The 57,671-nt window shown below is 66.7% G+C and carries 44 protein-coding genes, 1 tRNA gene and 1 pseudogene (1 of these 46 running past the window's edge); 11 read left to right on the top strand and 35 right to left on the bottom strand.

Going from position 1 to position 57,671, the window contains the following annotated elements; genetic code table 11:
* The 27 genes from FEK34_RS30305 to FEK34_RS29170 all read right to left on the bottom strand — a co-directional run.
* Nucleotides 1–648 carry the 5' portion of a hypothetical protein gene (locus tag FEK34_RS30305; protein ID WP_171048473.1) on the bottom strand. It extends 255 nt beyond the left edge of the window, so only the first 648 of its 903 coding nucleotides appear in the window; it begins with the start codon at nucleotides 646–648; its stop codon lies beyond the left edge, outside the window.
* The gene (locus FEK34_RS29295; RefSeq protein WP_138453195.1) at nucleotides 645–1,691 is read right to left on the bottom strand and encodes a hypothetical protein; all 1,047 of its coding nucleotides are present in this window, start codon (nucleotides 1,689–1,691) and stop codon (nucleotides 645–647) included. The genes FEK34_RS30305 and FEK34_RS29295 overlap by 4 nt, the downstream gene beginning before the upstream one ends.
* The gene (locus tag FEK34_RS29290) at nucleotides 1,688–2,599 is read right to left on the bottom strand and encodes a DUF4913 domain-containing protein (RefSeq protein ID WP_171048472.1); all 912 of its coding nucleotides are present in this window, start codon (nucleotides 2,597–2,599) and stop codon (nucleotides 1,688–1,690) included. Before FEK34_RS29290 ends, FEK34_RS29295 begins: the two co-directional genes overlap by 4 nt.
* A complete protein-coding gene (locus FEK34_RS29285) occupies nucleotides 2,596–4,470 on the bottom strand; it encodes a type IV secretory system conjugative DNA transfer family protein (protein WP_171048471.1) in 1,875 nt (624 codons plus the stop codon). Before FEK34_RS29285 ends, FEK34_RS29290 begins: the two co-directional genes overlap by 4 nt.
* 49 nt (nucleotides 4,471–4,519) lie before the next feature.
* A complete protein-coding gene (locus FEK34_RS29280; protein WP_138453190.1) occupies nucleotides 4,520–5,578 on the bottom strand; it encodes a hypothetical protein in 1,059 nt (352 codons plus the stop codon).
* A gap of 179 nt (nucleotides 5,579–5,757) precedes the next feature.
* The gene (locus FEK34_RS29275) at nucleotides 5,758–6,675 is read right to left on the bottom strand and encodes a hypothetical protein (RefSeq protein WP_138453188.1); all 918 of its coding nucleotides are present in this window, start codon (nucleotides 6,673–6,675) and stop codon (nucleotides 5,758–5,760) included.
* Between the two features lie 7 nt (nucleotides 6,676–6,682).
* Nucleotides 6,683–7,627 carry a hypothetical protein gene (locus FEK34_RS29270; protein WP_138453186.1) on the bottom strand — a complete coding sequence of 315 codons (945 nt, stop codon included), beginning with the start codon at nucleotides 7,625–7,627 and terminating at the stop codon, nucleotides 6,683–6,685.
* A 47-nt stretch (nucleotides 7,628–7,674) separates the two neighbouring features.
* On the bottom strand, nucleotides 7,675–8,589 hold the full coding sequence (locus tag FEK34_RS29265; protein ID WP_138453185.1) for a hypothetical protein: 915 nt from the start codon (nucleotides 8,587–8,589) through the stop codon (nucleotides 7,675–7,677).
* A gap of 36 nt (nucleotides 8,590–8,625) precedes the next feature.
* Nucleotides 8,626–9,531 (bottom strand): hypothetical protein, encoded by a 906-nt coding sequence (locus FEK34_RS29260; protein WP_138453183.1) that lies wholly within the window; start codon nucleotides 9,529–9,531, stop codon nucleotides 8,626–8,628.
* A gap of 55 nt (nucleotides 9,532–9,586) precedes the next feature.
* Nucleotides 9,587–10,549, bottom strand: a complete 963-nt coding sequence (locus FEK34_RS29255) for a hypothetical protein (RefSeq protein ID WP_138453181.1) — start codon at nucleotides 10,547–10,549, stop codon at nucleotides 9,587–9,589.
* Nucleotides 10,546–11,085 (bottom strand): hypothetical protein, encoded by a 540-nt coding sequence (locus FEK34_RS29250; RefSeq protein WP_138453180.1) that lies wholly within the window; start codon nucleotides 11,083–11,085, stop codon nucleotides 10,546–10,548. The genes FEK34_RS29255 and FEK34_RS29250 overlap by 4 nt, the downstream gene beginning before the upstream one ends.
* The gene (locus tag FEK34_RS29245) at nucleotides 11,082–11,741 is read right to left on the bottom strand and encodes a hypothetical protein (RefSeq protein WP_138453178.1); all 660 of its coding nucleotides are present in this window, start codon (nucleotides 11,739–11,741) and stop codon (nucleotides 11,082–11,084) included. Before FEK34_RS29245 ends, FEK34_RS29250 begins: the two co-directional genes overlap by 4 nt.
* Nucleotides 11,742–11,779: 38 nt before the next feature.
* A complete protein-coding gene (locus FEK34_RS29240; protein ID WP_249359720.1) occupies nucleotides 11,780–12,916 on the bottom strand; it encodes a C40 family peptidase in 1,137 nt (378 codons plus the stop codon).
* Between the two features lie 129 nt (nucleotides 12,917–13,045).
* Nucleotides 13,046–13,738 (bottom strand): hypothetical protein, encoded by a 693-nt coding sequence (locus FEK34_RS29235; protein ID WP_138453176.1) that lies wholly within the window; start codon nucleotides 13,736–13,738, stop codon nucleotides 13,046–13,048.
* Nucleotides 13,735–15,495, bottom strand: coding sequence for a hypothetical protein (locus tag FEK34_RS29230; protein ID WP_138453174.1), 1,761 nt, complete (start codon nucleotides 15,493–15,495; stop codon nucleotides 13,735–13,737). The genes FEK34_RS29235 and FEK34_RS29230 overlap by 4 nt, the downstream gene beginning before the upstream one ends.
* A complete protein-coding gene (locus FEK34_RS29225) occupies nucleotides 15,492–16,964 on the bottom strand; it encodes an SCO6880 family protein (RefSeq protein WP_138453173.1) in 1,473 nt (490 codons plus the stop codon). The genes FEK34_RS29230 and FEK34_RS29225 overlap by 4 nt, the downstream gene beginning before the upstream one ends.
* Nucleotides 16,961–18,439, bottom strand: a complete 1,479-nt coding sequence (locus FEK34_RS29220) for a hypothetical protein (protein ID WP_138453171.1) — start codon at nucleotides 18,437–18,439, stop codon at nucleotides 16,961–16,963. The genes FEK34_RS29225 and FEK34_RS29220 overlap by 4 nt, the downstream gene beginning before the upstream one ends.
* A complete protein-coding gene (locus FEK34_RS29215) occupies nucleotides 18,436–19,230 on the bottom strand; it encodes a hypothetical protein (RefSeq protein ID WP_138453169.1) in 795 nt (264 codons plus the stop codon). Before FEK34_RS29215 ends, FEK34_RS29220 begins: the two co-directional genes overlap by 4 nt.
* A gap of 35 nt (nucleotides 19,231–19,265) precedes the next feature.
* Nucleotides 19,266–19,907: a hypothetical protein gene (locus FEK34_RS29210; RefSeq protein WP_138453167.1), complete on the bottom strand. Its 642-nt coding sequence runs from the start codon at nucleotides 19,905–19,907 to the stop codon at nucleotides 19,266–19,268.
* A 23-nt stretch (nucleotides 19,908–19,930) separates the two neighbouring features.
* Nucleotides 19,931–20,152 carry a hypothetical protein gene (locus tag FEK34_RS29205; RefSeq protein WP_138453165.1) on the bottom strand — a complete coding sequence of 74 codons (222 nt, stop codon included), beginning with the start codon at nucleotides 20,150–20,152 and terminating at the stop codon, nucleotides 19,931–19,933.
* The gene (locus FEK34_RS29200) at nucleotides 20,149–20,448 is read right to left on the bottom strand and encodes a hypothetical protein (protein WP_138453163.1); all 300 of its coding nucleotides are present in this window, start codon (nucleotides 20,446–20,448) and stop codon (nucleotides 20,149–20,151) included. The genes FEK34_RS29205 and FEK34_RS29200 overlap by 4 nt, the downstream gene beginning before the upstream one ends.
* Nucleotides 20,445–21,101 carry a hypothetical protein gene (locus FEK34_RS29195; protein ID WP_138453162.1) on the bottom strand — a complete coding sequence of 219 codons (657 nt, stop codon included), beginning with the start codon at nucleotides 21,099–21,101 and terminating at the stop codon, nucleotides 20,445–20,447. The genes FEK34_RS29200 and FEK34_RS29195 overlap by 4 nt, the downstream gene beginning before the upstream one ends.
* Before the next feature lie 3 nt (nucleotides 21,102–21,104).
* The gene (locus tag FEK34_RS29190; protein WP_138453160.1) at nucleotides 21,105–21,818 is read right to left on the bottom strand and encodes a hypothetical protein; all 714 of its coding nucleotides are present in this window, start codon (nucleotides 21,816–21,818) and stop codon (nucleotides 21,105–21,107) included.
* Between the two features lie 132 nt (nucleotides 21,819–21,950).
* Nucleotides 21,951–23,318 (bottom strand): cutinase family protein, encoded by a 1,368-nt coding sequence (locus tag FEK34_RS29185; RefSeq protein ID WP_171048470.1) that lies wholly within the window; start codon nucleotides 23,316–23,318, stop codon nucleotides 21,951–21,953.
* 254 nt (nucleotides 23,319–23,572) lie between these two features.
* Complete coding sequence (locus tag FEK34_RS29180; RefSeq protein ID WP_138453156.1) at nucleotides 23,573–24,718, bottom strand: lipase family protein; 1,146 nt, start codon at nucleotides 24,716–24,718, stop codon at nucleotides 23,573–23,575.
* Nucleotides 24,715–25,956, bottom strand: coding sequence for a cutinase family protein (locus FEK34_RS29175; protein ID WP_249359718.1), 1,242 nt, complete (start codon nucleotides 25,954–25,956; stop codon nucleotides 24,715–24,717). The genes FEK34_RS29180 and FEK34_RS29175 overlap by 4 nt, the downstream gene beginning before the upstream one ends.
* Entirely contained in the window at nucleotides 25,953–26,804 is an 852-nt protein-coding gene (locus tag FEK34_RS29170; protein ID WP_138453154.1) for a hypothetical protein, read from the bottom strand. Before FEK34_RS29170 ends, FEK34_RS29175 begins: the two co-directional genes overlap by 4 nt.
* Nucleotides 26,805–27,501: 697 nt before the next feature.
* On the opposite strand from FEK34_RS29170, the gene FEK34_RS29165 reads away from it, so the two are divergent.
* The 4 genes from FEK34_RS29165 to FEK34_RS29150 all read left to right on the top strand — a co-directional run bounded on the left by FEK34_RS29165 (nucleotide 27,502) and on the right by FEK34_RS29150 (nucleotide 34,379).
* Entirely contained in the window at nucleotides 27,502–28,341 is an 840-nt protein-coding gene (locus FEK34_RS29165) for a helix-turn-helix domain-containing protein (protein ID WP_171048469.1), read from the top strand.
* A gap of 500 nt (nucleotides 28,342–28,841) precedes the next feature.
* Nucleotides 28,842–29,825 (top strand): AraC family transcriptional regulator, encoded by a 984-nt coding sequence (locus FEK34_RS29160; RefSeq protein WP_138453150.1) that lies wholly within the window; start codon nucleotides 28,842–28,844, stop codon nucleotides 29,823–29,825.
* Nucleotides 29,826–30,658: 833 nt separating this feature from the next.
* Nucleotides 30,659–32,545 carry a hypothetical protein gene (locus FEK34_RS29155; RefSeq protein WP_138453148.1) on the top strand — a complete coding sequence of 629 codons (1,887 nt, stop codon included), beginning with the start codon at nucleotides 30,659–30,661 and terminating at the stop codon, nucleotides 32,543–32,545.
* Nucleotides 32,546–34,169: 1,624 nt separating this feature from the next.
* The gene (locus tag FEK34_RS29150) at nucleotides 34,170–34,379 is read left to right on the top strand and encodes a hypothetical protein (protein WP_138453146.1); all 210 of its coding nucleotides are present in this window, start codon (nucleotides 34,170–34,172) and stop codon (nucleotides 34,377–34,379) included.
* Nucleotides 34,380–35,029: 650 nt separating this feature from the next.
* On the opposite strand, the gene FEK34_RS29145 is transcribed toward FEK34_RS29150, so the two are convergent.
* Entirely contained in the window at nucleotides 35,030–38,473 is a 3,444-nt protein-coding gene (locus FEK34_RS29145) for a DEAD/DEAH box helicase family protein (RefSeq protein ID WP_138453143.1), read from the bottom strand.
* A 238-nt stretch (nucleotides 38,474–38,711) separates the two neighbouring features.
* Between FEK34_RS29145 and FEK34_RS29140 the strand changes: the two genes are divergently transcribed.
* The gene (locus FEK34_RS29140) at nucleotides 38,712–39,317 is read left to right on the top strand and encodes an Ltp family lipoprotein (protein ID WP_014351202.1); all 606 of its coding nucleotides are present in this window, start codon (nucleotides 38,712–38,714) and stop codon (nucleotides 39,315–39,317) included.
* Between the two features lie 199 nt (nucleotides 39,318–39,516).
* Here FEK34_RS29140 and FEK34_RS29135 read toward each other — a convergent pair whose 3' ends face one another.
* Genes FEK34_RS29135 through FEK34_RS29125 form a run of 3 tightly spaced genes read right to left on the bottom strand, consistent with a single transcriptional unit; the run spans nucleotide 39,517 to nucleotide 43,105 of the window.
* A complete protein-coding gene (locus tag FEK34_RS29135; RefSeq protein WP_014351203.1) occupies nucleotides 39,517–40,422 on the bottom strand; it encodes a restriction endonuclease in 906 nt (301 codons plus the stop codon).
* Between the two features lie 17 nt (nucleotides 40,423–40,439).
* A complete protein-coding gene (locus tag FEK34_RS29130; protein WP_014351204.1) occupies nucleotides 40,440–41,576 on the bottom strand; it encodes a restriction endonuclease subunit S in 1,137 nt (378 codons plus the stop codon).
* Nucleotides 41,573–43,105, bottom strand: coding sequence for a type I restriction-modification system subunit M (locus FEK34_RS29125; protein WP_014351205.1), 1,533 nt, complete (start codon nucleotides 43,103–43,105; stop codon nucleotides 41,573–41,575). Before FEK34_RS29125 ends, FEK34_RS29130 begins: the two co-directional genes overlap by 4 nt.
* Nucleotides 43,106–43,647: 542 nt before the next feature.
* On the opposite strand from FEK34_RS29125, the gene FEK34_RS29120 reads away from it, so the two are divergent.
* The gene (locus tag FEK34_RS29120; RefSeq protein WP_349292446.1) at nucleotides 43,648–44,739 is read left to right on the top strand and encodes a restriction endonuclease; all 1,092 of its coding nucleotides are present in this window, start codon (nucleotides 43,648–43,650) and stop codon (nucleotides 44,737–44,739) included.
* 176 nt (nucleotides 44,740–44,915) lie between these two features.
* Here FEK34_RS29120 and FEK34_RS29115 read toward each other — a convergent pair whose 3' ends face one another.
* Entirely contained in the window at nucleotides 44,916–45,575 is a 660-nt protein-coding gene (locus tag FEK34_RS29115; protein ID WP_052315505.1) for a restriction endonuclease, read from the bottom strand.
* 700 nt (nucleotides 45,576–46,275) lie between these two features.
* Complete coding sequence (locus FEK34_RS29110; protein WP_014351207.1) at nucleotides 46,276–46,692, bottom strand: hypothetical protein; 417 nt, start codon at nucleotides 46,690–46,692, stop codon at nucleotides 46,276–46,278.
* Nucleotides 46,693–46,860: 168 nt separating this feature from the next.
* On the opposite strand from FEK34_RS29110, the gene FEK34_RS29105 reads away from it, so the two are divergent.
* Both FEK34_RS29105 and FEK34_RS31045 read left to right on the top strand, forming a co-directional pair.
* Nucleotides 46,861–47,814, top strand: coding sequence for a hypothetical protein (locus FEK34_RS29105; protein ID WP_138453139.1), 954 nt, complete (start codon nucleotides 46,861–46,863; stop codon nucleotides 47,812–47,814).
* Between the two features lie 1,577 nt (nucleotides 47,815–49,391).
* Nucleotides 49,392–50,501, top strand: a pseudogene (locus tag FEK34_RS31045) (recombinase family protein); the annotation flags it as partial.
* A gap of 694 nt (nucleotides 50,502–51,195) precedes the next feature.
* Here FEK34_RS31045 and FEK34_RS29095 read toward each other — a convergent pair.
* Both FEK34_RS29095 and FEK34_RS29090 read right to left on the bottom strand, forming a co-directional pair.
* Nucleotides 51,196–51,280: transfer RNA gene (locus FEK34_RS29095), tRNA-Leu, on the bottom strand.
* A 399-nt stretch (nucleotides 51,281–51,679) separates the two neighbouring features.
* Nucleotides 51,680–53,710 carry a hypothetical protein gene (locus FEK34_RS29090; protein ID WP_212748849.1) on the bottom strand — a complete coding sequence of 677 codons (2,031 nt, stop codon included), beginning with the start codon at nucleotides 53,708–53,710 and terminating at the stop codon, nucleotides 51,680–51,682.
* Between the two features lie 245 nt (nucleotides 53,711–53,955).
* Here FEK34_RS29090 and FEK34_RS29085 point away from each other — a divergent pair, with 245 nt between their 5' ends.
* The 3 genes from FEK34_RS29085 to FEK34_RS29075 form a co-directional block, all read left to right on the top strand.
* On the top strand, nucleotides 53,956–54,606 hold the full coding sequence (locus FEK34_RS29085) for a TetR/AcrR family transcriptional regulator (protein WP_138453138.1): 651 nt from the start codon (nucleotides 53,956–53,958) through the stop codon (nucleotides 54,604–54,606).
* Nucleotides 54,607–54,775: 169 nt separating this feature from the next.
* A complete protein-coding gene (locus FEK34_RS29080) occupies nucleotides 54,776–56,014 on the top strand; it encodes a sensor domain-containing diguanylate cyclase (RefSeq protein ID WP_138453136.1) in 1,239 nt (412 codons plus the stop codon).
* 392 nt (nucleotides 56,015–56,406) lie between these two features.
* The coding region (locus FEK34_RS29075; RefSeq protein WP_138453134.1) for a DUF4328 domain-containing protein at nucleotides 56,407–57,671 on the top strand (1,265 nt) is incomplete at its 3' end.

The raw sequence follows: 57,671 nt of genomic DNA, 5'->3' as shown, positions 1-57,671 counted from the left end.
GCGCAGGTTGCGCAGGGAGTTGCGGACGTCGGCGGCGATGGTGTCTCGGGTGTGGGTGTGCCAGAGGGCGTCGAGGTCGGCGTCGGCGGCCGCGAGCAGCTGGGTGCAGGTGTGGGCGAGCTGGGCGGCGGAGATGGCGAGGTGTTCGAGGTCAAGGCCGATTGCGGCGGCGGTGGCCAGTGCGCGAGTCCGCAGCGCGTTCATGTTGCGGCGCAGTTGTTGCCCACCGACTTGCGACGCCCCGGCGGCCTGGGCGGATGGGTCGCGGTGCTCGCGCACCGCGATCAGGACGGCCATCTCGCGGAGTCGCTCGAGGTCATCGTTCACGCGTGTGCGGGTGCGCCGTTGTGGCCGTCGTGCTGGTGCTGGTGGTAGGTGGTGGTCGAGGTGCCAGGGCTGGCCGGTGCCGGCGAGGTGGCGGGTGTGTTGGATCCAGATCTCGGGCAGGCCGGTGCTGCGGGCTGCGATCTCGGCCAGGGCTCGTTCGCGTTCGGCGACATCCAGATGCGGATGGACACCGGCGGGAGATGTGGGTGTGGTGGCGCGAAGCCGGGTTACGGTGACGGTGTGGTCGTAGAGCGCGCGCAGGGCATCTGCCTGGGCGGCGGGCAGTTCCCGCAGGCGTGGTCCGCGCTTGGGCGTGCTCATGGCGCCACCTCCTGGCCGGTATCCGGGTGCGGTTGCGGCAGGTGTGTCGGATCGTCGGCGTGGCTGAACCACAGCGCTGCATCGGCATCCGGAGCGGCGGCGGCGACCGCGGCCTCGATCGCCGCGCCCTGATCGGCCCGGGGAGGGTCACTGAACGCCGGAGCACCCACCGAGCCTGGGAAATTCACCGGCGCGGCACCGGTGGTGTCGCCGTGTGTGGCGGCCCGGAAGATTGGCGACTCTGCCCTCAGCTCCGGAGGGTCGGCCGCGTTGTCGAGGGTGACGGTCGGGGTGCTGAGTTGTGCGGGTTGGGATGCGTCGGCGCCGAGGGCGGTGATGATGTCGGTGCCGAGTTGGCGTGGTGGTGGCAGGCCAGGGGCGGTGTTGGTGGGGATGCGGGTGATTTCGAGGACTTGGGCTTGGAGCAGGTAGGTGCCGGTGTCGGAATTGGCGGCCGCGTGTAGGCGGCGGTGGACTTCGGGGGCATCGATGCCGGTGAGATGTTGGGCACCGGATTCGACGAGGTCGGCGTGGGTGCCCCACAGGTCTGCGGCGATGGTGTCGTCGACGCCGAGGAGGTTGACCACGCCAGCGGTCCTGGTGAACAAGGCGCTGAGGTTGCGGGCCAGGCGGGTACGCGGGTCGGTCTCGGGCAGGTCGTGTGTGTGCGGGTGCAGGGCGGCCAGGGCCGACCAGTCCCGGAGGCGGGCGACGTCGGCGACGAGGTCACCGAGGACGGTGTCCCAGTCGGGTTGTTCGGGTTCGCGCAGCGACAGGTCGGCTTGCCAGCGCAGGCCGCGGTCGCCGCGTTCGCGGACGTGGTCGAGCCATGCGCGTGGGATGCCGGCCGCGTGCGCGGCGCCTTCGAGTGCCTGCCGCAACAGCATCCGCTGTTCGTGGTCGTCGAACCATGTCTGGTCGGGGCGGGCGCCGGTGCGGTGGTAGTGCTCGTCGGCAGTGCTCAGCGCCTCGGCGCCGGCGACGGTTTCGTTCTGCAGCATCTGCAACAGCCGGGCCTGGAGACGGGTGGGTGCGATCGTCATGACTCCCCCTCGGTGTCAGCGGGTTGGCGCAGTTTGCTGTAGGCGGGGCCGAATCCCAGTCGCTCGATCGGCGTGGTGGCGCCGGTGACGCCGAACCAGTTGTCCGGTACCGCGGCGGTGGGGAGGCCGGGGGTGTCGAGGTGGTCGTCGGGGGTGCAGCGGTAGAGCGGGCCGTTGGCGGCGTCGAGGATGTAGCGCATGTGCGGGTCGATGTGGCGGACGAACAGCGTGCTCATCGCGGATTTGTCGTCGGCGCGCAGCGCGGCCTCGAACACCCGGTGCACCGCCGCCAACCGCACCACCACCGCCTGGTGGCGCCACCACTGCCGACACCACGTGTACTGGCCCTCGCGCTGATTGGCCGCGATCCGCACCGAGGTCACCGGCAGCAGCCACTTCTCCGCGAACTGCGAATAGTGCGCGAACCGGGGCGGGGTCTTCTTCGCCCCTTTGGCGCCCTCGCCGCCATCGCCGGTCGGGTTCTGTTCGGGCGTGGGCGGTTTGGGTGGGCCGAACCATCCGGGCGGGACCGGGTCGAACGGTAATGATGCGGTGCTGACGTGTTCTCGGCGGGTGCAGCGGTGCAGGGGGCCATTGGCGGCGTCGAGGATCACCTTCATGTGCCCGTCGACGTGGGAGAGCAGGAAGGTACTCAGGCCGCTGCCGGTATTGGAGCGGCGTTGGGCCTCGAACGCGTTGTGCAGGTGCGCGAACCGCACCGCGACCGCGCGGTGCGCCCACCACCGCTCACACCAGGTGTAGGTGTTCTCGCGGTTGGCTTCGGCGAGGCGCACGTTGATCGTCGGCAGCAGCCAGGTCGTGACGAAGTCGGTGAAATGCCGGTACTGTGGCGGCTTCGGCGCCTTCCCCGTCGACGCGGCGGCACCCGAACCCGATGGGGCGGTCATGACGGCTCCCCCTCCCCATGGGCTTGGTCGGTCGTGTCGAGGCCGGGGAGTGGTTGGGGGGCTTTGTCGAAGCGGTCCAGGGATGCGCGCACCAGGGGCGCGTGTTCGGTGTCGGACCACCATAGTTTTTCGACGACGACGGGGCCGTGGTTTGGAAGTCGTACCAGCGCCCTGTTTTTCGGTAGTGCGGCGAGGATGGCGACGTCGAGGATGGGTTCGGTGCGCCAGGTCAGGGTGCGGTTGGTGCCGCCGGCGCCGCGGCTGCGGGAGCGGTCGGCGACTTCGTGGGCGCCGGCCATCGCGACCCAATGCTCGAGGTAGCCGGTGGCGGCGATGCCGCCGCCGTATACCTCGATCGACTGCGCGCGCATGGTCGCCAAACCGTTGGCGCCCCATAGGTCTTCGCCCTGTTCGAGGACCTGCAGGATCGTCATCAGCACGATGCCGCAGCCTCCGGCGTAAGTGTAGTAGGAGGGCAGCTCACCGATGCGGGCACAGTTGGCGGCCTCATCGAGCACCCCCAACAACGGCACCGCCAACCGGCCATCCGGCCGGGCTCGCGCCACCGCCAACCCCGCCTCCAGAATCTGACCCACCAGAGCAGACGTCAGCGGGGTGGCGCCGTCCGGGCCGGCCATCGACAACGCATACAGGGTGTCCGACGAGGTGACGAACTCGCTGGGCACGAATTCCGGCAACTGGTGCGTTGATTCCAGTTCAGCGGTATAGACGACGATCTTCTTCGCGCCCAGTGCGCGTTCGGCCGCGCTCGCTTCGCGGACCTTGATCTGCAGCCGCTGGGGCGGGGTGACCATTCGCGCGTAGCCGGGGTCGGAGAGCACGTTGAGGAAACGGCGCGCCATGTCGTAGAGGCCGTCGCGTTGGCGGGCATACAGGCCCTGGCACTCCACAATCCGTTCGGCCGGGCGGGTGTGGCCGTGGGCGCGCAGGATCAGCGCCGGAGTTTCGTCCTGGTCGCGGCCGAGCCATTCGGCCACATGCAGCAAATCCCCACCCGCGCACGCGGCAGCAAACACATACAACGCCAACAGCTCTTGGGCGCCGCCATCGAAATACGAGTCGACCTTCGCATTGGCCGCCTGCGACGCCGACCCCGTCGACCCGGACACGAAGAAGCCGGCCAGCTTGCGTGCGGCCGGCAAGCCGGTCACCTGGGTCAGGAGGTTGACCCAGAACCCGCACACGGGTTGCCCGGTCACCGCTTGCAGGTCGCACAACCACACCCGGCCGCGGCGTTCACGACCGTAGACGGTGTGGCGGTAGAGGTCGGGTTTGTTCGAGGTCGCCAAGCACGCACCCCACGCGCCCAGCACCGCCGCAACCGCCCACGCCATCGTCTTGCCGGTGCGGGTACCGGCCGCGATCGTGACCCCCAGCTCGGCGGGCACGAACAACTCGATCCCGCCGATCACCGTGCGCCCCAACGGCGGTCCCGGCATGGCCCGCACGGGTGCGGGGGCATCGCGCAGCAGTCGCTGGTTGGTGGCGAGGTTGTCGCGGGCTCGCGCCATGGTGATCAGGTGCGGGGGCTGCATGGTGCGCGCTGCCGCGTCGATCTCGCTGCCGGCCCGATACCGCTGCCACACCGCCACACCCGCTGCGAACCCGCCCGCGAGCAGACCGATGAAAAGGACGGTCGCCGCCACCGGCCACGGATGCCTCCCTGCGGACACGGCGAGCAGCGCCCGCACCGGATGCCCGATGACAGGTTGCCCGCTGACCCAATTCCCCGCCGCCAGCGCCAGCCACGCCGCGCCGGCGATGAGCACCAGCGCCAGCGCGGACGCCAGGAGCGTGGTCTCCTCTCCGAGCCCTCGTCGGCTGCGCCGGCGTGACTCGCGCCCGACCATCACGACCACACCCCCACCGGCAAGGAAGCACGTGCTGTGGGTGGCTGGTTCATAGCGTGGCTCCGGCCTCGCGCACTGCCCGGGCCGGGTCGGGCGCGGTGTCAGGGCCGTCTTCGACGGACCATGCCTGCGGTTCGGTGTCGCCGCCTACAGCGGCGTCGACGAGGGCGCGGATCTCTGTGCCGTCGGCGTCGGCGATAGCGGCCGGTCCGGGTTGGGTGCCGTCGGCGGCCGTGGTTTGGTGTCCGGTGTGCGGCTGTCGGTAGTGGCCGTCGCGACCGGCTCGGTAGGCGGTTTCGATGTCGGTGGCGTTGGCTCCGGCCTCGGCGGCGTCGCGGCGGGCCGTGCGGGCCGCCTCCAGGAGCGAGTCCAGGCGGGTGACGAGGGTGTCGACTTCCTCGGCAGGTCCGTCCCACTCCCCTGCCAGCCGCTGATGTTGGGCGGTGAGATTCTGCAGCTGTGCCAGCGCGGCGGTGCGGCGGCCCTCGGCGACGATGCCCGGGGCGTGACGCAGCTCGGGCGGTAGGAGGGAGGCGTGCTCGTCGGCGCCGGTGTCGCGGTCGCCGAGGTTGTCTTCGAGTTCCAGCAGTCGATTGGTCGCGGCGATCACCGCATCGACCTCGTCCAGGCTCACCGGTTCGGACGCGCGTCCTCCGAGGGCGCGATCGAGCACACTCGCACTGCTGGCGAGCTCGGTGTTCGGCTGTGGCCGCCAGCGAGCGCTGTCCTGGCCGGAGCCGATGGTCGTGGGCTCGTGGTGGCCGGTGAGCTCGGCGGCCTGGGTCAGGGTTCGCCACTGCCGGTCGTCGATCGGGAGGTCGCCGGCAGCGTGTGTTTGCGACAGGCGCCGGAAGGCGGCGGCGGTCGTTTCCGGGCGCGCTTCCCACGCGCCCACCGCGGCCTCGAGCTCATGCCACAGCCCGCGGGAGTCGGGGTCGCGGGTCCAGTGCGCGGCCAGGGCAGCGGCTTGGTCGAGGAACGCGCGGGTCTGTTCAGGGTTTTCCGCGTGCGGGGCGATCATCCGCAGGTTGTGCGCGCGGGTGAAATCGTGTCGTAGGGCGGCCTCGGTCGCGGCGAGATCGCCCGCAGAAGTCGATGTGGTGGACATCGTCGCCTCCAAAAAGGTGTGGGAGGGCGGCTGCCGCGACCGAGCAAAGGCGGTGGCGGCCGGTGGATGTCCCCGGCAGATCAGGTTCGGCTCATCCGGTCAGTACCCGTGACCGACGCGCCGACAAGAGAACGGAAACTATTGGTGCAGAGAGGCTTTTGCTTCCAGTATCGATGAGCTCACGGTCCGGGCCCGCTGCCGTGATTGACCTGATCGGGACCGACGTCGGTGCTGGCGTCCCAGTTCGCGGCGCCCGCTTCGGAAGCGATCTCGGCATGGTCGTGTGTGGCGGCGGTGATGGCGTTGTCGATGAAGGACGATCGCAGCGCTGCCGATGCTGCGGCGATCATCTGCTGCGGTGTCGGTGCGGTCGGAGTGCTCGCCTGCGCGTCCGCACCGGGGGCGGCGGGAACGTAGGGCGGGATCGCCAGATCCGGTGTGCTGTGGGCGTAGTCGCTCCAGGCTTGCATCAGGCTGGCCTCCGTCCAGGTGCCCACGGCCCCGGCGTGGAAGTGACGGATGCCGTCTGCGCCCGCGCCCCACAACCTTTCGGCCTCGCTATCCGTGAGCTCAGCGGCGCGGGCCAGGGCGTTGACCCGTTCCCAGCGACGGGCCATCGCCTCGGCGAACCGGCCTTCGGCGTCGGGATCAGTGCTGATACTCCATCGGCCAGTGGCGAGGCGGTCGGTGCGGGCGGCAGCCAAACCGGCCATCCGCTCCAGGTGCCACAGATCCACACTCAGCATCTCGACATAGAACTGTTGGCTCACCGCATCACGCACCGGCACCACGCTCACCGGCGAGCCCGGCTCCGGCGCGGGTGCAGGCCGCGCACCGCGGGCGCCGAGTTCCCGCATGTCCGCGATCCACCCCGCCGGAACTCCCGCCGACAACGCAGTCTGCTCGGTCTGCTCGAGCAAACCCTCCACCGCATTCACCGCCTCTGTGTGGGTCGCCTGCTGCTCCTCATCCAGTTCCTGATCACCGACCGGCACCACGGGTGTGGCCACAAGCCGCGTGCACTGGGCCGACAGCATGTGGATGCTCCGCAGCAGCTGCCCCAGCCAATCCTCGACCGACGGCCATGGCTCCGACATTCGCGCCTCACCACCCCAGGTCAGGGTCGATCTGCTGCTCCGGCGGCGCCGCAGCCTCGGACTCTGCCTCGATCCCCGGCTCCACGTCGATGACCACTGCCGCGTCGACGACCGTTGCCGCCTCGGGTGCGCTATCGTGCTCGACCGCCGTCCCCGTGGCGACCCGGTCGTGGTAGCGGGCGACGGCGGCGCCAGCGCGGGCGAGGAGCGTGTCGGGATCGGGCGGCCACCATTGCGGTGGGCTCGCCAGCCCATACATGTCGGTCAAGGTGTGGATGTCGCCGGTCAGGGCGGTTTCGATGTGGCCCCAGGACGCGGCGCGCCATCCTTCGACGACGGCGAAGTCACCGACGTTCTCCATCAACGTGCCGATCACCCGATCCCACGCCGACTCATCGCGGTCCCAGAACGCGGCGGCCTCGCCCTCACTCAGATCAGCGATCTGGGCGAACAGCGCTGCGCGGTGGGCGGTCGCAATCATGTTGCGTCGCGTTTGTTCGGGCAGCCCGGTCTCGGCCGGGTGCGGGCGCAGCGGGCCGGGCATCGTCGCGCGGCGGGCGTGCATGGCCGCCATCTGTTCGAGCCGGTAGGCGTCGTAGGCCAGGTGATCGATGATGTGGTCGAGTTCTGGATGCTGCGACGGTGGTGGGGCGTGCGGGCTGTCGGCCCAGCGGATGCCGTAGGCGCCGGCCTCGGCTGCTGCGTCCACGGTCTCGCGCGGGATCCCGGCATCGATGGCCCGCAGCCGTGCCTGCATGCGTTGGGAATGGACGTCGCCGAGCTGGTCCCGCCAAATCCGCATCGGCAGGTCCTCGCCCTCTGACCCCGGGAAATAGGTCGGGAACTCGTACGTCAGTACCCGTACATGCTCATAGGACAGATCTTGCACACCCTTCAGCAGCCGCCGCTGCCACCCGGGCAGCCGATCGACACCGGCCAGCGGACCAGTCATCGCCACAGACTCCTTTCTGGTACTTGCGGTTTCGAACAGGGATGTGGTCACAGCTCGTGCCCCGGCGGGTCTGTCCGCGGTGTGGGATCGATGGGTTCGCCGGCGAGACCTGGGTCGGGGTCGGCCCACTGGGCGGCCAGGTCGTCCCCGACGGAGGCGGCGATGGTTTCGCCGAGCGGTGGGGGTGCGTAGCTGGCGTTGGCGTCGGCGATCGCTTGGCTCGCGCGGGTGATCAGCTGCTCGCGGGTCGGGGGCGGATGCCCGAGGGTGGTGGCGGTGAGGGTGTCGAGGTCACGGCGGGCTTCGAAGGCGAGGCCGGGCCAGGCCATCGTGCGCCACCGCTCATGTAATTCGGTGTCGCTGTATACGAACAGGGTGGTTTCGACCAGTCGCTGCCAACCGTCCCGGGTGCGGTCCCAGATCTCGGCGCGGTCGCGCTCGGGCAGCTCGATGGCGTCGGCGGTCATCCTCGCCCGGGCCCACAGGGCCTCCATGTTGACGTCGAAGTCGGCGATCTCCCCGGCGCTCACGCGGGCGTCGAGTCCGCGCGCGGTGTGCTCCACGCGGAGGGCTGCCATGTGTTCGAGCTGCCAGATGTCGGAGGCGACACCGTCGACCATATGCGCCCAGACCTCGGTCTCCCCGTGCGCCAATGCTGGTGGCGTATGCACCGAATCGCCCCAAAGTTCGCCCCGCGCACCGGCCCCGAGGGCCTCATCGATGGCCCGGGGCGGGATATCCACCGCTACCGCGTACGCCGTCATGTCCTCCAGGTCGGCAGCGATGGCGCGCAGATGGGTGCGCCAGGTCTGGATCGGGATGTCGCCGGCGCCGTAGTGGCGCTGGTATTCCGGGTATCCGCTGCGCAGCACCCGGGCATGGTCGGCAGAGGTCTTCTGGATGCGCGCCAGCAGCCGCAGCTTCCACGTCGATAACCCGTCGTGGGGTGTCGGGCTCGTCATCGGTTTCTCTCACTTTCGTGTGGGACAAGGTCTTGGTCATGGCGCCGGGTCGATGCCGTAATCGCTTGCCGTGTTGGTGGGTTCGGGTGGGTGCTCCGATTCGGGCACCGGATTCGGCTGGTCACCGGTCAGACCGGCGGCGGCGAGGGTGGCGGTGATGGCGTGCCCGGGTCGGGTTGCGTGGGCGGGGTCGGTGATCAATGCCGGTTCCGTGCTCGTCTGTTGGTCGAGCGCGGCGGCGGCGAGTTCGACCATCCGGTCCGGGGTGACCGGCATCTGGGCGCTGATGTCGTCGGCGGTGATGCCGGCGGCTTGCAGCACGATGGTGGGCATCGCGGCGGCGGTGAAGTCAGCGCCGCTGGTGTGCTCGAAACGCGCGCGCAGCTGCGCCACGGTCAGCTCGGAGGACTCGGCGGCAGCTTCGGTGGCCCAACGCCGGGGACCGCGTTGCCACAGCTGGTGGCGGTCGTCCTCGGTCAGCGCGAGGGCGTGCCCGATGGCGCCGAGGCGCTGCCAGGTCATGCCCATGATCCGGCGATGGCGGGCGTTGCGGTCGGTGTCGACGTCGACGGTGCGGGTGTAGGCGGCCGCAATCGCGGCCATGTCCTGCAACGAGCGCACGTCCCGGGCCAGCGCGCTGATCAGGGTGGAGCGCTCGATCGTGTTCGGGGCCAGCATCCCCGTGCCCGGATCCCAGGCCGCGCCCCGGTCTCCGGCGGCTTGGACGTAGTCGATCCAGGTTTTCGGCACACCCACCGCCAGCGCGGTCCGATCGATCTCCTCGCGGGAGCGTTCCCCGATCGCGACGTGTTCGGCTACCGCCGGCGGTGGGGTGGTGTGACCGTCGCGGTGGGCGGCTTCGAGGCGAGTGTGGTTGTCGTAGCTGATGTTTTGGATCGCGCGCAGCAGATGCGCCTGGATCCGCGTCGGAGTGTTCACCATCGCCGACCATCCCGCGGTATGCGCCGCGTTCGCGGGTGGGCGAGTGCGGCCGGGGTCATGGTTCCGGCTCCAGGGTCGAGGCTACGGCGGCGCCCGTCTCGACCTCAGGGTCCGGGGTGGGTTCGAGGTCGGCGGCCGGGTCGGGCTCGGCGGCGGCGGCGATCACGGCGTCGATGAGCTGCCCCGGCGCGGTGGGGGCCGGGCTGGTGGCGGCTGCACCGTGGTCGAGGTGGGCGGCCATCGACAACTCCTCGGTGAGCCCGTTCAGGTTGTCGAGCAACGCGGCGTCGGCGGGGGTCGGCTCCCATAGAGGTAGGTCGGTGGCGGTGTCGTCGATGAGGGCACCAGGATCGAGGCCGGTGTCCTCGGCGAAGCGTTCGGTGAAGGCAGCGGCCGCGTCGCGGTGGGTGTCGGACAGATCACTGGCGGCCTGGGCGGTGGCGAACGCCGCCGCCGACGCCATCGCCTCACCCGCCTCTCCTGCCGCAGTGAGGGTGTCGCTGAACCCGGCGGCGCGGCGACGAATTTCAAGCAACAACTCCTTGTACTTGACATCGAGCTTGTGAAGCTCTCCCGCACGTTCTTCACGGGCCCGATAGCCCTCGACCTTCTTCTCATGCACGTCGTCTAGGCGACCCCGTTCGAGGACCTCGCTGGTGTTGCGGCGATCCAGGTCCTGCTTTCCTCGCTCGATCTGGTCCTTCTTGTATTCCAGGTCCTTCTTGTGCAGTTCGCTGCCTTGCTCGATCCGTTTGTGGACCTCCTCGACCCGCGCGGCGTGCAGTTCGCGACCCTGGTAGGCCTTGTCGATGGCATCCAGGACCCGCATCTCATACTCGGCCTGTGACCGCTTCGCGCGAGCGGCGTCGTTGGACATCCGCTGGTTGTGTTCGGCGCGGCTGCGCGATTCCCCGCCTCGCCGCTGCATCAGCGCCGCGGTGGTGTGCGCGGTCTGCAGGGCCTGCACAAAACCTTGGCGGACGGCGACGCTGGATTCCTCGACCGGATCGCCGCTCACGACCGGACCCCCAGATCCGCCAGCAACCATCCCCGCCCAGCCGCCGGGCGGGTGGCGTGGGCGTACACCGCGAACGCGATCCGTGCCTGCCCGGCCGGGTGAAGTTCGACGGCCAACACCCGCCGGACGCTGGTCGCCGTGTCGGGCGGATGGTCATCGGCGCCCACTTTGACTGTGGTGGTGATCGCGGTGGCGTTCGTGGCCCACTGCTGCCATTGGCTGGTGGTGATCGGCGCCCACGCCAGAGCGGCTTGCTCCGCGCGGGTGGCGAACTCGCGGGTCATCAGCGGGCGGGCGCTGCGGAACGCCGCGCGCTGATCACGTTGGTCGAACGGCCGGTAGTCGAAGATCGTCGTCGTCGCCGCGACCAGCACCGCCTCGACCGAACACGGCTCCACCTCCTGGAATGGCGGATCGAAGGCCGCAGCGGCACACCGGGTTTCGCCCGCACCGGCTGTCGGATCGGTGGTGCAGGCGCTGGTGGTGAGCGCGGCGGCCAGGAGTGTGGCGGGCACGAGCAGTGCGTGGGTTTTCATCGTGGTTCTCCGGTCGGGTCGATGAGGGCCGCGAGGTCGGCGGTCGACCAGAACACCGGCCCACCAGTAGCGGCGCCGGTGGCGGGATGATCGACCGGTTGCACCGTCAGCTCCAGCACCAGCGCGGCCGTCAGCGCCGCCGCATGCAGCAGGAGCCGGTTCACCCCGTCGGCATCAGCGAGCACCAGGCGCAACGTTGCGGCGTCGGCACCCCAGTGGGTGCGCGCGAGCCCGGCGAGCCAGATCGCCTGCCGCGCCGCGACTTCCGCTGCTGCGATATCTGGGCCTGTGTCGGATGGGTGGTGGTCGCGCCAGATGACGTGGCCGTTGCCGGCGCGAAGGGTGAACTGGTTGGTGGTGGCGGCCGAGTACAGCAGCATCCGGGGTCCGCGATCGGCGAGCTGGCCGAGGCTGCGGTGGGTGCGGTCGAGGGCTTCGGCTTGTCGCATTCCTTCGTAGTCGATGCCGGCGATGTCGAGCAGCGCGGTCAGGAACCGTTCGACGGTGCGGGGGTCGGTGAACCCGTGCTGGACGGCGATGCGGTCCAGCTGCCGGGTGGTGGTGCAGCGGCGCAGCTCGACCGCACGCACACGCACCACCATCTCCGGGGTGACCTCGCCCCGGTCCTCGTCCGGGAAAGCGGGTGGTGGGTTCATCAGGTCCTCCAGCAACAGCGCGTTCGGCGGCGCAGGGGTCAGGTGCGTGGGTCGCCGCCGCCGTCGGGGGTGGGTTTGGGGTAGCGGCGCACGTCCATGCGTTCGCCGTCGAAATCCGACAGCAGGCCGATCGTGACGGTTTGGCCGCTGGTCGGGGCGTGCAGCAGCAGGTCGCGTCCCTGCTCGTCGCGCCCGACGTAGATCCCGACATGATGGGAATCCGCTGCACCCGCGCTGGTGAAGAAGATCAGATCGCCCGGCGAGCGCGCCGCAAACGGCACCACTTCGGCGGTGGGGTGATCTTGCTGGGCCTGGGTGTAGTGCGGCAGCCGGATCCGCCCCTGTGACGCGTGGTAGATCGCATGCAACGTCAGCCCCGAGCAGTCGAAACCACCACCGGTCGGGCCATGCACATCGCCACCGCCCCACACATACGGTGTCCCGATCCACCGCGACGCGGCCTCGATCACCGCCGTCCCGAACGAGCTCGCCGGCGGCAACGGCCCCGATGGCGAGCTGCCGGCCCCGCACCCTGCCGCGGGGGCGCCAGGTGGTGTGCGGGGCATCGAGGCCGGGTCGAGTTCGGCGAACATGGCATACAACTGGCGAGCCAGTTCGATGTGGCGGCCGTAGGCATTGGGTGCTGAGCGTTCGATCTCCTGGGCCAGCTCGGCCGGGGTCAACGCCCCCGCCTCCGCGCCGAGGGCTTCGGCTTTGTCGTAGAACCAGTTGATTTGGTAGTTCGGGTCCATAAGGGCGGCGATGCCGGGCTGGCCGTGGAGGCTGAACCGCAGCTGATGCGGGCCGACCGAGTCGTGGTCGGTGCCGATCCCGTCGTTGGGATAGTTCAGTGATTCCGGCACGTTCGGGTTGGCGAGGTTGCGTAGCGAGGATTCGGTGATCTGGGCGGCCAGCTCGGCGATGATCACCGCCTCCGGCATCCCGCGCTGCAACCCGATCGCCACGCCTTGACGCGCCAGCTGCAACTGGCGTTCGGTTAGCCCGGCCACCGTCTGCCCGGTCGGGCCCGCAACCCCCGGCGCATGCCCCGTGACCGGATCGGCACACGACACCGGTTGCCGGGCGCCACCCACGACCAGCAGCAGCAACGTCACCAACAACACCACCGGCAGCAGCAACGCCGTCGCGGCAACGGTTTTCGGTGACGAAGTCATGGCATGGTTCCGGGTCGCCTTGGGTTCGGGGGCGGTGCTCGGATGTGTCGAACACGTTGGGGTGCTGGGGCTCACGGTGCGGTCGCTGAAGACCGTTGGACGGTGCGCGCACGGTGGTGGTTGACGTGGTCATGGCCCGCACTCCATGTGCGATTGCGACGACGCCGACGGTGCGGTCGGGTCGGTCTCGGGTTCAGGCACCCATGTCGGTGTCTCGTCAGCTATGGCGTGCTCTACCGCGGACTCGATGTCGGCTGACGGCATGGCCGCATGGCCAGGGCTCTGGTCACGACTACTGGTCGGCGCCAGCGACCCGCCGACGCCCTGACCGAAGATGCACGGGGCGTGGTCGGAGGCGTCGCGGGTCATCGTGGCGGGCGTGAGCCAGGTGCGGTGTCCGGTCAGCCCCCCCGCCTGGTACAGACTGCGCACCTCCGGCTCCGGTAACGCGCTCTTGCGCCCGTGTTGCGCATCGTGTTCGAGGTTGTTCAGCAGCCGAGCCATGGTGGCCGGCGCGTGACGCCACCCCAGCACCGCGTTCTCCAGGCCCTCCCACACGGCGGCGAGATTGTCGTCTCGGGTGCGCCAGCGCTCGGCGAGCCGACCGGCGTCGGCCAGCATCACCGCCATCTGGTCGTCGTCGGCGCGGTACGCGGCTCCGCGTAGCTGGTGGGCGCGCGCGTAATCGGCGCGCAACTGCTGCTCGTCCCAGGAGGCGCCGGTGTTGATGTAGTAGAACGGATCCGTCGCGTCGCTGGCACCTGCACGGAAAGACGCTCCTGGACCTTGGTGCGGGTGGCGGGGTTGCTTGGGTTCGGTCATGGTGTTCCTCCGGCTGGCGTGGCCGGCTGAGAGGTCGACGGTGGTTGGGTGCGGGGCAGGTTGGTGAAGCGGCGGTTGGTGTTGTGGATGTCGCTGCGTAGTTCGGTGGGGGTGAAGGTCATGCGGAAGGGGATGCCGGGTTCGTGGGCTTCGCCGGTTTTGAGCAGGAAGCAGCCGGTGCCGGGTGGGGTTTCGCGCCTGCCGGGGTCGAGGTCGTCGTCGCTGGGTGGGCGGGGTGCGGCCCAGGATGTGACGAGTAGTTTTTCGGTTTCGGTGACGCCGGCGGCGGCGCGGATGCGTTCGATCTCCTCCGGCCCGACGGGGCCGATGAGTTTGGCGCGAGCGCGTTCGAAGAACCCCAACGCTTTTGCTTGGGCGGCAGGTGAGTCGAACGCGGAGAGGTCTTTGATCGTGTGGCTGCACATGATCAACCCAGCGCCCAGCCCGCGGTTGAGGCGGGTCAGGGCGTCGACGCGGTCGACCATGAAATCGCCGGCGCCGAGCACCCGCCAGATCTCATCCATCACGACCTCGAAGGTCCGCTTCGGCGCCAGCCCGGCGTCGGCGAGGGCGTGGGCGGCGGCGACCGCGCCGAACCCGTTCGACCAACACACCATCAGCACCGCGGCCAGGAGTTTGGTGTCGCCATCGGGGATCCTCGAGACATCCACGCACACGGCGGGGCTGTCGATATCGATGCCTGTGCTGGTGTGCCCGTCGAAAATCGCACCGAACGGACCCTCCACCAGGGCCCGCAACGAGCGACGCAGGGCTTTGGTCGCAGCCCGGTAGGACGGTTCGTCGTCTTCTTCGGCGAACTCCCGCAACCGGTCACCGCCGCCGGAAATGACCGCCAGCAGATCCGACAGCAATGGCGGGCTGGTGTGGTCGAATCCGCCGGTCGGCGAATACAATTCGCGCAGCCCGGCGGCGATCAGGACTTCTTCGTAGTCGGCGACGCGGGCACCGCGGACCAGTTCGACGAGCCCGGCGACGATATTGACCTGTCCGGCTTCGACCCGGGCGGTCACCTGCCGGCGTTGGTCGGGATCGGTGAGCCGATCCACCGCCGTTCCGAGGGCCCCGAGGTCGAGGGGATTGAGGGTGCCATGCCCGTAGCCGACGTCGACGACCTGGCCACCGAGCGCGGTGACGAGGTCGCGGTAGTCGGGTTTGGTATCACCCATGCACAGCACGGTTTCCCCGGCCGCGACCGCCCCGGTCACCATCCGCCGAATCAACGACGACTTCCCGAAACCATTGAGCGCCAACACAAAAGCGATCGGCGCGGTAATGAACCCTTTCAAGAACCAGGACATCGGGTCGAAATGCACCGGGGCGCCGGTGATGTAGTGAGTGCCCAGCGGTGTGCCAACGACGGGGGCGCTGGCGCCGACAGCGAACGGCCACAAGCCGGCGACTTGGACGGTGGTGGCGCGCCATTCCGGGGTCGCGGCCACGACAGCGGCGCGGCCGCCGCCGACACCGCGGTAGCCGCGGTCGGTCAGGGCCGGCGATCGGTCGAAGTCACCGACACCCACACCATCACCCGCGCCTACGCGGCGGGCGGCAGTGGCACGTCGATGATCATCGCTCGATATCGCCACCCTGGCCCGCCACCCCCGCCACCCCGAGCCCTGCGCCTGCACCTCGAGGGCTGCGCGGGCGTCGGCGGTGAGCACTCGCACACCGGCGACCTGCTCGGTGCGCACCGACCGGCGACGGCGTGGCTTTCTCGTGGTGGGTGGTGTGGTCATGCGGAGACTCGTTTCGAGATGGAGGTGTGGTCGGGCAGGATGAGTCCGATGCCGAGGGAGGCGGCGAAGGCGGCGGCTTGGGTGCCGTAGCAGCGGCGCACCCCGAGCCGGGAGGCGGCGCTCATGCCCTGCACGGAGGCTTCGATGCCGGGGATGTCGGCATCGAGGTGGTCGGTGACGGTCACCAGCAGCCCGAACCGGGTCAGACCGGCGCCGCGGGCTTGCTCGATGCGGGTGGCTTCGGTGTTGCCGACCCGGATCCGCGCCCCCGCCGTCGCCACACCCCGCTGGGTTTGCTCCGCGGCCAGGGCGTCTTTGTAGTCAGAGTCGACCAGGCTGGTGGCCTCGGCCGCCGAATGCAGCCGGTACACGATCGCCACCCGCTTGCGCGGCACATCCGCACGCGGCCGCAACAACTCCTCCAGCACCGTCTCCGGCACCGCGCCTTGCGGGGCGAGGTTCATCTCCCAGGTGATCGAGCGGCCGCCGTCGTGCAGGTAGTGGTCCCAGCGGTCACGGTGCGCCAACGGGCCGACACTGTCCCAGGACTGGGTCGCCAGCAGATCGGGGCCGGCGGCTTCGATGTCGCGTTGGGCGGCCAGGTCGTAGCGAGACCGCACCAACCCCATCACCTCCCACGCCTGCAAGGGGGTGGCGGGAAGGCCGGCGCGGGCGAGTTGGGACAGCACGCCTTGCAGGCGGCGCCCGATTTCGCGGGCCTGCTCGGCGGTGTCGCGGCGCAACCGGGTTTTGCCGATGGCGCGGTAGGTGATCGCGATCCGCGCCTCGATCCGCACCGCCACCCCACCGACATCCGCACCCGCCTCGGCCATCACCTGTTTCGCGAACCCGGGGGCGTCTGGGCGCACCAGGCGTGTGACCTCGCGGGTTTGTTTGAGGCGGGTCTCGACTACGTTGTCCAGGACCGCGGTGACTGCGACGACTTCCCCGCCGCGGCTCTGGGTGGCCAGGAACCTGCCGTATTCGTCGACCCAGGAATCTATTTGGGCTTGGTCGACGAGTTCCTTGCCGCGCGGGATGACCCGCATCACCACCGTGTAGTGATCGGTGCGCGGGAGGTGGATCAGCGCGAACCGCCGCCCACCCGGAGTCTCGTACTCCGACAACCGCGAATCCGCCAACAACCCCGGCAGTTTCGCCACCCCCGGGATCCGGGAGAACCGACCCTGCTGCAACACATGCTCACCCCGCACCCGCGCCACCGCGAACTGCACACGCAACAACGCCAGCTCCCACCCGGTGCGCCCATCCACGGTGACTGCCAGCGGGATGAACACCAGCGCCGACACCAGCAGCAGAGCACCACTGAGGTGGACGGATCGGGTGACCATGAACGACACCATCACCGCGATCACCAGGCCTAGCCCCAGCATCGATACGCCCCAGGTGAGGCCGAAGAACCCTGCACTGCGGGGTTTTTCCCACCGCCCATACATTCGCGAGGTCATCGCCGCACCTCCCCCGGGCCCAACGCATCCGGGCCACCGGCACCGCCGGAGTCGACCGCCGATTCCAGCGCCTCCGCCCCCTGCTGCACCTTCGTCTTCACCGCCTCACCCGCAGCCACCGCCGCCCCAACCGGACCGGCCGCACCCGCACCCCCGGCCTTACCTGCCGCCTCGGCCCCGCCAGAACCGGCACCCGCCTTCGCTGCCGACGACTTCGCAGCACCCCCGCCAGCACCGCCGGCTTCGCTACCGGCAGATCCGCCGGTCGGCCCGGCGCTGATGACCGCACCCGAGCCACCGCCCTCGGAACCACCGCCGGGCATCGCGCGCCCGCCCCCACCCCCGGACGGAGACCCTGACGGTTTGGCTCCCCCTCCCCCACCGGCACCCCCACCCCCGCCTCCGCCGGCGGCGTTGTCGCCCTCGCTGAGTTTGCGGCCACCACCGGAGCCGCCCTTCGAGCCGCCGGCGGCACCCATCGCGACACCGGCCAACCCACCCGCCAGCACCGAGGCCGCGCCCCCGCCGCCGCCCAGCGTCGACACCGCCGGCGCCACCAGCCGGATCAGTGCCGGGAGCACGACCACGCTCATCACCAGCAAGATCAGCCCGAGCAGCATCATGTGCGGGTCACGGGAGGCGTCGTTACCGATGACGGTGAACGCGATCGCATACACCAACGCGCCGACCGGCTTCCACAACACGAACGCCAACGTCCACGCCAGCAACTTCTTGTACGACTGCGAACCCGGCCCCGTCCCCGACGCCGCCGCAGCCAGCGGAATCACCGCCACCACCAGCACCAGCAACGCCTGCCGCACCACCAACATCACCAGCTGCACCAGCGTGCTGATGAGACCGAGCAACCCGAGCAGCAGCAACACGCCAGGCCCCAACGCCACGCGCATGTCTTCGTCGAAGGCAAGTACGCGTTCGACCATCCCCGCGCGATCAGAGCCTGCGGCGTCATCGAGGACCCAGTTCGCGAAGGCATCCCCTGCTTGGGTGCCGGCGGTGACAACCGCGGCGAATGTCATGGCTCCGAACACCGCGCGGGCGAGCATCAGGAAACTCTCTTGCGCCTCACCGGCCACCCCACCCTGCTTTGCCAGCGCCAGCCGGGCGGCCGCGAACATCAGCCCGCAGGTCAACATGATGACCTGCAATCCGCTCGTGTAGTCGCGGACCGCGCTCAACGCCGAACCGGGCGCGCCCCCGGCGCCAGTCAGCTCCGGCGACGGAAGCTCCGTCCACCACGACATCGCGAGCCTCAGTCCATTGCTGAAGCCGTTGACCAGGCTGTCGACGAGCTGATCGATTGCCGGCCCCGCCGCGTCCCCGGCGCTGTCGGCCAGGGTTTCGCAGGCTTCCTTCGGGCCACCAGGCACATCACACAAGCTGGGCAACGAAGGCAGCGGCACCTGCCTGCGCCCCGGTAGGGCGAAGACGTTCCCGGCTGTGGTGACGGTGCTCATGAGACCGTCTTCCACGTGCCGAACCCGGTCAGTGCGGGCGTGGATGTGCCGCGTTGCCAGAGGGCTTCGATGTTGTCGGGGACTCGGACGCGCCAGTCACCGTCGACCCAGACCATCGGCCACACCGACACGCCGTAGCCGGCGTCGGAGCGAACAGCGAACTCGACCACGGCAAGGTCTTGTTGGTAGCCGGGTTGGATCCGCACGCCGTCGGGCACGACGACGTAGCGGGCGGCATCCGGGGTGCGGGCGCGCGCAAGCGCGAAACGTGCCACCAGTGCGTCGCCGCCGCCGTAGAAGCGGGCACGGACCGCCGTCTGCCAGATGCCCTCGGGTGCAGCGAGCGCCCGGGCGAGCGCGTCGTGTGCGGCCAGCGCCGCGCCTTGCGGGGTCCGCGCGAAGCCCGAGGCGAGGCCGTCGCGGATGTGGGTGGGCCCGTCGCTTGCCGAGACCGGCAATGCCGCGCCGCCCCAGCCACGCTGCCAGTGCAACCGCGCCGGCGCCGTCCGCAGATAGTCCGGGCTCGCGGGGTCAGGGCGCGCCGCGGGATCTTGCGGCAATGGCGTTCCGGCCTCGCTGGACGGGATGTCGAGACGGTTGCCGAACGCATCAATGGTCGGGGGCCGCTGCGGTTCGCTCGACGGTTCGCTCGGCGCCGTCGGGACGGGCGAACCGTGCTGGGAACCGTCGCGCGCAGGGGCCGGGGCGGCGCCGCGATCGTGGCTTGTGATCGTCACGACGAATACCGCAGCCACGACGACGGCGATGCCGGTGAGCAGAATGATCAGCAAGCGATGCGATTTCATCGGATTCTCGGTGTCCTTGTTCAGCGGGGCGGCGTGAAGGCGATCAAGTCGGCGGGCGGGGCCGCGATTTCGGAAACGGGGTTGGCGGTGGGTGTGACGGGGAGCTGGAGGCGCCAGTCGCCGGCTTGCCAGGTGAGCTGGGTGTGGTTGCGGGTGAGCGAGTTGTCCGGGTGCAGGCTGTAGATGTCGATGGCCGCGGTGTCGTGGCTGTAGTGGGCGAGGGTGTAGCCGAGGATCTTCGGGGGGCCGTCGGTGATCGGGGTGGTGATCGAGATCTGGGCGCGGGCCAGGGCCCAGGCGTCGCGGCCGGGTCCGGGGGCGAGCATCTGGTGTCCGATCACCGCCCAGTCACTGTCGGGTGCGATCGAGATCCGGACCGTGGCGTGGATCGCGGCCAGTGCCGCACCTGCCGGCGAGTGCTCGAATCCGCCCACAACCGGTCCGTCCGTGCGGGTAGGTCCCTGATCGGCGTATGGCAGTTCGATGCCCTGATAGCTGGCCCACCGCAGGCCCGTGGGTGCGACCGCCACCGCGCTCGCCGTCGTGTCCGTCGCGGTGTCTCCCGGTTCGGGCGCGCCACAGCCGATGCATGCCACGGGAATGACGCCGACCGCCACGATGGCGGTCAGCGCGGGGATGCGTTGTCGCAAAGCGGGTTTCATGAGGTTGCCTCTGGAGGGTGTGGTTAGGTGGGTAGGACGGCGGCGGCGATGCCGCTGGCGGATCCGAGGAGCGTGGCGGCCGAGAGTGAGCCGATGAGGCCTTCGGCGCTTTCCTCGCGGTAGGTGCGGAATGCGAGGAGTGCGGCGACGAAGATGGCGCGGCCGACGCACAGCAGCAGCACGAACCAGGCCAGGTAGCTGAGCAGTTGAGCCAGCGGGGCGATCACCTGCGGCGGCAGCGTCATGCCCCGCCCCCGGTGACGACGGCGCTCATGATCAGTCCAGCGCTGGTGGCGATGATGCCGCCGACAAGCGCGGCCAAGATGATCTTCGGCGACTCGACCGCGCCGCCGTGGAATCGTTCCCACCCGAATTTCCCGCCCGCATAGATCAGGGCGGCGACTCCGGCGAGCATGACCAGCCAGGACAGATAGTTGACCAGGTTGATCAATTTCTCCGACCCCGGTGGCGGTTTCGGATTGACCGGAATGGATTGGGCGAGGATCATCACCGCCTCACCGGCCGCATACATCGTGCTCATGAGGTGGTCTCCGAATCGGGCAGTGCCGCAACGTGTTTGCGTGTTGCGGCGAGGTGGTTGAGGATGCGGGTGCCGGTGTGGTGGACGTCGGCGGGGACGGCCTCACGCAGGCGGGTCCGTCGGGGTGGGGGCGGGTCGGTCGGCTGGTACTCGGCGAGTTCGTCGAGTTCGCATTCGAGGAGTTCGTCGTGCCAGCCGATGTCGTAGACGCGCTCGACCAGGTCGGCGACGACCCCGCGGTAGCGGCGCACCACGCTCGGGATCCGGCCGGGGCGGGTGGGGGTCAGCACCAGCCCGATCACCGTCACCCCATCCGGGGCCAGGCCCGCGTGCCATTCGCGCAGCCGGTCCGCAGCGGCGGTCAGCCCGGGCATGCACAGCCGTGCTGCCACCAGCACGTATCTGGTCGTGGCCGGGGAGGCCGGCCACGCAAGGCCGGTGTCAGCGGCCGGTGCCCACCACCGCGCCAGCGTCGAGGCACCGGCTCCGCCGTGGGCACCCATCACCGTGAACAGCGGCGGGAAGCGGCCGGTGATCGGTAGCGGCGCGTCCCGCACCGGCGCCCGACGAGCCGGGGCAGCGATCGTCGCCGGATCCAGCCGCGCACCCACCGCGGGATTGCGGCGGGTCAGCCGAAGGACGGGGGCGGACATTGTTCAGCTCCGCCTCTGGATGTTGGTGATCACGGTGTCGGGTTGGCTGGGGCGGACGTTGACCAGTTGCAGGTAGTCGATGCGAGACCCGTCGGGCCGGACTTCGGCCAGGTGCACCTCGGCGGCGGTGTCGGCGATCGGGGTGATCGCAACGCAATGGGTGGTGCCGGGCGGGATCGACGCGATCCCCGCCGCCAGTGCCTCGGCTACGATTCCGGACTCCGGACCGAGGAATCGCATCGCTGCATCCGCGCTGCGCTGCACGTAGTAGGCGTGTTGGAAGCCGGCGACCACTCCGGCCAGGCTGTGGTTGTCGCCCGCCTTGTCGGTGACCGTTGTCCCCGTCAGGCCCTCACACGCCGCCGGGCTACTCGTTGAGGTCGGTGGCGCAGCGGTGATCGCCGGGGCAGCGACAGCCACCTCGTCCTGGCCGGCGAGTGAGGCGACGCCGAGGCCGATGAGCACTCCGGACACGCCGAGGGCAGCGGCCAGCCCCGCCCATACCCGGCCGGGCATACGCGTTTCCCGTGCGCGGGCCGTGCGGTGGTCGGGCGTGCTGTCGAGCCATGCCCATTCCGCACCGCCGTCCCCGGCGGTGTCATGCGGTGCGGTGTGGGCACGCCGCGATTTCGGGACCGGTTGCGGTGCAGTGGGTTCAGTGTGGTCGAGCCATTGCCAGCCGGGCCCGGTGTGGTTGTGGTCGTCGGGGTTGGTCATTGTGTGTTCACCTCCCTGCTCAAGGTCGCGGTGATGGGGGTGGGGCCCTTCGAGGGGCGAGTGCCGGGGAGAATCAGCAGACAGGTCTCGGGTACGTCTGCGGACTTGTTGTTCTCGCCCCTGCGAAGGGGTCTAGGGACCGCCGGTCGCCGGCCGCGACGACGTCACCGACGGCGACGGTGGCGCGGTCTCACGGGTTGTCGGCGGCGGGATCGTGGTCGGGATGGTCGGGGCCGTCGTTGCTGTGGCGTGTGGTGGGTTGGTGGTGGCGAGGTCGCGGGCGGCGGCGGTGAGCCAGTCGGCGACGGTGGCCAGGGCGGAACGGCCGTCAGTGGTGGGGATGGTTTGGTAGGCGCCGTGGCGGCCGCTGGTGTCGCTGTAGTGCGCGGCCGCCGAGACCTGATACAGCTCGCCCGGATCCGTGATCAGGCCCGTCACTGCGTCGAAGGCATCGTTGATCCATCGCACCGCGGTCTGCGGCGGCACCAGCTCGACCACCGCGCCGGCAAGCTTCGCTCCGAGGGACGCGACCGCACCCCAGGGGTTGGTCAGTCCGACGGTGGCCAGTTCAGCGATGGTCGCGGGGGTGAAGACCTTCTGCGCCACCGTGATCACCGCGTTCAACCCGATCGTGCCGACCTTGAACAACGCCGCGAGCGCTTCGCGTGGGCCCGGCGGGACCGAGCTGGGGTCGGAGGCTTCGGCGAGGCGTTGGGCCAGGGGCTTGGTGGGGTTGTAGGACAGTTGGTCGAGGCTGGTGCCGGTGAGGTCGGCGTTCACGACCTCGACGGCCGTGGTGTAAATTGTGGCCGAAAGTGCGTGGGCGACAGTGGAGATCGCAGCGACCGGGTCACGCATAGCACTGCGGGCGGTGACGTTGGCGACCGCTCTCGCCAGGCCGCTGCCCGCTGGTGTGTCACAGGTGGCGTCCCCGGGCACACACAGATCCGCGACCCGCCCCGCCAACGCCCCATACCCCGACGCTCCCCGGATCCCGGCGGCAGTACCGATGCCCGCGCCGGACAGCCCTGGGTTGCTCAGTGTGATGGCTGCGGTGTTCGCGCCGGCGGTTCCCGCAGGCGGCGCCGGAGTGCTGGCATCGGGCCGGCCCGGCAACGCCGGTGTGTGTGCGGGACGGTTCGGGTTGGCCAGCAAAGCGACTGCGGCAATCCTTTCGGCGGGCACACGCGATCGGCCGGTCCCGACATGTTCGGCGAATCGCGCCACCGCCGCGGCGCCCTGGGTGTAGCCGACCACCGCGACCTGCGTGTGCGGGCAGCGCTCCACGACCTCCGCTGCGGTGGCATCCAGGTCTGCGGCCGCCGCCGTCACGGCGTCGTCGAAGGCCAACGGCGCACCGTCAGGCGTGTGGCCGAACCGCAGATACACGCGCTGCACCAGATCACCGGCCGCCGCGGTCACAGGAGCGAAGACCTGCCCCAGTGCGCCGGTATCGACGTTGCTCGGGGTGTCGATGGAGGTTTCCTCGCCACCCTGCACGCCAATTGCAAACAGGACAGGGCACGAATCACTCGGCGGCACAGTCGTGTCCGCATCCGCTGTGCCGGTAGCGAGCGCGGTCGCCGCTGCGACCGTGGTGGTGAGGAGCACGGCGACAGTACGGCGGCGTGAGATCCGGGGTGGGTGTGGTTGAGGGTCCATGGCGAATATCGCGTTCTGGTCGAAGGTGGTGTTGGTGGTGGCCTGCCCCGGCCTCGTGGGCGAGAGGTGGCGCCGGGGCGGGGCAGGCCGATTCAGGTGGTTTTCGGTGGTGGTGGGATGCGGCGGTGCGGCAATAGCGCCGTCAGCCGCAGCAGGGCGTCCTCGCTGCCTTTGCTCGCGGTGCCGGCGTGGCCGGTGAGGAATTCGCGCCAGCTCACCTGCACACCGCGGTCGCGGTAGGTGTGATAGAGGTTGCGGCCCATCTCGATCGGGACGATGGCGTCATCGGCGCCGTGATACAGATGCACCCGCGCCTGCGGGATGTCGCGGCCGGTGGTTTCGTTGGCCAGCAGATACCGCCACATCGGGTCATTCCACAGATCCGACCGTTCGCACCACTGCCCCAATGGCTGGTTGCGGTAGGTGGTGAGTAGGGCGGCGGTGTCCATAGTGGCGGCGGTCTCGGCCATGGCATACCCGTCCTCGGTGAGGATGTGCGCGACCGGCAGATGCCGGTAGGCGCGGGCCAGCCCGATCACCGCCGCGACCGCCAACCCCGCCCACACACCCCCATCGGCCGCGGCAATCAGCGCGCCCGGGTCCGCGGCGACCGCGCCGGCCACCACCCCACGCAGATCGATATCCGGGGCATAGCGTGGCTGCTGTTCGGCCGCCCATACCGCGGCGCGGCCGCCGTCGCCGTATCCCCAGACCGCGACCGCCGGATCCGGGGCATCCAGCTCCGGCAACGCTCGCACCACACGCGCCAGGTCGAGCACCGCCCGCGCCGAGTCCCCACCGGCCAGGAAACGGTGCGGGCCGATCCCGGTCACCCCGAGCCCGTGCCCGTCGGGGACCGCGACGGTCCAACCCCGCTCCAGCAGGGCGGCGATGTGGTGGGCTTCGGCTTCGAACCCCGCCCCGGCCAGCAGCTGCGATGGCGCGCACCGACCACCAAGCCCGTGGAACAAGGGCGCGTAGATGACGAACGGGAGCGGGTCGGCGGGGTCGTCCACGTCGGGGGTGAGCACGATGCCGGAGGCGGCCACGGGTGCGCCGAACCCGGTGCGGGAGGCGTAGAGGATTTGCCAGGCCCGGGCGGCGTTCGGCAGCTGAGGGGTGTCGACGGGGCGGTGGCGCACGATCTGGCCCGGCGCCGTATCGAAAGTCATCACCGGGCTCGCGTAGAAGGTGTCGTCGGCGTTGGCAGTGGCGTGCAGGTCTGTGGTCATCGTCATCGGCTTCCTGCGATGTCGTGGGCGGCGGCGATCAGCCACGCGGTGCCCGAGGTCAGTTGCCCGGTGGCGGCGTAGCCGTTGTGGCGGGCGACGGTGTCGCCGTAGCGGGCCCAGACGGCGGGGTTGATCAGGTCGGCGTTGTCGGCGACCAGCTGCCCCCACGCCGCGCCAAGCTGCCCGGCCAGCTTCGGCACCAACACCAGCGGATTCGCCGCGACGGTGGCGGTGATCTCGGCCCAGCGGCCCGCCGCCGCACCCGCCTGCTCCGGCGACGGTGCCGGTGTCCGGGGGTCGGCGGCGTCGATCAACCGGGCCGCCAATCCCTGCTGCGGCAGGTAGTCGACGTTGCCGGCGCCGACCTGGAAGTCGTTGAGAACGACCGTGGTCCACGCCTGCCCCAGTGCTGTCGTGAACAGGCTGTGCATCGAGGCGAAAGCAGCGATCGGGTCCCGCAGATCGGCCTGGGCGGCGAGTTCGGCACCGACCCGCAACAGCGCCGCCCGGTCGGGTGCCGAGCAGGCGAGGTCGCCGTCGGTGCAGATATCGGCCACGCGACCGGTCAACGCGCCATAGCTGGCCTCACCACCAGCGATGCCACTACCGGCGGCCGGTGGATGCGGCAGCTGCACGCCCACCACCGCGCCCCCGCTCGTGCCGGGCGCCGGGTCCGGGACCGACTGCCCTAGGCGTCCGGGGAAGACCGGGGCACCGGGGGCGCGGTCCGGGTTGGAATACAAGGCGATCGCCGCGATCCGGTCCGCGCTCACCGGGCCCGCGCCAGCGCCGACATCGCGGGCGAACATCGATAGCGCTTGCGCGCCTTGGGAATAGCCGACGCCAGCGATCATCGTGGCCGGGCACGCTCTCGCGACATCCGTGGCGGCGGCGTCCAGGCGTTGGCGGGCATCGGTCACCGACGCCGCATACGGGTCCGCACTGCCGCCAGGCACCGCGCCACCGAAACCGGCGCCGTAGCTGATGTAGGCGCGCTGCACCAGATGTGGCACTGCGGCCACGACCGGGCCGAGCAACGCGCCGATGACGCCGGTGTCGGCCAGGGGGTCAGCGGCGGGTGAGGATTGACCGGTGCCCTGGATACCCAGCACGAACAGCGCCGGGCAGCTCGGCCCGATCGGCACCGCGCCCGCCTGCCCGACACCGGAGCTGACAGCGATCGAAGCGGCAGCGGCGGTCACCCCGACGGCGGCAGCGACACGTGAGCGGGTGTTGGTTGTCACGGCTGTCCCACCCCCACGCCGGCGCCGAAACCGGCGCCGACGGTTCCGGCGGCGACCGCAGCCACCGCCGCGACGGGTACCCCGATGACCGCAGCACCGGCGGCCGCGCCCGCAGCCGCACCGATCGCCGTCCCCGCCACCCCCGAGGTGACCGTGCCAACCACCGGGACGGGGACTACGGTGCCGAGCGCGGCGCCGGCGATGCCGCCGATCGTGCCGCCGATCGCGCCACCCACCGCAGCACCCACGGCCGCCACCGGTCCCCCGACACCGACCGCTCCGACGGCTCCGCCGATCCCGGCGCCGGCCAGCGTCGCTCCGCTCACCCGGTCCGAACGCCCCGCTGGGATACCGACCGAGTCCAGCGCGGTCGCGACTTGCGCTTCAGCGTTCGCCGCGACGTCGTTGATGCCGTCGGCCACGTGCGGTGGGAGCCATTCCGGGCGCGGGGCCTGCCACTGCCCGACCCGGATCGCGTCCTCCGGCGCCTCGATCGGAGCCACCGGCGGCACCGGCTCGGGCAGATGCAGTTCTTCAATCCGAACCGGCTCCACCGGAGCCTCCGGCGGCGGCGCCGGACGCGACGGAGCCTCGTTCCGGATCTCCGGAGGCTGCACGTAATACACCGGAGGCGGAGCGGGTTCCGGTGCCGGCTCCTGGGCCGGCGGCTCCGGAGGAGGTGGTGGTGGCGCCGGGGGCGGTGTCGTGCCGGGTTGGGCGGGGACGGTCACGCCGGGCTGATCGGCGATCACTGCCGCGGCATCGGCCAACGCCGCCGCATTGCCGGCGCCGGCCACGATCACCACCGGCACCGTGCCCATCAACAGCAGACGCGCACCGAACTCCACGCCCGAACCGCGCCACCGAACCGCACCGGCTCCCGGCCGAGCTCTGAGTTGACGCGTCGAGTTACTGTGAGATGCAAAGGATTTGGGCATGACAAATAGACCCTTCGTCACAAGGAAGAATGGAAAGAAGAGAATCGCGCGACGGTGCGCGGAAGATTGCTCGCCTCCCAGGCACCGAAACTGTTCTGAGAGGCGGCTTTCAGCTACCGCAGGGTCAGAGCAGCGGCAGGATCAGGGTCAGGCCGTTGATGATCACCGACAGCCCGTTATTCAGAACTGACAGGCCGAGGTTGAGGTAGTCGAGAATCACGATGGGATCCACGGAGGATTTCCTTTCGCCGGAAGTGGGCTTGCACCACCATCCAAACCGCGAAAAGGGCTCCCGCGCTAGGGTTTCGACTGGACACAATTGGAGTAAACACCGTAGTGGCCAATCACGATAGCCGGCTGACCAGGCAATTCCATCCAATTTGCTGCCGCCAGGGTAAAAGACCCTTTGGCGTCAGGCGCCGCCAACAACGGCATATCCGGGACTTGAGCACAGATTCAGCAATCCAACCGAGCGGGCGATTCGCGACATGCCTTGCCGGTCGGTACCCACTCTGGTAGAACCGGAAACATCTGCTCGGGGGAACTTTTCAGCATATCTGTGCCCCACCCGTCGATGGAAGACCCCAAGAAAGGGGGACTTCCGGCCATGACCCGGAACCCCACACGCCGACCCCACCCCACCGACCACGAACGCCCGCACATCCCGACCCTCGGCACCGCGTGCCTGCAAATCCGCAACACGCTCGGCATCTCCCGCGCCACCGCCTACCTGCGCCACGGCGTCAGCACGACCTACCTCGCCAAGATCGAAAGCGACCGGGCCATGCCCTCACTCGAGGTACTCGAACAACTCATCGCCGGCTACCGCTGCAACCCCCATCAGGCCCGCTACCTGCGTGAACTCCGCGCACCAGCGGTCAACCTGGACCCTCCCGACAAACTGCGGCAGCTCGTCTCCGGCGATACCGCCCTGATGGCCCAGCTGACCGACCTCACCAATCGTGGCATCCTCGCCGCCTACGTGGACCCACTGTGGAACATTCTCGCCTGCAACGAGAGTTTCCGCGCGGCCCTGCCCGGCATCGAGTCCACCGACGGCATCCCCACCTGGCTGTTCACACCCGAGGCCCGCAAGGTACTCGTCGAATGGGAAGCCGAAACCGCCCGCGCCATCGCCACCACCAAACCCGTCCTCGCCCGCTACCGCGACTCGATCCAGGTCCGCGACATCATGCGCCGCCTCGGCCCCAACAAAGACTTCCAACGCCTCTGGACACCCACCGTCGAGGTCATCTACGGCCGCCCCGTCACCGACCTCCTCCACATCCGCGACCCCCACACCGACGAACTCACCTCCCTGCACCTGGTCATCGCCGAACCCGGCCACCCCCACAACATCCAACTGCTCATCGCCACCCCACAGCCATATTCCGGCCCCACAGATCACAAACGAGCCCACGACACGCCGACGCGACACGCCGATTAGTAGCAGAACGGCCGCCACTACCTCGAGTAATCCGATCCGATGACGATTCGCGACAAGCCATCCGCCTCCGCCCGCACGAAACACACCTACAGCAAACATTTTGCATCCCGCCGGTTGCTTGGCGCCGAAACGCCGGATCCACGTTGCCACTCGCAGCCGAATCTCGCTGCCAGAATTAGCGCGAGTCTGCCAACGGGCAAGTACAACCTTCGTATTCGGTTGCCGATGAGCGAGTAAAACAACTAGGTCGAATTCGGCCGATACGAAATGCGGTGCACGTAATACCCTGGATGATAGGCACGGGATTCACGTCGATCGGTGCCTTTCCATCGGAAACCCGGTGCTGCAGAGGTGATTAGGCACCGCGGCGAATCGGTCGTGCCGAACTCACTACGTCTGCCACGAACCTTCCCGTGGCATATGCTTTGGACAGGGCACTGACCGGCTGCTCAATATGCGACACCAATGCTCGATTTGCGTCATCGCGGAGGGGGGCTCGAATGAGCGATCCGACTTACCATCTCGACCAGCTCGACACCACCGAGCACCCGCGAGCCGAACGGCTCGATAGCTGGATGGACTATGTAACCGGGCACCACGGTGCGTTGTCATACTCGTTCTCCCGAGACAGCAACCACTTCATCGGAAACAGCAGAACGGCACATGCCGGTGATCACAAGCTGGTCGAGTTCACCTCCCACGCCGCCAGCTACCGGCGCACCCCACGCCACCTCCGCGACAACGACTTCGGCGACCGCGTATCCCTCCTCATCCCGGTCACCGGCACCGCTGTGCTCGAGCAATCCGACACCCAGATCACCCTCACACCAGGACAACTGGGCATCATCTCGATGGCCCGACCACTCACGCTGACACACACCAACCACGCCCGAATCCGGATGCTCACCTTCCCTCACGACGAAATCACCAACACCCTCCGACGGACAGCGCCCCTCGCCGGCCACCAAGGCCGCACCGCCCACGCCGCCGTCTCCGCCCTGACCTCAACACTGGTGACCCATCGAGAATCGGTCACCAGCACCGAATTCCTCGCCATCACCAACCGCCTGACCGACCTCCTCGCCGAATCCCTTCACGAAGAACACGCCCCGGCCGCCACCCGTCTAGACCGCCTCGCTCGCGAAGCACGCAACTACATCACCAACAACGCCGGCCACTACTGGCTCACCCCCGACGCCGTCGCCCAGCACCTCGGCTGTTCCAAGCGCACCCTCGAGCGAGCATTGCACGCTGCAGGCACAACACCCGCAAGACTCATCCGCGACACCCGCCTCGACCACGCCCACCAACTCCTGACCGACAACCGCAACCGCCAAACGATCCACGAAATCGCCACCACGAGCGGCTTCCCCTCCATAGCCGCATTCAACAAGGCATTCCGCCTCCGCTACCGCGTGCCACCCAGCCACATACGGGACCTTGAGCGGAGCAGCGCCACCAATCGAACCAACCGACCCGACTGACCGTTCGTCCGACACTCAGCTCAGACGCAGTTCGCACGCGCAGCGGATCGTTGGCTCCGAATCCAGGAAAATGTCAGTGAGCCTCGGACCAGACAACGCGATGCGACACAGCTCACCTCCTACCACGCCGGGCTCCAAGGCCTCGCCGACATTCTCAGGCTGAAGGTGGCGATACGCCATCGGCCTGCGCCTGCATGGCGATGGCCGATAGTGGTGGGCCACCATATCGTGCATCCGGCGCGCCAGAGCCACCTGTTCCTGATGGCGGATCTCGGGCTGTTGTCGATGCCAAGATCCCCGTGGTAGCCGAACGCCGCCACGAGGAAGACAATCAGCAGCAGGACGGAGCCGCCAACAACTCGGCCCGGCCCGCGGACAGCCATACGTCGCCAGCGCGACGACGAATGTCATGGGACACCATCTCACCACGATCTTCCGCCCCGAGACCACCGCACGAGTGAGTAGAGCAGGTTCAAGACGGCGACCGTCGAGTAGAGGCCGAGGTCCCCAAACGTCCGCAGTCAGGTCGAGTGCCGAGAGCACCCCGGCCACGCTCCACCCCGCCTGCATCAGCGCCACGGCGAGCACGACACCCAGCGGTCGCCAGGCCAAGCGCGCCCGAACGACTCCCTCGATGGCGCAGACGGCTGCGAGTCTCTTTATCACTGCGGAGAAATCGCGATTGAACCTACGTTCCCGGCACCGGAGAGACTGACCGCGACAGCCGTAAGGGAAATTTCGCCCGCAATCGGCCGAGCCTTTGTGGGATCGGCACACCCTGGACATATGCTTCGAACTGCCTGTTCCTATCTCCTGTGTCGAGCGAGGTACGAATGACCATCCCAGAGGACGAGCGATGGCTCAGCGAGCTTGTCGCGATTCTGAACAGGCAGGTTGTCGTCTACACCGATGTGGTGCCGATCCCGCACGCCGCCATGGAACTGCTGGCATGGCTGCAGGACCCACGCGACTTCCGACCGATCCAGCACCGCGATTGGCAATCGGCGATTCGAGACTATCAGGAGAGCTTCCGCCTCACTGGCCCCCGACTGGAAAGGTTGTTGCAGAATGAGCACCGTACCCTCGAATCTCACCTGAACAGTCTGTTCACGGAGATAAACGGCCGGCACGAACTCGATGAAAATGCGCGCGTCGCGGCAGCGGCAGCGGCCAACACACTTCTCGCGGCGACGGTCTCCGACCCAGCGCTGATCGCAGCCTGGAAGGATATGGTCCGGGAGACTCAGAGCACCGCCAGGCACACCGACTGCCTGGAGTCCCGCAGGCAATGTTGGTCGGCGATCATCGAGCTGCGCTGCCAGGACACGGATGAAATCGTCCGTCGGTGCGCCGAGATTCTGAACGGCAGCGGATCGGTGCCCGAACATCTCCTCAATCTCCTCACGCCGGACCAAATGCGCGACCTCGCGGTTGATGAATCCGGACCACTCCGCTCATTCCAAAAACTGGCCCTGTGTGAAGCCGTACTCACCGCCCCGACTCCGACCGGTGACTGCGTGGTGTGGCTGCGTTTCGACAATGCCCACATAAAGCAGATGGAGATCGCGCACGGCAACATCAACCTCTATGCCGCGCAACTCCTGGGTCCGCTCGTCGGACATGTCGATTCCAGTCCTGCCTTGAAATTCAGGCCACCCGAACTCGCTACACCCATACGAAACCCTCGCACGGGCGAGGAAATCCGGTGGGACGAGGATCCCGGAATCATCTACGTCCGCGTATCATTGGACGCTATCCCGCTGCATCTGGCGGTGCCACAAGCCAGAGCCATCGCCGCCACACTGGTCCAAGTCACCGACCCGCTTCCCGGCACCTGGCATATGCACCACAGCGAAACCGTCTACATGGACGGGAAACTACGACGCGGCGGGATCTGGCCACAAACAAGTGCAACTGACCGACAGGCTCGTCGCCACATCGACGACATCGGCCACCGTCTCGAGGATGTCGGCGCCATGACCACAATCACGGACATCGCGACCATCGACCAGGTGGAGGTCGCGCTGAGTTTGCGTTCGGCACTGAACAGCGCATGGGATACCGGGCCAGTCGAGTTGGTTATGGGGGCAGTCCGAGCGCTCGAACACGTGACCGCGTGGGCGGGTGGTCACGACTGGACGACATTTCTGAGCAAACGATTCCGCAACGCCATCTCCCACGCTCAATTGGTCGAATTCGTCAACACCGTTGTGGACGCGGCTGCGGCGAACACTCCTTCCGATGAACCGTTCGCAGAGCCGCCCGAGGAGTTACGGCGATTGACGAACGAACTGCACGAATGGAACGGCGAGGCAGACCAGCTGATTCCTCTTGCGGCAATCGGTCACGCGGCGGAGCTCCGCGATATCTTCGCCAACCATTGGCTGCACCGCAGCCTAGCCGAGGTAGCGGGTGCATTCGAGTCCGGCACCGCGCTAAACGCGAAACTGGAAGCAATCGACCGGCGGTTCAACCGCCACCTGGATCGCCTCCGCCGCGTACGAAATTCCGCTATCCACGGCGGCCCGATCACAACCGGCGTCTGCGAAACAATCGCCAGTTTCGCTTTCCACCTCAGCCGGTACTGCCTCGAGCAGGTTTTGCTCGCGAACCTCACCGGAGTCGATATTCGTGACCACATCGAACGGTTTTCCGACGACCAAGCATCTCGCCGAAAAATCGCAACTACGCAGCAATCCTACGAGCGACTATTCACCTAGCCCTTTCCAGAGCCCGCAGGGCCATTCCGAGAGGGTGGGGCACACTCCGGGTGTAGATAGAACCGCAACCCGGACGCGATGATCGCGGGCAAGGCATACTCGTCGGCCGCGAACCGGAAGAAATTCCGCTGTCTAGGTATCCGCACCGCCATACCCGAATGTGCCGACCAGGTCGCCCACCCCAAGAAACTTGGCTTTCGCAGTGGGACGGCCGTCGGGCCCCGACCGGGACATCTACAAGCAGCGCAACGTCATCGGATGGGTACTCAACAGAGCCAAACATTACGTGGCGTCGCGACCCGCGTACCGGACGCTCTGCGGAACGGCCCAACGAAGTGGAACCACCTCGCCAACACTGCCTCCACACAGACGGATCCTTCCTGACCAGCACCAGGCTCCGAGTAGTCGGCACCCATCCCGCTACAGGCTAGCCTTCAGCGGGCTCCGGCACGGTTCAAGGAGCCGGAAGCGAGCCTTTCGGCATCTATGCAATCAGGACACAAGCCCTCGCAGGGCATTGCGATATCTACCCGCACCGACACGTTCCTGTGACCGCGTCCGGGACAACCTCGCACGCCCGGCATCGGTCCTGTTCACTGATCACCACGGTCGATCTTGGCGCGACCTGTTCCCGCACAGACGGCCTGTCGCGTCGCGTCGAAATCCTCTTAACCGGCTGCTTCGGCGGCTTCGCCTTGCTGCCCATCCTGACAGCGAGGCGCAGGAAGATCGCCTCGATCGCCGCCCGATCATGAGGCGGGTGACCGGCATCGAGTAGCGCCCGCTGATAGGTGGAAAGACTGGCTGCCGGATTCCGGCGAACGACTTCGGCGACAACAGCTTCGGCTGAACGTCTCGGTTGGCCTGCTCGATCTGCTCGTCGCTTTAGTTTCGCTTGGGCGATCCGACGTCGTTGCTCGGCGGCCATGCTTTTCGTGACGTACGAAAGCCCGGCTGCGTGTGCAGCATCTCTACAGGCGACCGCAGGTCCGTCAGGGTTTTTCGCATACCAGGCTCGGGAGAATGCTATCCACCGGTTTTGCTGCCTTGCCGTCAGGGGTTTCTCCGGCTTGCTACGTCGACCCATCTTGGAACGTTTGCCCGCGCGCGAGGTGGATGTTCTTCCGGAACCGGATTTCTTCCGAGTCGAGGCTTTCCCACCTCGGCGGTGTTCACTTTCCGGTAAGCGGAGGTCCTGAACGGCGCCGAACTCGAATGGGTCGCGGACCTCGTCGTTGGCGGGATCGAAGCCCGGGTCGCGATCGTGACGAAACGCCCGGTTCGCATACCAGCCGCCGACTGACACCGCACCCACCTCATCCCAGCAGACCTTCATCGCCTTGTCCGCAGCATAACCACGAATCCTGCACCGGACGGCGATTCAGAGAATCAGCAACGCCCCGCCACCGATCTGTCGCCGACGTCGAACACAGGTCGCGCCACCGTCGCGCCGCTAGGTGGGAGCAAGCCCGCACACCAACGACTCGAGTTGCGCGCATCCGGCCGAGAGAATGCTCCGCCTGGCCTCCGCACTCAGGCTCCTTGGCCTCGCGCCCAACTCCACTGCGCAACTCCACGACGCAAAAACGTCACTCGCAGAAGAGCCCGGCCCCGCGGTAGTTTCGTGTCCATCTGCAACCAAATGTGCCGGCGCCGACCATGCGAGAAGCTACGGCATCGCGGCTATCCGCGGCGCGACCAAACGCCCAATGGCCTCACGCCCATCCGCATCGACGTCAGAGCCGACAGCAACAAGAAACCCACGCTCGGCATCCACCAGAACGAAAAGATCTGGACTGCAATCGACCGCCTGCATGCCAAGGTCAGCGACTAGGCGAGCGCTGGATTCGCACTGTGATGCTTGGCGCTGATCGAATGCCGCACGGCGGTTGTACACCGTCACTTGTACCCAGGTATCGCCATCGTACGAGCAGCCGATCGGACCATCAGGGGTCCCGACCTGTGCCGTTGTGATGTTGACTCCCGCAGCTTGCGAGATTTCTTCAGGTGGAGCGATCGAGCACGAATCGCCGGCACGCGAGGACTCGCTCGTTCCCTCCTGCGAACCCGATGCGGTTCGGTCGTCGCCGGACGAACACGACGGGATCAGAAGAATCGCCCCAGCCGCAGCAAGAACCCATGAGCGCCGTACTAGTCCATGCGAATGGAGGATTCCCATGGTCATACTGCCATCTCTGATTCGACTGCCAGATTTCGCAACAACCTCAACGCCACCCTTCCTCCGATCCACGCTGACGCGATCCCCTGCGGCGACGTCGTTCGGAGTAGACGCACGGACGCTGCACTTGTTGGATCAACTCCGATGGGCTTCACCCGTCCACTGCCAGATCGTTGATCGCGACCGTACAGCCAACGCCTGCACCCCGGTATCCGCCAAACAACCGACAGCCCAATCTGGCTGCGAGAGACGCCAGCTCACAGACACTGCGTCCTTGGTCAAACCGGACACCCCGTTGTCCCTGGTCAGGCGGTCGCCACCACCGAATCGTTGATCGACCTGATGACGCCCACTAGCCGCTTCGTCTGATCGGGTGCGAACAGCTGTGTCGGCCCGTGCGGCGCCGCATCGGTGAACGGCGGCTCGAACAACAGCTTCGGGTCCATCTCGCCGTGCCGCGTGAGATGACCGATGATCAGGTTGACGAAGTCGATTTGGCTGGCTGTCGCGGTGCGTTCGCCGAGGAACTCCGCGAACGCTTCCTGCACGGCGTGCTGATCGAGGCCGACGAGGGAGCGGATGAAACGGCCCAGTCCGTGTGCGTTGTCGATGGCGCGCGCCATATCGTCGGGCTCGCCGGCGCCGCTGCGGGCCAGCAACTCCTCGAGAGATTCCAGGTCGGCCGCCGTCAGCGGTTTGCCTGAGCGCAGCTTCTGTAGCGCCAGGTTGTCGGGCTGGCGGCGTAGATAGTCGCGCACTTTCGCGGTGTACCGCTCGACATCGGTACCGGACCGCATCTCGGGCATGTCGCGTTCGACGATATCGCCGAGGGTGTCGGTGAAGTCTGTGTAGACGATCACGCGCTTCTTCTTGTCGAGCAGCCCGACAATCGACCGAAGCTCGCGCCGAGCGTGTTCGAGCATCTCGACGGTGACGTCCTCCCACCACTCATCGCCGGCAACCTCCCGCAACAGTTCCTCTTTGGCCTTGACCTTCGGGATGGCAAGTGCGGTCTCGAGCAGTCCGTCCGCGACGCCGCGGATCGTGTCCGCGTGGCGGGGCAGGATGCTGTCGGAGACGACGACATCGAGCTGGCCGCGCAGGATGGCGAGGTCGAACCGTTTCGCCATCTCGTCGGTATCGCGGACGGTGGTGGGCAGGTCGGCGAGGTTCTCGACAATCTCGGCAGAGCGCTGTTCGGTGACCGAGTCCCAGACGGCGCGGTCGGCGTACGTCTCCACCTGACGGCGCCGCGTGCGCACGATGAAGTTGTCCAGTCGCATGCCCGCCACCTGCTCATGCAGCAGATCAGCGGTAGCCCGGCGCAACGCCTCCGATGCCCCCGACCTTTCGAGCGCGGCGAGGAGTTCAGTTCGTGTGGTGAACAGCCGCTGTGACAGCGACGGCGCGAGCGCTCCTTCGGAGGCATCGGGGTGCTGGTCGAAGTAATCGAAGTTGCCGCACACGTCGAAGACGAAGAAATCGGTCTTGTCCTGGCCGGGCCCGTAGAGATCGGGGCGCAGCCGCGTTCCGCGGCCGACCATCTGCCAGAACTTCGACTTCGATCGCACCGGCTTGAAGAATACGAGGTTGACGACCTCGGGGACGTCGATGCCGGTGTCGAGCATATCGACCGAGATGGCGATGTGCGGTTCCTGGTCGGGCTGGGAGAACTTGTCGATGAGGTCCTGGCTGTAGGTGATCGCGTGGGTGATGACGCGTGCGAACGACCCTTTGAACTCCGGATAGTTCACGTCGAATCGGTCGGCGATGAACCGGGCGTGGAGTACGTTCTTCGCGAAGATGATGGTTTTGCCGAGCCGGTCGCCGCCGGCGACGCGATGCCCGTGGGTCATCAGGGTTTTCAGTACCTTGTCGACGGTGTCGATATTGAACAGCCACTTGTTGACGGCCTCGGCTTCGACAACGTCGGGGATCTCGTCGTCGGCGACATCGTCACCCCAGTCGATGGCCTCGTAGCGCTTCTTCTCCTCATCGGTGAGATCGGCGTAACGGATGCCCGCCAGCGGAAATGTCAGCGGCACGGGTACCGCGCGGGGCGGGACGAGATATTTGTCGGCGATGGCCTGGTCGAGCGAATAGTTGTGTGTCGGCACACCGGTTTCGAGGTGGAACAGCTGGTAGGTGTTGTAGTCCACCTCGTCCTTGGGGGTCGCGGTGAGCCCGAGCAGCAACGAGTCGAAGTACCGGAAGATGTGCCGGTACTTCTGGTACACCGAACGGTGCGCCTCGTCGATCACGATGAGGTCGAAGTAGCCGGGACCGAATTTCTTTGTATTGCCGTCCTTTTCGTCGATAAGACCCATCATCGTCGGATACGTGCAGACATACACTCGGCCCTCGGTGTTCTTGTCGGTCAACAGGTTCACCGGCGAAGAATCGGGCAGGTGCGTCTTGAACGCGCCGACCGCCTGCTTCACGAGGGCCTTACGGTCGGCGAGGAACAGCACGCGCTTCACCCAGTTGGCGCGCATCAGCATGTCGGCGAGCGCGACGACGGTGCGGGTCTTGCCGGACCCGGTGGCCATGACCAGCAATGCGGCTCGCTGGTTCTCGATCTCGAACCGCTCGGTGACAGCCCGGATCGCTTCCTCCTGGTACGGCCGACCGGCGATCTCCTGCGGGACGGGCATTTCGCTGAGAGGTTTCATCGACGTCCGCCGGGCAACGAGGAGTTCGAGCTCGTCGCGGGTGTGGAAACCGGCGACCTCCCGCGGCGGGTAGCGCAGATCATCCCAGAAGTGGTGTTCGAATCCGTTGCTGTAGTAGATGACCGGCCGCCTCCCGAACTTCTGTTCGAGGCAGTCAGCGTACAGTTTCGCCTGCTGTTGACCGGCGATCGGATCGACGGACGTCCGCTTAGCCTCGACGACCGCCAGCGGCAGACCATCCGTGCCCCACAGCACGTAATCGACGAATCCGTTCTTGCCGTCCGGCATTTCGGCGACGGGAAACTCGCGGTCACGCTTCTGGTCAAGCGGCCACCCGGCTTCGTGGAGTATGTCATCGATCAGATCGCGCCGTGTCTGCGCCTCACCATAGTCATGCGTGTCGGGGGTTGCGGCGCTCAATTGTTGCGCAGCCTGGATCTGGGCACGCAGCTCCCCGATCAGCTGCTCGTAGCTGGCCTTCTCGAGTTCCGCCGTCTCGGCGGCCTCGTCGCGGGCCTTCAGCTGCACGATCAGATCTTGTTTCTCCGCCTCGGACTGCTCGAGCAGTGCGTCCTTGGCAGCCAGCTCCGCTTCCAGCTTGCCGAGCTGCGCGACGGTCTTCGCGACGACCGCGCCACCGCCCGGCTTGGGCAAACGGGCAGGGTCGAACTGCTGCTGCGGCGACGGCTTGCTCGACGGCTGCGTCGCATAAGTGCGCGCCAGCCACGACAGAATGTGGAACAGCTCTGCGAGCGCCTTCCGGCCAGAGTCCTTGGATACCGGGTTGACGTCGTGCACCGCGGTGTTGCCGAGCCGGCGGATGAGGTCCATCTTCGTGACCAGTGCGTGCCCGACGACGCTGACGAACTTCCCGTCATGGATCCGGGCCGCGAGATCCGTCTTATACGGCTCGGGCAGATTCTGGGTGCGGTAGATCCACCTGACGGTGTGCTCGACGGTCCGGCGGACGTAGAAGCAGGTGGTGCGCGGGTCGAACAGCGCGTCCCGCTCAGCGTTCTTGGCCTCGGCGTACAGCTGCGGCCATTCGGCCTGTAGGAAGTCGAAGTTCCCCACCATGGGCCCCCTGTCCTTTCACACTCGTATGCGTCGCGCGCAGTGACGTGTCGTTCCGTGCTCGATCATGGCACAGGCACCCGAGCTTTCCCGGAGCCCGAGAACATTACCGGCGGGGTCCGACAAGTTCGCCCCGGCGAAATAGCCCGTGGTGCTTGTCGGTGCGCCCTGTCATACTGTGTGGCTCTCGCATCTGCGGGACGCGTCGGAAAACGACGCAACTTCTCCACAGGAGCACGACATGACCGAGCCGTTCCCCGCCCAGCAGCCCACCGATCTGCCGGCCCCGACCGTGCCGAAGAAGCAGACGAAGTGGGCGTGGGTGGCCGGTGCCATCGTTCTGGTTCCCGCCCTCGCCACCGCTTTCGGCGCCGGCGGCGCAGCCACGACATCTGTACCCACATCCACCAGCCAGGGCACGGTCGCCGTCGTCTCCGCACCTGCCGCACACGCGGCCGCAGCATGGAACAGCACTCCGGCATTGGTCGACGGCGCTCTGGTGGCCGCTGGAGCACCCGCGCCCGCGCATGCGGCCGCATTCACCCCGGCCAGACAGCAGCTCAGCCCTGGCCAGCGCAACGCCGTGCAGGCCGCAGAGCAGTACCTCGAGCTGTCCGCCTTCTCCCGCAGCGGTCTGATCGACCAGCTCGAATACGAGGGCTACTCCACCGAAGACGCGACATTCGCGGTAGATAGCCTGAACGTGGACTGGAACGAGCAGGCCAAACGCAGCGCCGAACAGTATCTTGAGCTCACCTCGTTCTCGCTGTCCGGACTCATCGATCAATTGGTCTACGAGGGCTTCACGCGCGAACAGGCCGAGTACGGAGCCAATGCCGCCTACTGACGCGCTCGTACGGCGATAGTCGTACGAGCCGCCCTTCCGTCCGGGTTCCTTGCGCCTGACGGAAGGGCGGTCGCGTCATCGGCAAGCTCCGACACCGAGCTTCCCGCTCCGGCGGCGGCATCCACGACGAGTTTGCCCATATCGCGCCGCGCAGGGAGGTCCTTCGGACGGCAGGTGTTGGAGAAAGCCTGCCGCGTAGTCACTCGAAGTAGTCTTCGTCGACCTCCACGACGGTGAAGTTCTGTCGCGTCTGGACGGCGACTCCGTAACGGATCATGAGTTCGGCGAGGCGCCTACCGTCGATGAGGATCACGCGGGTGCCGATGCTCTCCGCGTACTCGCGGGCACCTGACGTGAACGCGCTCGTGGTGATAAAGACGCCACGGGCTGCACCGACACCATGCAATGCACCGACGAACGCCTGGATCTCCGGTCGGCCGACGGTGTTCTCCGCCGCGTAACGCTTGGCCTGCACGTAGATGCGCTCGAGACCGAGCGGATCCTGATCGATGACACCGTCCACTCCCCCATCGCCGGAGCCACCGATCCGAGCAGCACGACCCTCAGTTCCTCCGTAGCCCATGGCGACCAGCACGTCGAGCACCGACTGTTCCAGAAACGTCGGATCCTGACCGCGCAGGCGCGCCAGCAGATCCGTCGCGACCTCGGCATGCAAGCGTTCGACGCCGTGCTCGATCTGCTCGAGGGGATCGACGCCTTCATCGGTGTTTTCGGTGCCGGTCGCTGGAGCGACGGTCGACGAGCCCGAACGCAGCGGAGTGTAGTCCCGGTACTCCGGAAGCGCTTTCAGGATCTTCTCGGTGATCCCACCCGGATGGGCCTCGAGCAGCGCACGCCCCGAGTCGGTAATGACGAACGTCGCCCGGTCGGGCTTATCCACCAGTTTCGCTCGGTACAGCCCACTCAGCGCCCACCCGATCCGGTTGTCCGCCCGCCGCTGACCCGACGGCAACACCTCAGCCCGCTGTTCGGCTGTCAGCCCGAGGTGGTCCTCCACCGCTGTGTGCAGGTCACGCTTGCGCCAGACCCGGCCGTCGGTAAGCACTTCCAGCACCGGGGTCAGGAAGCCGGACCATACCGGCATAGCTGAAACCGGGGTGGTCACAGCTCGCCTCGATAGGCGCGGGATTGGAGGGAGGCGAAGAGTGCGTCGAGTTCGGCGAGGGCATTTCGGTGGCATTCAGCCACCGAGCCCAATATCGCTACGTAACTAGCGAATCGCTCCTGCAGGCGGAGGTCCGGAAGGTACATTGCGATCTTCACCATCCGCTTCAATCCAAGATCACGATTCGCGATCCCATGCGTCAGCTCCTGCGACTGCCGATAACAGTAGGCAGTGTTAAGCATCGCCTCAAGCCAGCTTGGATTGACGACATCAGCGATTGGCCTGAGTAATGCGATATGCACCCACACAGCGAAATCCATGTCAGTCCGGACTTCAGCAGCGTATCCAGTAGTGCCGCCCTTGGTATAGAGAATGTCTCCGCGCCTTGGCTTTATCTTCTTCCATTGCGCTTCTGCGTCCTCCGCGGTGAGATATTTGAGATCGTTCCACGAGATTACACCTGGCCGCACATGCCTTGAAGAAAGGAAGGGGACTCCCGACTCCGCATAGGTCGGGCTGACATGCGGTCCATCTTTTGCAAACTCGATGACGTCTCCGAGCACAATTCGTTTGAATCCACGTGGGTTCGCCGCCGGATCACCGAACATGTCGATGAAGATCGACTGCGTCAGCTCGTCGAGGCGGGCGAGGGTTTCGCGGCGCTTGGCGCGGAGGGCGTCGGCATGGTCGAGGATCGCCGCAATCCGCCGCTGCTCATCCAGTGAAGGCAACGGGATGCGCATCTCACCGATGTCAGCGCGGTTAACCTGCAAGAAGGTTGCACCCTTACCTTTCGCGGCAAGCTTTGGTGCGGCGAAGGTTAACCAGTTCCAAAGGAAGCGACCATCCAAGCCATCGCCAACGCGGAGACCAGCAACACCGCGGCCAAGGCAATAGACCTGATCGGCGAGTGTCTTCACACCGATGGTGGCCCGAATTCCGAGAATGATATCGCCCGGTGCGCTCAGTCTGGTCGGATTGGTGGTGAACTTCTTCGGCTTCGGATAGACCGGACCGAAGTCACCAGCTCCAGCGACCAACGGATATCCGATACCCTCTGAGTTGTATGACTCGCCGGGAGGAGCCTGCCCCATCACTATTTCGCAGACATCGGACAGTAACGCGAACTTCACGCAATCATCTCCCGCAGTTCCGCCATACCGTCAGCGATCTCCTTTTCGAGACGATCCAGCTCATCGAGAATCTCATTCGGCGGCCTGTGCTCGACCTCCTCGTGAATGATCTCCTTGTATCGGTTAAGAGACAGGTCATACTCCTGCGCGGCAATGTTGTCCTTCGGCACACAGAAGCTCTGCTCCGTCCGAGCCCGCGCCATCTCTGAGCCGTCGCGTTCAGCCCAGCGCCGCAGCACATCTGGCAGGTTGTTCTTCAAGTGCTCGTCGTCGGACAGCTCAGCGAGGGCACCGAGCTTGCCCTCGTCCAGCAGCGGGTTACGCTTGTCGTCCAGAGACAGGCCGTCCGCCCGCACGTCGTAGAACCACACGTTGTCGGTTCCACCCGAGTTAGTTTTGGTGAAGAACAGGATGGCCGTCGATACACCCGCGTACGGCTTGAACACACCCGACGGCAGCTTCACTACCGCATCGAGCTTCTGCTCCTCCACCAGGATCCGCCGAAGCTCCTTGTGCGCCTTGGACGACCCAAACAGTACACCGTCCGGCACAATCACCGCCGCTCGTCCACCGGGCTTGAGCAGACGCAAGAACAGCGCCAGGAACAGCAGCTCGGTTTTCTTCGTCTTCGCAATCTGTTGCAGATCCTTCGCGGTGTTCTCGTAGTCCAATGAGCCGGCGAACGGCGGGTTCGCGAGGATCAGCGAATACGCTTCGGCGTCACCGGTGTTCGCTTCGGCGAGGGAATCGCGGTAGCGGATGTCGGGCTGTTCGATGCCGTGCAGCAGCATGTTCATCGATCCGATGCGCAGCATCGTGTTGTCGAAGTCGAAGCCGTGGAACATCTTGTGGTGGTAGTGGTGCTTACCCGCGCCCGAGTTGATCGCGTCCGCGTGATTCGCGCGCATGTACTCGGCGACACCCACCAGGAATCCACACGTCCCGGACGCCGGATCGACGACGGTATCCCCCGGTTCCGGGGCCGTCATGTGCACCATCAGCTCGATGATGTGCCGCGGCGTGCGGAACTGGCCGTTCTGGCCGGCGGAGGCGATCTTCGCCAGCAGGTACTCGTAGATGTCGCCCTTGGTGTCACGGTTCTCCATCGGCACCTTGTCCAGGCGATCCACCACCCGCTGCAACATGCCAGGATTCGGGATGGTCAGCCGGGCATCCTTCATGAAATGCGCGTAGGTGGAATCCTCGCCGCGCATCTCCTTGATGAAGGGGAACACCCGGTTGGCGACGATGTCGAACATCTCCTCGGCATGCCGGTCCCGGAACACCGACCATCGCAGGTCGTTATACGGCCGGCCCTCTGGATCGTTCCCTTCCGGGAACGGGTTGCCCTCGAGCGGCTGCTCCAGCAGGTTCGCCCGCTCCAGTGCGCGGGTCTGCTCGTCGTCAAGTCGACGGATGAACAGCAGGTACGTGATCTGCTCCATCACCTCGAGCGGATTAGAGATGCCACCCGTCCAGAACGCGTCCCAGACTGCGTCGACCTTGTTCTTGATCTCACCGGTGATCACGGATACCGAAACCTGCCTGTTCTGCTCGACGACGACCAACAGAACTGTATAGCCCACCCCACCGACACATCTGTACGCCGACCCGTCAGCATCGCTCGACGACCGTGGCGGGTTGATCCTGAATCTGCCGGTCGCCATCGCTTAGCTCGCTCGATCCGCACCCGTCCGATGCAGACCATCAACGGGGTGCGGGGATCTCCTCGGGCACTTTCCGAGTATTCGCCGCCGCACGGCTGCCATCGGAATACCCCAGTCCGATGACGGCATCACCCCTGGACCGCGACCGCGGCTATCCAACCCACACGCGAACTACCTGCATGGCGCGCGAGCCGCCAGCTGCGTGCCGGTCAGCCGCGTCTGTGCTCACACACCTCGGGTCGAACCCTGTCAGCCGGGTCGCGACCCGGCACGGGCCCATGATTGTCGACTGATGCCTAGCGGTGATCAGTCCTTATGCTTCGGCTGAACCAGTGGCGCGACACGTGGCGCTGTGCCCCGCCAGCATCGGCAGTGATGCGGCGACCGGCCCGACGAGCTAGTCGGTGCGCGCAAGTAGGATTCGTGTGCGTTCAGGAGGCTCAGTGCAGTACATAAAGACATTCGCTCAGGCGGAGCAGAACGCTGCGCAGCAGATGCGTGCACTCGGTTACACCGACGCACGAGTAACACCGCCCGGCCCTGACGGAGGCATTGACGTCCTATCGTCGACGGCCGTGGCACAGGTCAAGTGGCGCGGCGCCCAAGTCAGCCGACCCGAACTACATCGGCTGTATGGCGCTCGGGGCAGCCGACATCACCTGGCCATGCTGTTCTTTGCGGCATCGAAGTACAGCGGCCCAGCAATCGAATACGCAAACGAAGTCGACATCGCACTCTTCGAATATTCCCCGACCGGAGAGCTCGACCCTATCAATCGTTCAGCTCAGAGGATTGTTGCAAAAGCCCGGAACCGCCCGCGTCCGGGCGGGAAAGCAAGGTCCAGGGCCGTAGCGACCCATACCCCTGCCGTCACTACCGCAACCGCCACGGCAGGGCCGAAACACCCTGATGCCTGGATGCTGCGCGCGCAAGCACGGTTAGCCGAGGTCGCGCAACGTCTCGATGCCCATACCAAGACACGCGAAACAGGACGGTCCCGCAGCCAGCGCGTAGACCTTTCCAAGAAGGCCCCTCAGCAGCCCGACCCGTGGACGTCGCACGCAAAGGCCCGACTGAGCCAAGTGGCACAACGACTCGAGTCGAAGGCCGCGAGTCGCACGACCGAGCCGCAGCTCTCGAACTCTTCAGCGAAACAACGAAGGAAGGACTACCGAGAGCAGATCCAGACCCTGAACCGGATCAGCGCTTCGTCGCCGAACCGACACCCCAGACCGGTGACCGTCGACGCGGGCTTCCCGCCACCGCCACCGGGAACGTCCGGAGCGCCGAAGCGAGCTTTGTCGGGCTGGACGAGAGAGCTGGCGATTGCCGGTTCCTTGGGCCTGGGACTCCTGGCGGTGGGGTTCCTGGTCCTCGCGGTAACTGCACTGAACGCCGAGGAGGCGGCCCGCACATGGATCACTGTTCTGTCGCTTCTCGTGGCGGTTGTCAGCGGGGGCGGCAGCTTCGCGTTGATCGTTCGGCTGCGCGAGTAGAACACTGGGCCGCCCACTCGTCATCTCAGCGCCGAACGGGCAGAAGCTGCTTTCACGCGTTTGGGCTCGCCGACATGTGCACCACTACCGCGCGACAAGCACGACCAGAAGACAGCCCTGAACATCCGTACTGAGGCGACTGTTCCCAGTGCGACCTCGGCAGCGAAACCCCTTGGCTAGTGTCGGCGGTACCCACGATTCGACTGATCGACGTATAAGCGCCGTGCCAGCACCGCGATCCCCACGGCGAGCAGTCCTGCCACAATGACCGCGGCCGTGATGTCACCTTCATACACGCTCGCGATGATGCCGAGCAACGTGAAGAAGACGACGCCGACCATGACGGCGATTGGGTATTTGTGGATTGCATTTCGGGCGTCAGGATGTTGCTCGGGCGCGTGTGCGGGCGGTGCCGGCACCTGCGGCCGCTCGAATCGCCGAATGCCGGTCAAGCTGAGGGGTTGCTGGCGCGGTGCGGCCTTAATGAGTTGGCGCGCAGCCCCGTTCTGAGCAAACAACTCACCGTCGTACCGCATTACGAATAGAGCGATCCCAACCTCGTCTGCGTAGGCGATGGCGCCTGCCGTGTACTTGATCGCGGCAAAGAAGAGCATCCCCAGGTCGTGCCTGTTGCCTCGCGCGCCATATAGGCGCTGAACGTCGGGACGACCAACGGGATTGATGTGCCATTTCACCTGAGCAACGGCTCCCGACGCGATCACATCGATACCGCCGTCCGGGCCTCTATTCGTAACCCGAGCATCATGGAAGCCGAGCGCACGCATTTTCACCGCGGCTGCCTGCTCGGCCGCTTCGAACGTCGCGATGTACAGCATCCTTCTCCTGCTGGGCTCGGCCTACAGAGTGATGCCAACGACGGCGATCTGAGCACGCTTGCGAAAATTCGTTTCTGATTCGTGTCCGGGACGTGGTTACCTTCGCTCCCTCATTTCCATCGTCATTCGCATGGTTCGACCAGATCGCCACAATGCGTAGCGCCGACCAAGTGGCCGAACATCGGCTGCTGCTCGACGGGCGCAGCGCGGGTCAGGCGGCCTACCTCGCCTTTTGCTCGCGGACGATCCCGACCGCGGCGCGGTGCGTCACGAGTGTCTGCGGGCCGCGCGCTTGATCATGACGTCCGATGCGCACAGCCTCCTCGTCTCGGCCGAGACTGCCGCCGCCACGCGGAGGCGAATCCTTGTCGACCCCACGAATGCCAGATAAACACCTCTTAGGGTCGCCGACCTTCCACACAGCCGCGTCTTGTCACCGTTGAGAGCGCCCTCGACCGCTGCTCGGCGCCGTGGGTGGAGACATAGGTCCAACGACCCAGCAGCGGACTGTGCATCCGCACCAATTGTCCCGCCGCGTGCCCGGTCAAGAGCACCTCCGCGGCCAACGCTAGGCACCTCACATCACGGTGACCGCGATCCGATCGATCCCTGCCCGAATCGCGGCAATCATCACCGGCTCGGCGATGGTCGAGGTCGACATCGTCCGAACCGACACACCGTAGTCGGCCGGAAACCCCGATCAGGACGACCCGGCCGAGCCGGTCCCCACGCCCCTGCCCGGAGCAGACGGGACTGCTCCCCGCTGTGGGGTTACCCCGGTCAACGGCGCACCGCTCACAGTCACCGTTCGCTTGCCCTGCTCGAATCCCCGGCAAGCCCAGTTGATCACGTAGTTGCCTGCCGGCACGTCCACGAACCCCACCGATGCGGCGCTGCGCGCAGGAACTCGTGTCGCGGGCGTGCGGAACGACACCGGGCCAGCCGCGTATGCCTCACAGGTCGTGATGTCGTTGTCGTTGTTGACAAAAGTGAACTTCAAACTGTTGGTGCCGGTTTCGGTGTGCAGCGGAACCGCGGCGGCCGCGGTCGGCGCCGTCAGCATCGAGACGGCCACGACACCTACGGCGCTCGTGAGAATCTGGGTTGTTTTGCGCATTCCTCATCGTTTACGGGTCAGCGGTCGCTGGCGTATCCGTCGATTACCGGACAGACACCGCACACCACGACATCCGACACTTCCGGTGTGTACATCCGAGTGGTAGCCATATGCTGCGTTGCGCCTCTGATTGTTGCCCTGATTGTGTCATGCTCCGGACCGGACCTCATGCGTGACGGGTTAGGCATCGGCGCCGACCCTGGCTGCGTCGACGCACGTGGCCCGAACTCGACACTCGACGAACTAGCCGACGCGATGATGTCAGCGACATTCACCGATCCGACAACAGGGAAACGCACCAGCGCCGAAGAACAAGCGAGAGCAGCGGCCAACGCGTTCGAATCAATGACCGGCCCCTCGGGATCTATCGATACCTCGCCAGCAGGCATCCGCGCCAAGCTCGTCAAGAGCCTTTACTCCGCAGTGCCGGAGGGCGGCGACGCCCGGTTCGCCGCCGCGGTCTGTGAATACGACACTTCCGTCCTTACGCGACTTGGCCCGATGTGGGGCGATCGCGACCAGATCACCCGCACACCGCACCTGCTGCGCGCCAGCGGCCGCACCGTCTGTGGTGGGGTCGGCGACCAGACCGCCGACGCCTACCTCGAAGAGATAGACGAGCAGGCCACCGCGTCCCAGGCAGACCCGCAAGCCTATGTTGCTGGCGAGATCAAAAAGATCGAGGCCGTGCTCGACGGCTGGACATCCGATCCAGAGGAAACCGACGCCGCCCGGCAGATCCGCCAAAGCTTCGAAGAAGCTCTCCAGGTGCTTCGTGCAGAGGACCCCCAACAGATCGCCGACGGCCTGAAAAACTACCGGGACTTCAATTGGCTCGCCATCGAGCACCTGTGCCCAGGCACAAGCGTCTTCGGTTTCGGAGAGGTATGTGGAGAGGTGAGCTCGCCGTTGGGGCACGCGCCCAGGACCGTCCAGACCCATTCAGGGCCCGTGGATTGCGACTCCGCACTTGACATCGTTCAGACCTTCACCGCTGAAGGACCCGCGGCCATCCTGCCGTGGGTATGCGCATACAACAACGACGGCGACACCGCCGAGGACGTCATGATCTACTGCCACAACCAACAAGCCCGCGTTGTCGTACCCCGCAAGACAAGGTGAGGCGCACTCCACAGTAAGCCGAGCCGGAGCCAGACCGACCGTGAGCCTTGCTTTCGACTGCGGCCGTTGAGGGTGGCGAACCGGTATCCAGACTTGGACCCTCCCTCGATTGCCGCGTTGCGTTCGGCCCGCCCTACAGCTCTTCGATGAGCAGTCGTAGCCTGCGCCATTGATTTGCTACTCAGTTACTGACGCTTCAGATCCGTCGGCGTGTCGTGGCGTGACACGCCGACAAGTACCCGAACCTGACAGCGGTGTTTCGTCAGACTGACTGCGATCGAAACCTCTGCTTGCGTTCCGAGCCGCCGTCGTGTCCGCCACCGCGGCGAAAGATCCACAGCGTGTCGAGCCGTCAACGACCGCATCGGCCGCTTCAAGACGACTCACGAGAGACTCGGCCTCGTCCTGCGAGTCCCGGAATCCCGGCGCACTGCCGTCAACCCGCCGAGTCGATCACACAACTTCGGCGTGCGACGCCGCACAGCTATCGGGAGGGCTGCATACCTGCTGGTCAGACCATCCCGCCGCCCACGGTCACACATCTCCCCGTGTGACCATTTTGTGGCAGTTTTGAACGTGACACGCCGGTATTCGAGCTGATCTCCAGTGACGACGAAGGCCCCGTACCGGATTGTCTCCGGTGCGGGGCCTCCGCCGAAACAGCAGCTAGGAGCTACTTTTCACTCACTGAGCATCACTTGGTAGCCAGCGCCTTCGCCTCGCGACGACGACGGTGCAGGATGGGCTCGGTGTACCGACTAGAGAACATCGCGCGGCGCCGATTAAGTGCTCGACAGCGCTTCGACCACCCCGCGATACTCAGTTGATCCGCTCTCTGGCACGGATTACGAAGGTCGTCTCGGCCACTCTCCTTTCGGTGTGGAGGTCTCCCCTGTACCGAGTGGTCGGTTGAATTCGACCGCGCGGTAGGTCCGCTGGGCGTCCGGAAAGAAAGGGGGCCGCCCGCCGGGATCGCCTTGGCGAAGGTCGGCGTCTGCGGGTGCCAGCGGCGGAATCGCCTTGAGAATTATTCGTCTGCGGCAGCAGGAACTTCGCCCCAGCGACTCTGTCGTCTCTGGAATGCAGACATCCGCGGCCGTGGTCGCGTTCGTGCATGATGCTATCGCGTGGTTGCGAAATCGCCGCACTTCGGCTCTCATGGATAGTGGGAGAATCAGCAGGCCTGGAGGATTCATGGCCTTCGATCTCCGGCTTCAAGATTCCGCAAGTGATCCAGGCGCCAGGGGCGCTTCCGAGATCGCCTACTATGCAGCGTTCGCGCATTCATCACCGCAGTCTGTTCACCTCAGCGCACCGATTCGTGGGTCGTCGCAGGGAGATGACCCTGGCCGGTTTGGCACGCACGCCAACCGGTGCAGACGAAGCCCTCGGTCGTCAACCAGCCGACTCCACTTGCCGGCTTTAGCTCAGGACGTGCGTCGTGCGGCCTGATAGCAGCGACTCGCCCGATGACCCAACCCGAAGGGGCACGGAAGGCACAACCGTCAACGTCCCGACCGACCCGCCGATGCTCAACGTCCCAGCAGCTAGGGTGTTGCTAGAGATCATTCTCCGACATGCCCATCGTGCTGATGGCGGGACCGCGGACAGCTCCGGACCAAGTCCACCTCCAATGCCACGGCATACATCCCCGGTCGGGCGTACACGGGTCGGACCAACAGGGTCCAGCCACCATCGAACACCGCGCCTTTCTCAACCAGCAGGAGGAATCGCAGCAAATGATCAGATTCGCTTTCGCCGGGCGGGTCTCCACCGAAGACCAACAAGATCCGGATGCGTCTCGCAACTGGCAGCTGGGAAGAGCGAGCGCCCTGGTCGGTCAGCATGGGCAGATCGTCGCGGAGTTCTTCGACATCGGGCAGTCGCGGTCGATTCCATGGAAGCGACGCCCCGCTGCCGGGCGGCTACTCGAGCTGCTCAGACATCCCGGGCGAGGCTTCGACGCGGTCGTGATCGGTGAACCCCAGCGCGCGTTCTACGGCAATCAGTTCGGGCTGACGTTTCCGGTTTTCGTCCACTACGGCGTGCAACTGTGGGTGCCGGAAGTCGGCGGCCCGATTGATCCGGACTCCGAAGCTCACGACCTGATCATGTCCGTCTTCGGCGGCATGTCCAAAGGCGAACGCAATCGCATCAAAATCCGCGTCCGGGCCGCCATGGCCGCGCAAGCCCAGGTCGAGGGCCGCTATCTCGGCGGGCGACCACCCTACGGATACCGTCTCGCGGATGCCGGCCCCCATCCCAACCCGGGCAAAGCCGCCGACGGTAAGCGGCTGCATACACTCGAACTGGACCCCGTCACTGCGCCAGTCGTGCAGCGAATCTTCAGGGAGTACCTATCGGGTATTGGGATTTTCGCGATCGCGCAACGACTTACGGCCGACGATGTTCTGTGCCCATCGGCATACGACCGCGGACGCAACAGCCATCGCTCGGGCGCAGCATGGTCAAAGAGCGCGGTGCGCGCAATCCTGGGCAATCCGCGCTACACCGGCTATGAGGTATGGAACAAGCAGCGCAAGCAGGAGTCCCTCATCGACGTCGATGACGTCGCCTTGGGCCACCAAACCCGGCTGGCGTGGAACCCGAAGACGGAATGGGTTTACTCCGATCAACCCGCTCATACCGCGCTCATCAGCAAAGACGTCTTCGAACAGACACAACTACGGCTTGCCGCCCGTGGTCCGCAATCGACCGGTCGGATTACGGCCCGACGGAAGCACCCGTACGCCTTCAAAGGGCTGTTGTTCCACAAAGCGTGTGGACGGCGGATGCAAGGAAACTGGAACCACGGGATGCCGCACTACCGCTGCCGGTATCCCTCCGAGTACGCCCTCGCCAACGACCTCGACCACCCGACTACGGTCTACCTGCGCGAAGACCGGCTCAGCGGCCCGATCGACTCGTGGTTGGCCACGATATTCCACCCAGATCGGATCAAGCATTCGCTGACCATGCTTGAAGGCGCCCAGATCGACAACATGTCGGCCATCGAGAGTGCGCGGCGATCACTCGCCGAACACGACCGCAAGCTGTCCCGATACCGAGCAGCACTGGAAGCAGGCACTGACCCAGCCCTTGTAGCGACCTGGACCCAACAGGTCCAGCGCGAACGTCAGGCGACTGCGGCACAGCTCACGGCACTAGAAGCCGAGCAGGCGCCGAACCACCGCATGGACTCAGACGAGATTCACCAACTTGTGACATCCCTGGGTGGGCTGGTTCACATTCTGAAGACGGCTGACCCTACCGACAAACTCGAGATATACCGGGAACTCGGCCTGAAGCTCACCTATGACCATGAAAAACAGGTGGTTGTGGCAGAAACTGCTCCAAAACCACCCGTGTGCGTACTGTCTGTGTCCGGAGGGGGACTTGAACCCCCACGCCCGATAAAGGGCACTAGCACCTCAAGCTAGCGCGTCTGCCATTCCGCCACCCGGACCGGTGTGCCCAGCAAGATTATCGGATGCTCAGGGTATGCGCCAAATCGCGGCCTGACCTCGGGGTTTGTCGGCGAGGTGGGGGCTGAGATTCATTGTCAGCATTTCGCCCGGTAACGCCTCGACGGGTTCAGGCCGAGTTGCCGGTAGGCCTCGAGTTCGGGCAGTGGGTGAGCCGAGGAACAGCACCCGATCACCTGCTCCCCCCATCAAGTCGGCCGGATTTACCGGTTCCCGTACACGGCGGCCGGTTGCGCGAGTGCCCGCAGGTCACCGCATGGCCCTGCTGATTTCGTGTCATCACGCGCCGGCGGCATGATCGCGCCGACCTGGCGACCGACTTCGCGGTCACGCGCTAGCGAGGCCGGAACACCCGCCGGACACTTTTCACGGCCACCGACTCAGCGGACGACGACTCGGATACGCCCGATATTCTGGACACCGGCGTACGGAGTTGTGGTGTCGCCGGTGCGGTGCGAGGTGGCCCGCACTGCCGGGTAGTAGGTACCGGGGGTGTCGTAGGTGACGGTGTGGGTCACCTCGAGGGTTTCCTCGGGGGAACCGATCGGCAGCGGAGTGAAATCACCTGTGCCCGTTGCGTTCCAGTCGAGGCGGACAATTCTTCCGGTACCGGGCGGGACCCGGATTCCGGCGGTGAGGGTGACGGGTTGGCCTGCGGAAACCTCGACCACCTTGGTGCCGTCGCTGTCGAGCTGGACGACGGGCTGGATGCCGAGCCGGTCGATCGCGCCGGACGCAACGCTGATCTGGTTGCCGTCGACGGTGTAGCGGGTCGATGGTGCGGGCGCGCGACCGGTTTCCACCCATGTGGCCACATCGCGTAGCGCTTGGTGCAGGATGCCGGTGTAGTCGATGAGCCGGTCGGTGCGTCCGGGGGCGATGTGGTCGGCGTTGTCGTTGTACCAGAGGCGGAAGGTGTCGTCGGAGCGGTTGCCGAGGGCGTGGCGGACGCGGTTGCCGTACCAGTCGCCGTCCCACGGGAAGGCATCGGTGTCGAGGAGGTTGCACACCGCGATGACCTTGCCGTTGATGCGGCCGCTGTGGGTGGCGCCGCCGCTGATCACCATCGACATCGGCGGCCCGATCGGGACCGGGCGCTGCGGGTAGCGGGGTGTGCCTTCGGCGGCCCGGTACTGGTCGAAAGCGTGAAAGCTGGTGTCCGCGGGGACCTGGTGGCGCGGGTAGGCGGGCAGGGCCAGTCCCCAGCGGTTGTCGATGCGCACCTTCGAGGTGGGCGCGATGGCCACGCGAACGCCGGCGGCGATGTTGCCGTCGAGGACGAGGGTCTTCGTGGCCGGGTCCAGGGTTCCGGTGAGCGTGCCCTGGCTGGTGGTCCCATCCGCGGAGTAGAGGGTGAGGTCCAGCGCTGTCGAGCGCGGGTTGTCCGGGACGCTGTCGAGGACCAGGCTCGTCGCGGCATTGTCCGCGCCGCGGTCGACCCGCGTGACGGTGGCGAGGTGGTCGATCTTCCACGCACGGAACATCTCTCCGAGACGAGACTGCTCGGTGCCGAGGTAGCCGGGCTTGCTCCAGAAGTCGTCGGCGTAGGTCGGGTCGATCTGACGGACCTGCGCACCGAACCCCAGCAGCCCCTGCGGTGCCCCAGCCAGGAACGGGCCGGGAGTCTGCCCGAGCACATACCGGTAGTCCTCCCAGGCGCGCAAGGGGACACCCATATTCGTGACCTCACCTAACACGGCCTTCCCGGTCTCGTCGAGGACGGCGAACGGGTCACCGCTGCCGCCGGGCGCCACCGCGGCAGCGATCTCGGGAGCCTTGTGCTGCAAGACGATTCGGGCGAACTCACGGACGAAGAAGTTGCTGGGGATCGAGGTCGGGACGCCGACGATGTAGGGCACCGCGCCATCCCAGACGCCTGTGCTGTTCTCCATCGCGCCGATGGTCTGATACGAACCCCCGCTGCCACCCCACACGTAGCCGTAGATCCGGCCGGCATGCCCGTAGTAGCGGGCGGCCACGGTTTTGGAGAACTTCGCCGCCGCGGCGTCCACCGCGAAACCACCCCCGCCGTTGGTCTGCACTGTGTACGCACCGCTGTCCGCCCCGAACGCCACGTCACCAGGTAGCGCGTTCTCGTCGACAAGCGGATACACCGACTGGAAGAAACGACCCTGCCACTGGTCTTCGGGCGGAAAATAGAACGTGAACCGCTTGTCGGTGCCCTCGAAATGCCCCGACACCTGACGTACCGGTACCGGGTCGGTGATGTCTCGCTCGCTGTCGATCACCGGCCGCGAATATTGCACGTCCACGCAGTCCGCGGTGACCCAGACCGGCGAGCACGGCACGGGAACCGGATCGGCCCACCCCGTACCGGGTGCCCCGGCAACCGCCAGCGCGGCGACCGACGCGAGGACAGCGGTGTGGCCTGCGCGCCGCGACCTCGTCATGCTCCGCGCTACCGGGTGGGCACTCGGCGCGCTCGGGCGGGATCCGTGGCGGTGGTTGTCGGGGGCGGCACCCATGGTCGGCTGAACTCCTTCGCGCCGGCGACGCCGACAACTCGCGATAACTGAGTGAAGACTAGTATTAGAGATCAACCACTGGGGCATCTGAGGCTCCTGCTGTGAATTGATTCACGACAGACAGAGCCAAATCTGCCAATTCACTCAATATTGAAGGAGCGTCGCATCCGTTGAGTACCGCGACCAGCCGTGGCCCGCGCGGCCCCTACGCGCGCAGCACCGAACGCCGCCGGGTCATCGCCGCCGCGGTCCTCGGCCTCGTCGAGGAGAAGGGGCACGAACACCTCACCACCGCCGAGGTCGCCGCCCGTGCCGATCTGGCCGAGGCCACCGTCCTGTACCACTTCCCCTCGCGCGACCACCTGCTCGTCGCGGCGCTCGAACACAGCGAGGAACAAGCGACAACCCTGATTCCCCCCATCGGTTCGGCGGCCGACGATCTTCCCGACCGGCTCCGCGAATTCGTGCACCAGACGACGCAACACTCGAATGTGACGCGGCTGTTCATGACCCTCGCAGCGCAGGCCACCCTGCCAGGGCACCCCGCCCGCGACTACATCACCCGTCACCGGTCGCGGGTGGTCGAGGTCTTCACCGAACTGGTGCGCGCCCGCCAGCGCGCGGGCATGGCGCACCCCGGCCTGGACCCCGCCGTCGTCGCCCGGCAATTCGTGGCGACCTGGAACGGGTTGGAAACAGCCTGGTTTCTCGACCCGTCCTTCGATCTCGCCGACCTCGTCGTCGACGCGTTCCGGCGACTCACAGGCCAGAACTGGGCCGAGATCCGGGCCATGCTGCTCGACCCCAGCACCGGACTCTGAGGCCGCCTGCGTGTTTGGCGCGGTTGCGGATGATCTCGGCCGGCCTCGAGGCTGGTGTAGGCCGGTTCCGCTGGTAGTCGGTGTGTCATTGCGCCTCGCGGTGCAGTCTCGGTTGTTAGGTTCGGGGTGTCCGGATGCATCGGGTTGTCGGCGGATGTGAGGAGGCTCGGTGACGGTTGCGGCCTCCGATATCGCCACGGAGTGGGCGGCGCGATTGATCGACTCGGCGTCACCCTCGCGGCCATCCGACGACGCCGTCGTCGCGCTCGAGCAGTGGGTCCACCGGCTCCTGGTCGCCTTGTCCGGTCCGCGCTGGGATTCGACGATCGGTGAACGCGCCGGCGCCGCACTCGTCGACCTCGGATTCAGCGACCCGGCCGCCATCTCGGTATCGGTGCCCACGCTGCTGCGACTGGGCGAACGCGCCGGCGCGGATGCTGCCCGCACAGCCACCATGATCGGAGACCTCGCGCAAGGGTTCGCCCGCGCGACGATCGCCACGCGGCAACCCGCCTCCGAAGGATTCGAAACCGCCTTCCGGCATGCCTCGGTCGCCATCGCCATCGGCGACACCGAGGGCCGCATCATCGACGCGAACCCGGCATTCGAAAACCTCACCGGACACACCCTGGCCGACCTTCGCGGCCGGTCCGGATTCGACTTCGCCCCCTCCGAACAGGCCGCCATCCAGCAACGCGTCCACGACGAACTCGCCCGCTCCGACACCGGAACAATCCGCCTCGAAGGACAGATCCAGCGACCCGACGGCAGCCACGCCTGGGTGGCATGGACGGTGACCCGATGCCTGTCGGCCTCGGGTGAGCCCTATCTGCTCGGCTTCGGCGAAGACGTCACCGACTACCACACAACCACCACACACTTGCAGTGGCAGGCCCACCACGACCCACTGACGATGCTGGCCAACCGACGCCACCTCATCGACCGCTGCCAAACCCTCATCGACGAAGCCGGCACCGGCGACGTCGCAGCGGTGTGCGCGATGGACATCGACGACTTCAAGACAATCAACGACACCTACGGCCACACCGTCGGCGACAACCTCCTCGTGGCAGTCGCGGCACGGCTACAGGCGTGCATCGACCGCGACACCGACGTACTCGCCCGCTACGGCGGCGACGAATTCATCGCCCTGCTCGCACCACCCACCGACCAACAGCACACCCACAGCATCGTCGAACGCCTGCACGCAGCCATGGCCAAACCGTTCGACATCGACCGCATCCGCCTCCAGACCTCGCTGAGCATCGGAGCGTTCATCGCCCCGATCGGCGACCACCGCGTGACAGAACTCCTCGCCGCCGCCGACGACTGCCTCTACGCCGCCAAAGCACTCGGCAAAAACCAATGGGTGCTGCACACAGCAGCCTCCATCGAAACTGCGGACTGAGGATCGGCCCGCGCGCGACAACGCCAAAAGGTCACTGGCACGTGATTCTTGGGGACACGCGACGCCCGGCTTGGCTCGGCGTGGCAGCCCGTGCCCGACACGTCCCCGACGCAGCGCCGGGCCCGGCAAGCCAACTGCAACCAACGGCGAACGGGTGTCGGCAACCGAGGCGCACCAGCACTTTCACCGTGGGGCCGAGAGCGGGAGCGGGCGACCACACGACGGAAACCCTTGCATGGCCCTGCTTTTGCCGGGTTGTCAATGCTCGCTTCTGGTGGTCGAGTGAGAAGTTGGTAGTGCAATAGCTGCGGCGGGCGACGCGGCACCGGAGTGACCCACGGTGGTTCGCCGGTGCGTCCGATCGTTACTGCTGGGACCGAAGGGGTTTCGATATGACGGTGGGGCGTGGCGCCGGGACCGTGCGGCCGATTGGGGTGCTCGGGTTGTGGGTGATCGCGCTGATGGCGGTGACGGTGGTGCTGGGGTTGGTCAGTGCGTTCGCCGATTGGGTGACGCTGGCGGATTTCGAGCGGAGCTGGGCGGAGCAGGAACCTGCGAGTCAGGAGTGGAATTCCAATTCTTGGCTCGCCGGTGTCGGGCTGTTGATGCAATCCGCTGCTGCGGTGGTGTTCATCGTCTGGTTGTGGCGTGCCCGCCGCAACTCCGAGGTCTTGTGCGGTGCACGGCATCGACTGGCCGCGGGCTGGGTGATCGGTGGCTGGGTCTGCCCGGTGGTCAACGTCTGGTTCCCGCACGTCATCGTGGCCGACGTCGTGCGCGCGAGCGACCCGCAGACCCCGTCGGATCTGCTGAACCTGCGCAGCCGCCCCACCAGCCGGCTGGTGACCGCGTGGTGGCTGTTGCTGCTGTCGGCATCGGCACTGTCGATGCTGGCTCTGGTACTCGGCCTGCCGAAATGGCGAGCCGAAACGACCGGCGACTACATCGTCTACGGCTATGGCCCGGTGGGCGGGTTCGGGTTGATCGCCGTGGAGTTCATCCACGCATTCGTCCTCGCGCTCGCCGGAACCTGCCTGGCCGTGGTGATCACCCGCGTGCGGCGCTTGCAGGAAAATCATTCGGACGACCAGGCGGGTGCGACCGCGAGCAGTTCACCATCGCCGACCCAGCACGTTGTGTCCACTCGGTCGGCGCTCACGCCGAACGGTGAGAGCAAAAGTCCTCCGCCAGGCCACCAGGCCACCGCGTCCGGGACGGGAACGCTGACCGCATCCGGCCCAGCCGTTGCCGGATCGCGCATGCACATCCTCCCCCTGCGCGAGGCCGACCCATCCACGCTCGGCCCCTACACGCTCACCGGGCGCCTCGGCGCGGACTCCGTCGGCGAGATCTATGTAGGCCGCAACGGGAACACCGAGGCCGTCATCCGGGCGCTGCACGCTCACCACGCTACCGACCGTGCCGAACTCGCCCGTGCGTTCACCGCGGCCGCCGCGGTGCGCAGCGACTTCGTCGCGTCTGTCCTGGACTCCAACGCCGATGCCTCGCCGCCGTGGATTGCCAGCGAGTACGTTGCGGGCTCGTCACTGCACGATCTGGTCACCGACCACGCAACGCTCTCCGCCACGGAGGCCACCGACCTTGCCCTGGGGATCGCCGACGCCCTGGCCGCCATCCACGACGCCGGTCTGATCCA

The sequence above is a fragment of the Nocardia cyriacigeorgica genome (genome assembly GCF_005863245.1).
Taxonomy (GTDB): Bacteria; Actinomycetota; Actinomycetes; order Mycobacteriales; family Mycobacteriaceae; genus Nocardia; species Nocardia cyriacigeorgica_C.
The sequence above is the reverse complement of the archived record's forward strand: the minus strand, read 5'-3'. Positions and strand labels throughout refer to the sequence as shown.

Bases quoted from the DNA above. Each gene is read 5' to 3' on its own strand.
- FEK34_RS29285 (WP_171048471.1), bottom strand. From the start codon at position 4,470: ATGGTCGGGCGCGAGTCACGCCGGCGCAGCCGACGAGGGCTCGGAGAG.
- FEK34_RS29275 (WP_138453188.1), bottom strand. From the start codon at position 6,675: ATGTCGGAGCCATGGCCGTCGGTCGAGGATTGGCTGGGGCAGCTGCTG.
- FEK34_RS29245 (WP_138453178.1), bottom strand. From the start codon at position 11,741: ATGAACCCACCACCCGCTTTCCCGGACGAGGACCGGGGCGAGGTCACC.
- FEK34_RS29270 (WP_138453186.1), bottom strand. From the start codon at position 7,627: ATGACTGGTCCGCTGGCCGGTGTCGATCGGCTGCCCGGGTGGCAGCGG.
- FEK34_RS29180 (WP_138453156.1), bottom strand. From the start codon at position 24,718: ATGACGATGACCACAGACCTGCACGCCACTGCCAACGCCGACGACACC.
- FEK34_RS29240 (WP_249359720.1), bottom strand. From the start codon at position 12,916: ATGACTTCGTCACCGAAAACCGTTGCCGCGACGGCGTTGCTGCTGCCG.
- FEK34_RS29165 (WP_171048469.1), top strand. From the start codon at position 27,502: ATGACCCGGAACCCCACACGCCGACCCCACCCCACCGACCACGAACGC.
- FEK34_RS29140 (WP_014351202.1), top strand. From the start codon at position 38,712: ATGACCGAGCCGTTCCCCGCCCAGCAGCCCACCGATCTGCCGGCCCCG.
- FEK34_RS29190 (WP_138453160.1), bottom strand. From the start codon at position 21,818: ATGACCAACCCCGACGACCACAACCACACCGGGCCCGGCTGGCAATGG.
- FEK34_RS29105 (WP_138453139.1), top strand. From the start codon at position 46,861: ATGCGTGACGGGTTAGGCATCGGCGCCGACCCTGGCTGCGTCGACGCA.
- FEK34_RS29225 (WP_138453173.1), bottom strand. From the start codon at position 16,964: ATGACCTCGCGAATGTATGGGCGGTGGGAAAAACCCCGCAGTGCAGGG.
- FEK34_RS29200 (WP_138453163.1), bottom strand. From the start codon at position 20,448: ATGAGCACGATGTATGCGGCCGGTGAGGCGGTGATGATCCTCGCCCAA.
- FEK34_RS29110 (WP_014351207.1), bottom strand. From the start codon at position 46,692: ATGCGCAAAACAACCCAGATTCTCACGAGCGCCGTAGGTGTCGTGGCC.
- FEK34_RS29160 (WP_138453150.1), top strand. From the start codon at position 28,842: ATGAGCGATCCGACTTACCATCTCGACCAGCTCGACACCACCGAGCAC.
- FEK34_RS29090 (WP_212748849.1), bottom strand. From the start codon at position 53,710: ATGACGAGGTCGCGGCGCGCAGGCCACACCGCTGTCCTCGCGTCGGTC.
- FEK34_RS29220 (WP_138453171.1), bottom strand. From the start codon at position 18,439: ATGAGCACCGTCACCACAGCCGGGAACGTCTTCGCCCTACCGGGGCGC.
- FEK34_RS29135 (WP_014351203.1), bottom strand. From the start codon at position 40,422: ATGCCGGTATGGTCCGGCTTCCTGACCCCGGTGCTGGAAGTGCTTACC.
- FEK34_RS29265 (WP_138453185.1), bottom strand. From the start codon at position 8,589: ATGACGAGCCCGACACCCCACGACGGGTTATCGACGTGGAAGCTGCGG.
- FEK34_RS29145 (WP_138453143.1), bottom strand. From the start codon at position 38,473: ATGGTGGGGAACTTCGACTTCCTACAGGCCGAATGGCCGCAGCTGTAC.
- FEK34_RS29195 (WP_138453162.1), bottom strand. From the start codon at position 21,101: ATGTCCGCCCCCGTCCTTCGGCTGACCCGCCGCAATCCCGCGGTGGGT.
- FEK34_RS29230 (WP_138453174.1), bottom strand. From the start codon at position 15,495: ATGACCACACCACCCACCACGAGAAAGCCACGCCGTCGCCGGTCGGTG.
- FEK34_RS29205 (WP_138453165.1), bottom strand. From the start codon at position 20,152: ATGACGCTGCCGCCGCAGGTGATCGCCCCGCTGGCTCAACTGCTCAGC.
- FEK34_RS29250 (WP_138453180.1), bottom strand. From the start codon at position 11,085: ATGAAAACCCACGCACTGCTCGTGCCCGCCACACTCCTGGCCGCCGCG.
- FEK34_RS29295 (WP_138453195.1), bottom strand. From the start codon at position 1,691: ATGACGATCGCACCCACCCGTCTCCAGGCCCGGCTGTTGCAGATGCTG.
- FEK34_RS29260 (WP_138453183.1), bottom strand. From the start codon at position 9,531: ATGGTGAACACTCCGACGCGGATCCAGGCGCATCTGCTGCGCGCGATC.
- FEK34_RS29210 (WP_138453167.1), bottom strand. From the start codon at position 19,907: ATGAAACCCGCTTTGCGACAACGCATCCCCGCGCTGACCGCCATCGTG.
- FEK34_RS29280 (WP_138453190.1), bottom strand. From the start codon at position 5,578: ATGTCCACCACATCGACTTCTGCGGGCGATCTCGCCGCGACCGAGGCC.
- FEK34_RS29115 (WP_052315505.1), bottom strand. From the start codon at position 45,575: ATGCTGTACATCGCGACGTTCGAAGCGGCCGAGCAGGCAGCCGCGGTG.
- FEK34_RS29155 (WP_138453148.1), top strand. From the start codon at position 30,659: ATGACCATCCCAGAGGACGAGCGATGGCTCAGCGAGCTTGTCGCGATT.
- FEK34_RS29290 (WP_171048472.1), bottom strand. From the start codon at position 2,599: ATGACCGCCCCATCGGGTTCGGGTGCCGCCGCGTCGACGGGGAAGGCG.
- FEK34_RS29235 (WP_138453176.1), bottom strand. From the start codon at position 13,738: ATGACCGAACCCAAGCAACCCCGCCACCCGCACCAAGGTCCAGGAGCG.